41 protein-coding genes and 2 pseudogenes are annotated in these 50,974 nt (G+C 54.5%); 23 read left to right on the top strand and 20 right to left on the bottom strand.

All coding sequences use genetic code 11. The features are described 5' to 3' along the window. Positions 1–1,109: 1,109 nt before the first annotated feature. Positions 1,110–2,291, bottom strand: a complete 1,182-nt coding sequence (locus AC0L3S_RS33390) for a PqqD family protein (RefSeq protein WP_473283947.1) — start codon at positions 2,289–2,291, stop codon at positions 1,110–1,112. An 88-nt stretch (positions 2,292–2,379) separates the two neighbouring features. Then, positions 2,380–2,598: a hypothetical protein gene (locus AC0L3S_RS33395; protein ID WP_473283949.1), complete on the bottom strand. Its 219-nt coding sequence runs from the start codon at positions 2,596–2,598 to the stop codon at positions 2,380–2,382. A gap of 210 nt (positions 2,599–2,808) precedes the next feature. Here AC0L3S_RS33395 and AC0L3S_RS33400 point away from each other — a divergent pair, with 210 nt between their 5' ends. Beyond that, entirely contained in the window at positions 2,809–3,066 is a 258-nt protein-coding gene (locus AC0L3S_RS33400; RefSeq protein ID WP_473283951.1) for a PqqD family protein, read from the top strand. 38 nt (positions 3,067–3,104) lie between these two features. Next, positions 3,105–4,094, top strand: a complete 990-nt coding sequence (locus AC0L3S_RS33405; RefSeq protein WP_473283953.1) for a nucleotidyltransferase family protein — start codon at positions 3,105–3,107, stop codon at positions 4,092–4,094. Between the two features lie 115 nt (positions 4,095–4,209). On the opposite strand, the gene AC0L3S_RS33410 is transcribed toward AC0L3S_RS33405, so the two are convergent. After that, on the bottom strand, positions 4,210–5,259 hold the full coding sequence (locus AC0L3S_RS33410) for a glycosyltransferase family 2 protein (protein ID WP_473283955.1): 1,050 nt from the start codon (positions 5,257–5,259) through the stop codon (positions 4,210–4,212). A gap of 310 nt (positions 5,260–5,569) precedes the next feature. On the opposite strand from AC0L3S_RS33410, the gene galE reads away from it, so the two are divergent. The 3 genes from galE (at position 5,570) to AC0L3S_RS33425 (ending at position 9,108) form a co-directional block, all read left to right on the top strand. Further along, a complete protein-coding gene (gene galE / locus AC0L3S_RS33415; protein ID WP_473283957.1) occupies positions 5,570–6,553 on the top strand; it encodes a UDP-glucose 4-epimerase GalE in 984 nt (327 codons plus the stop codon). A gap of 88 nt (positions 6,554–6,641) precedes the next feature. Continuing rightward, positions 6,642–7,715: a glycosyltransferase family 2 protein gene (locus AC0L3S_RS33420; RefSeq protein ID WP_473283959.1), complete on the top strand. Its 1,074-nt coding sequence runs from the start codon at positions 6,642–6,644 to the stop codon at positions 7,713–7,715. A 64-nt stretch (positions 7,716–7,779) separates the two neighbouring features. After that, positions 7,780–9,108 (top strand): glycosyltransferase family 4 protein, encoded by a 1,329-nt coding sequence (locus tag AC0L3S_RS33425; RefSeq protein WP_473283961.1) that lies wholly within the window; start codon positions 7,780–7,782, stop codon positions 9,106–9,108. Positions 9,109–9,120: 12 nt separating this feature from the next. Here AC0L3S_RS33425 and AC0L3S_RS33430 read toward each other — a convergent pair whose 3' ends face one another. From AC0L3S_RS33430 to AC0L3S_RS33460, 7 genes are all read right to left on the bottom strand, one after another. Continuing rightward, complete coding sequence (locus AC0L3S_RS33430; RefSeq protein ID WP_473283962.1) at positions 9,121–9,894, bottom strand: class I SAM-dependent methyltransferase; 774 nt, start codon at positions 9,892–9,894, stop codon at positions 9,121–9,123. A 7-nt stretch (positions 9,895–9,901) separates the two neighbouring features. Next, complete coding sequence (locus AC0L3S_RS33435; RefSeq protein WP_473283964.1) at positions 9,902–11,215, bottom strand: glycosyltransferase family 2 protein; 1,314 nt, start codon at positions 11,213–11,215, stop codon at positions 9,902–9,904. After that, on the bottom strand, positions 11,212–12,438 hold the full coding sequence (locus AC0L3S_RS33440) for a glycosyltransferase family 2 protein (protein ID WP_473283966.1): 1,227 nt from the start codon (positions 12,436–12,438) through the stop codon (positions 11,212–11,214). The genes AC0L3S_RS33435 and AC0L3S_RS33440 overlap by 4 nt, the downstream gene beginning before the upstream one ends. Continuing rightward, complete coding sequence (locus AC0L3S_RS33445) at positions 12,431–14,224, bottom strand: ABC transporter ATP-binding protein (RefSeq protein WP_473283968.1); 1,794 nt, start codon at positions 14,222–14,224, stop codon at positions 12,431–12,433. The genes AC0L3S_RS33440 and AC0L3S_RS33445 overlap by 8 nt, the downstream gene beginning before the upstream one ends. 280 nt (positions 14,225–14,504) lie before the next feature. After that, positions 14,505–15,176: a hypothetical protein gene (locus AC0L3S_RS33450; RefSeq protein ID WP_473283970.1), complete on the bottom strand. Its 672-nt coding sequence runs from the start codon at positions 15,174–15,176 to the stop codon at positions 14,505–14,507. A 35-nt stretch (positions 15,177–15,211) separates the two neighbouring features. Beyond that, positions 15,212–15,931 (bottom strand): metallophosphoesterase family protein, encoded by a 720-nt coding sequence (locus AC0L3S_RS33455; protein ID WP_473283972.1) that lies wholly within the window; start codon positions 15,929–15,931, stop codon positions 15,212–15,214. Between the two features lie 31 nt (positions 15,932–15,962). Beyond that, entirely contained in the window at positions 15,963–17,261 is a 1,299-nt protein-coding gene (locus AC0L3S_RS33460) for a hypothetical protein (protein WP_473283974.1), read from the bottom strand. Positions 17,262–17,647: 386 nt separating this feature from the next. Between AC0L3S_RS33460 and AC0L3S_RS33465 the strand changes: the two genes are divergently transcribed. From AC0L3S_RS33465 to AC0L3S_RS33500, 8 genes are all read left to right on the top strand, one after another. After that, a complete protein-coding gene (locus tag AC0L3S_RS33465) occupies positions 17,648–19,195 on the top strand; it encodes an undecaprenyl-phosphate glucose phosphotransferase (RefSeq protein ID WP_473283977.1) in 1,548 nt (515 codons plus the stop codon). An 87-nt stretch (positions 19,196–19,282) separates the two neighbouring features. Beyond that, positions 19,283–21,133 carry a WecB/TagA/CpsF family glycosyltransferase gene (locus AC0L3S_RS33470; RefSeq protein ID WP_473283979.1) on the top strand — a complete coding sequence of 617 codons (1,851 nt, stop codon included), beginning with the start codon at positions 19,283–19,285 and terminating at the stop codon, positions 21,131–21,133. An 88-nt stretch (positions 21,134–21,221) separates the two neighbouring features. Next, the gene (locus AC0L3S_RS33475) at positions 21,222–22,454 is read left to right on the top strand and encodes a hypothetical protein (protein WP_473283981.1); all 1,233 of its coding nucleotides are present in this window, start codon (positions 21,222–21,224) and stop codon (positions 22,452–22,454) included. Positions 22,455–22,525: 71 nt separating this feature from the next. Further along, positions 22,526–22,879, top strand: coding sequence for a hypothetical protein (locus tag AC0L3S_RS33480; protein WP_473283983.1), 354 nt, complete (start codon positions 22,526–22,528; stop codon positions 22,877–22,879). Between the two features lie 375 nt (positions 22,880–23,254). Further along, positions 23,255–25,531, top strand: coding sequence for a polysaccharide biosynthesis tyrosine autokinase (locus tag AC0L3S_RS33485; protein WP_473283985.1), 2,277 nt, complete (start codon positions 23,255–23,257; stop codon positions 25,529–25,531). 336 nt (positions 25,532–25,867) lie between these two features. Next, positions 25,868–27,082 carry a GumK N-terminal domain-containing glycosyltransferase gene (locus AC0L3S_RS33490; RefSeq protein ID WP_473283987.1) on the top strand — a complete coding sequence of 405 codons (1,215 nt, stop codon included), beginning with the start codon at positions 25,868–25,870 and terminating at the stop codon, positions 27,080–27,082. A 13-nt stretch (positions 27,083–27,095) separates the two neighbouring features. After that, a complete protein-coding gene (locus AC0L3S_RS33495; RefSeq protein ID WP_473283989.1) occupies positions 27,096–28,004 on the top strand; it encodes a glycosyltransferase family 2 protein in 909 nt (302 codons plus the stop codon). Continuing rightward, entirely contained in the window at positions 28,005–28,961 is a 957-nt protein-coding gene (locus AC0L3S_RS33500) for a glycosyltransferase family 2 protein (RefSeq protein ID WP_473283991.1), read from the top strand. It abuts the gene before it with no gap. Here AC0L3S_RS33500 and AC0L3S_RS33505 read toward each other — a convergent pair. Together AC0L3S_RS33505 and AC0L3S_RS33510 are read right to left on the bottom strand one after the other, a co-directional pair. Continuing rightward, positions 28,958–29,377: an FkbM family methyltransferase gene (locus tag AC0L3S_RS33505; RefSeq protein WP_473283993.1), complete on the bottom strand. Its 420-nt coding sequence runs from the start codon at positions 29,375–29,377 to the stop codon at positions 28,958–28,960. The genes AC0L3S_RS33500 and AC0L3S_RS33505 overlap by 4 nt on opposite strands. Further along, positions 29,307–29,858, bottom strand: a complete 552-nt coding sequence (locus AC0L3S_RS33510; RefSeq protein ID WP_473283995.1) for an FkbM family methyltransferase — start codon at positions 29,856–29,858, stop codon at positions 29,307–29,309. Before AC0L3S_RS33510 ends, AC0L3S_RS33505 begins: the two co-directional genes overlap by 71 nt. A gap of 204 nt (positions 29,859–30,062) precedes the next feature. Between AC0L3S_RS33510 and AC0L3S_RS33515 the strand changes: the two genes are divergently transcribed. Both AC0L3S_RS33515 and AC0L3S_RS33520 read left to right on the top strand, forming a co-directional pair. Then, positions 30,063–30,821 carry a glycosyltransferase family 25 protein gene (locus tag AC0L3S_RS33515; protein WP_473283997.1) on the top strand — a complete coding sequence of 253 codons (759 nt, stop codon included), beginning with the start codon at positions 30,063–30,065 and terminating at the stop codon, positions 30,819–30,821. A 13-nt stretch (positions 30,822–30,834) separates the two neighbouring features. After that, positions 30,835–31,344, top strand: a complete 510-nt coding sequence (locus tag AC0L3S_RS33520) for a serine O-acetyltransferase (RefSeq protein WP_473283999.1) — start codon at positions 30,835–30,837, stop codon at positions 31,342–31,344. A 499-nt stretch (positions 31,345–31,843) separates the two neighbouring features. On the opposite strand, the gene AC0L3S_RS33525 is transcribed toward AC0L3S_RS33520, so the two are convergent. Continuing rightward, a complete protein-coding gene (locus tag AC0L3S_RS33525) occupies positions 31,844–33,325 on the bottom strand; it encodes a flippase (protein ID WP_473284001.1) in 1,482 nt (493 codons plus the stop codon). A gap of 409 nt (positions 33,326–33,734) precedes the next feature. Between AC0L3S_RS33525 and rfbC the strand changes: the two genes are divergently transcribed. Genes rfbC through rfbA form a run of 4 tightly spaced genes read left to right on the top strand, consistent with a single transcriptional unit; the run spans position 33,735 to position 37,131 of the window. After that, the gene (gene rfbC / locus AC0L3S_RS33530) at positions 33,735–34,292 is read left to right on the top strand and encodes a dTDP-4-dehydrorhamnose 3,5-epimerase (RefSeq protein WP_473284026.1); all 558 of its coding nucleotides are present in this window, start codon (positions 33,735–33,737) and stop codon (positions 34,290–34,292) included. A gap of 10 nt (positions 34,293–34,302) precedes the next feature. Further along, positions 34,303–35,352 carry a dTDP-glucose 4,6-dehydratase gene (gene rfbB, locus AC0L3S_RS33535; protein ID WP_473284003.1) on the top strand — a complete coding sequence of 350 codons (1,050 nt, stop codon included), beginning with the start codon at positions 34,303–34,305 and terminating at the stop codon, positions 35,350–35,352. Between the two features lie 7 nt (positions 35,353–35,359). Then, entirely contained in the window at positions 35,360–36,247 is an 888-nt protein-coding gene (gene rfbD, locus AC0L3S_RS33540; RefSeq protein ID WP_473284005.1) for a dTDP-4-dehydrorhamnose reductase, read from the top strand. A 14-nt stretch (positions 36,248–36,261) separates the two neighbouring features. Beyond that, entirely contained in the window at positions 36,262–37,131 is an 870-nt protein-coding gene (gene rfbA, locus AC0L3S_RS33545) for a glucose-1-phosphate thymidylyltransferase RfbA (protein ID WP_473284007.1), read from the top strand. 118 nt (positions 37,132–37,249) lie between these two features. Here the strand turns inward: rfbA and AC0L3S_RS33550 are convergent, their stop codons facing one another. Both AC0L3S_RS33550 and xrtD read right to left on the bottom strand, forming a co-directional pair. Beyond that, positions 37,250–37,687 carry a hypothetical protein gene (locus AC0L3S_RS33550; protein WP_473284009.1) on the bottom strand — a complete coding sequence of 146 codons (438 nt, stop codon included), beginning with the start codon at positions 37,685–37,687 and terminating at the stop codon, positions 37,250–37,252. Positions 37,688–37,844: 157 nt separating this feature from the next. After that, entirely contained in the window at positions 37,845–39,407 is a 1,563-nt protein-coding gene (gene xrtD / locus AC0L3S_RS33555) for a VPLPA-CTERM-specific exosortase XrtD (RefSeq protein ID WP_473284010.1), read from the bottom strand. A gap of 191 nt (positions 39,408–39,598) precedes the next feature. Here xrtD and AC0L3S_RS33560 point away from each other — a divergent pair, with 191 nt between their 5' ends. After that, a complete protein-coding gene (locus tag AC0L3S_RS33560) occupies positions 39,599–41,980 on the top strand; it encodes a tetratricopeptide repeat protein (protein ID WP_473284012.1) in 2,382 nt (793 codons plus the stop codon). A 738-nt stretch (positions 41,981–42,718) separates the two neighbouring features. Further along, on the top strand, positions 42,719–42,961 hold the full coding sequence (locus tag AC0L3S_RS33565; protein ID WP_473284014.1) for a hypothetical protein: 243 nt from the start codon (positions 42,719–42,721) through the stop codon (positions 42,959–42,961). Between the two features lie 574 nt (positions 42,962–43,535). Here AC0L3S_RS33565 and AC0L3S_RS33570 read toward each other — a convergent pair. The 4 genes from AC0L3S_RS33570 to AC0L3S_RS33585 form a co-directional block, all read right to left on the bottom strand. Beyond that, positions 43,536–45,326: a glycoside hydrolase family 5 protein gene (locus tag AC0L3S_RS33570; RefSeq protein WP_473284016.1), complete on the bottom strand. Its 1,791-nt coding sequence runs from the start codon at positions 45,324–45,326 to the stop codon at positions 43,536–43,538. Between the two features lie 367 nt (positions 45,327–45,693). After that, positions 45,694–46,446 carry a class I SAM-dependent methyltransferase gene (locus tag AC0L3S_RS33575; protein WP_473284018.1) on the bottom strand — a complete coding sequence of 251 codons (753 nt, stop codon included), beginning with the start codon at positions 46,444–46,446 and terminating at the stop codon, positions 45,694–45,696. Between the two features lie 184 nt (positions 46,447–46,630). After that, on the bottom strand, positions 46,631–47,596 hold the full coding sequence (locus tag AC0L3S_RS33580; protein ID WP_473284020.1) for a glycosyltransferase: 966 nt from the start codon (positions 47,594–47,596) through the stop codon (positions 46,631–46,633). Between the two features lie 81 nt (positions 47,597–47,677). Continuing rightward, positions 47,678–48,676 carry a glycosyltransferase gene (locus tag AC0L3S_RS33585; RefSeq protein ID WP_473284022.1) on the bottom strand — a complete coding sequence of 333 codons (999 nt, stop codon included), beginning with the start codon at positions 48,674–48,676 and terminating at the stop codon, positions 47,678–47,680. Positions 48,677–48,836: 160 nt separating this feature from the next. On the opposite strand from AC0L3S_RS33585, the gene AC0L3S_RS33590 reads away from it, so the two are divergent. Then, positions 48,837–49,955 carry an acyltransferase family protein gene (locus tag AC0L3S_RS33590; RefSeq protein ID WP_473284024.1) on the top strand — a complete coding sequence of 373 codons (1,119 nt, stop codon included), beginning with the start codon at positions 48,837–48,839 and terminating at the stop codon, positions 49,953–49,955. 83 nt (positions 49,956–50,038) lie between these two features. Further along, positions 50,039–50,185 (top strand): annotated as a pseudogene (locus tag AC0L3S_RS33595) (integrase core domain-containing protein); the annotation flags it as partial. Between the two features lie 158 nt (positions 50,186–50,343). On the opposite strand, the pseudogene AC0L3S_RS33600 reads toward AC0L3S_RS33595, so the two are convergent. Then, a pseudogene (locus AC0L3S_RS33600) lies at positions 50,344–50,974 on the bottom strand (Ig-like domain-containing protein); the annotation flags it as partial.

Raw genomic sequence — 50,974 nt, forward strand, 5'->3', positions numbered from 1 at the left:
CTGATCGAGCTCATCAAGTTCTATAAAGAGAACCCTGGACTACTCAGGCGGTAGCCCTGCGGCCTACGCCGAATGGATACGCTTCTAGTATTGTAGCTCGCCGCTCATGAACACCCTTTCATCGAAGCAGACTGTTTCATCGAGGCTGGCGGTTAGAGAGGTTCGGTCGGTGATATGCCCTCAACCAAGATTTGAGCTAACCTTGCAACGCTGCAGCCAGCGAAGCCGCCAGCTATCTTTGCGGCTGCATCAGTCAGTTGAACATGCCTATCTGGCGTTAGGTGTTGCAGAGCCTCAAGCCCCACAGCAGCAATCACAATAAACGTGGCGAGTCTGACGAATTGATGCGGATAGGCCAAAAGAAATAATATTCCCATTAGAGCATAAGCGGCAAAGCGCTCAAAGCCGACTGCGCCTGTAGCAGGTCGAAGCCCTATCGGGGACAACGTCACGAAGCAGATCAAGCCAAAAGTGGCCCACGCGGCGAGGACAGCAACCTTGCGAAGCATTGGCTACCCATAACGAGAACTGGCGTAAACCGCAATCCGGCCATTGGATGCTGATCAACCTTCCCGGCAACGGCTCATACACAAGCGTGAGTTAAAATGACGTAAGAGCTTTGGGGGTGCAGGTATATTCTGATCAGTCATGCAACGGCGATTGCCAGAAAACATCATTTTTAGAACCCAGTGATGCCGCTATTTCTGCTGCCTTGGTGTTGGGTTGCCCTACCACTGCATGCTTCGCGTTCGCCGGCCTGGATCAGCGCAAGGGTTTCCTCTCGCCATTGCCGCCCTGTTAGGGCTGGCTAACAAAGCTGAGTATCTCGCGTTACCGGTCCGCAATAAGGGCCTTTTCTTCAACTAGTGCTCGTTAGTCTCGCCACATCATTGGTCATCGGTGGTTCTTCCGTTGCGCGGCGTGACGCAGCCTGATCCTACTGAAGAAGTGCTGGTGACACCCGCAATGCTTCCACGCGACGGCGCCGTTTGACGCGCGGCCCGGAGGTTGCTGACCGACCTGCGGTGGCACCAAGGATGTGAACCCTCGCGTGGATAGCGCCGGAAGGGACCGCTTCTTGGACGCTGTTTGGGAGCCTGCAACCCGGATCAAATCTTGTCGGATTGACCCTGGCGCTCGAAGGAGCGACGACGAAGTAAGTCTAAAATTAGGACTTCGGCCTCCTCCATCTCGCCATAGGTTAGCGTGAAGGCCGGAAGCTGCTCTAAAAGGTGCAAGAATTTGGCGAGCGTTGTCTCGTCGATGGGATTGCCCAACCAAAGTCGATCGCCGATCAGCATTTCGAGCGCGGACAGCTTTGATATAGGTTCAAGCGTTGCAGGACGACCGCAAGTGTAGCAAGGGAAGATAAGTAGGTGCGGCGTGATCGGATGCGAAGGCCCAGATCGCAACGCTGGACTTTGGACGTACCGGACCTCTCGTCCCCCCACTACATGGATCTTAGCTGTCGCAAGCGCCGGGTAAAGTTGCTGAAGGTGCTCCCACGCGCCACGCTTGATACTGTGCGGAACGCGCCATGGAATGATCTCTCCGCGTGGAGCGCTAAGCGCGATTAGGTCGTCGGTTAAATAGTCGTAGCCTCGAGCAGCGAGATAGGCGGTTAATGTGCTTTTACCGCTTCCGCTCGCGCCCGAAAAAAGAACTCCCGCTCCGTTGATAGCAACCGCAGCTCCGTGAAGCAGAGCCAGCCATTCCTGACTACCCCGCTGCAACTCCAGTATGGTTTGGAAAATCGCACCGATCATTTCGGGTGCATTGTCGGTTCGGAGCCTTTCTTCCCCGTCAACCTGCAGCACGATGTCACTATCTGGGCAACGCCGTATGGCAGTGAGATGATGCTCGATGGGGCCCTGTGCTATCGTGAAGCCGCCGAGAACACCGGATACATGATCGGCAACGTCTTGATCGTTTGTCGCGACCGAATAAACTCGACCGTCGACCCGGTAGAGATTAGCTTGCCGAACGGTTGACCGACCGACAGCGGAGGGGGCAGGTCCCTTATGCGCAATCGGGGCGTCGGCCGCGATCAACCCGGCCTTGCGCCAGTCCGCAATCATTGCGGAGACGTGTTCGCGCGCTTCATGTTGTTCAAGTCCAAAGCGTGTGCCGAGCGAGAATACAACTTCATCCAGCGAGCATGCAGCTTCCAAGAGAAGCCAGATCGCACCTGCTGCTGCATTGAAAGCGTAAATCGTGCCGGCTTGGACGTCGCCAACTACCAGGCCACCGCCAAAAGCCAGCGAAAATACGTCTGGCTTCAGCCTTATCATACTCGATTGAGCCACGACGAAGTTGCCCCCAGGGTTCCACGATTGACCAAAAAGGCAAATCGTAAATCAACCGTGCTGTGGGCTAGTCTTAGCGGCCAATGTCCGAATGATTGCTATTGCCCGGGACGCCGTCGTTGCCACCATTGCCCCACCCGTTATTGGCGTGTCCGGATGCGGCCATTGCCTTCTTGGGAGGAAGGACCCCGAGGATCACGGGCGTCGAATAGGCTGACAAAAGTCCCAATTTCTTCAAGGCCTTACGCCGTGTTTCGCCCTTCGCGTCGTTCCGAATTTCTTCGTTACTCATTACGCTATCCTTTGAATCAACGAACAGATCTTTTCAGAAATAATTTCAATAGATGAGACTGTAAGAATAATGACGTATGCATGCAAGAGCGTCGGACATCCCGCGGCCGGCTTTCCCCACAAGGTTAAGAGCCCTAACGACCTAAGATTGTTCAGCACTCGATTTGAAGTTTTTCTCATTTGTGGCGGCCGCACCGAAGTCGGGTAATCGATGCTTAAAGTCTCCGAACATGTCGTGGCCAGCGAATTTGGGAAGGGCGTTTCGATATTGCATCTCAAGAATAACCGCCATTTCCGACTTGAGGGTGCTGCATGGCTCGTTTGGCGCTGCATGGCTGAGCCTTGCTCTATTACAGACATTGTGAATTTGCTGCAGAGCGTTTACGGCATCGACCGCAACCAGGCTGCTTTTGGCGTTGATGCGCTGCTAGGCGATCTCCTCAAAAATGAGCTGGTACGAGCCGAGTGATGCGATCCACTTGTGAGTGCGAGGCTGCGCGGCCAGTATTGAGACAGTTCATTCAAGCGAGATCGCCTGTCAATCTTGGCCACACTGTTCCTATCGATGATCTCTGGATGCTACTCGGTGCGAACAGACTATGCAGCATTCTCGGTCCGGATGATCGACTAACCGAGCGTCAGGAAGCGCTTAAAAAGGCCGTGTGGTCCAACAATGCGCCCGCTCTCGCAACGATTTATCGCGTAGCGCCGCTCTTTGCCCAAGCGTCCTTAGCTTCACTCTTTATCAAAGGGCCACTTCTACTGCATCGTTTGTACGGGGACTACTTTTTTCGAGCGGCGACCGATGTCGATCTCGTCGTGCCTTTGCAATCTGCCTCAGCGGCGGCCTCTCTGCTAAAAAGCAACGGGTTCGAATTGGATCCAAATTCGGCAAGCCTGTACTGGCGATTTTTTCTGGGGGAGCAGCATTACCTCCCCGAAAGAGAAGAGTATACAATCGTCGATTTGCATTCGCGTCTTCGCCACCCCTACATGGCCGGTCCAAATTTGGCGAGCCGGATCCTGAGCGAGGTCGCGTTTCAGAACGTCGGTGACGCGGATGTGCCTGTTCCGACGATCGTCAACCAAATGATGCTCTCGATCGTATACCTGCTTAAGGGAATACTGCGGTGCGAACCGGTCGGGTGCTTCCTTGTCGATCTGGCGGTGCAACTCAGTAACTTAAAAGAACCAGAGCTCGAAGAGCTCATAATGCTTCTCGAGCGAGCAGGAATGGTAACTGCGACGGCTCGTGTATTGACAGCGTTGCGAGCAATTTCGCCCATACCCGAAAAGTTGGAGCGCAAGCTAGGAGGATCGCAGGAGGCAAATATAGAACTCTTCCGGCAGCTCCTGGCTCCAGAGCAACTCAGCACGTGGCGTCGGATCCAACTCGTGGCGACGTCGTCTGACACAGCCGGAAGTGTGCTTCGCGCTCTGCATTGGCAAATCTGTCGCAAACTGGCGCAACAAGCCGCGCATGCGAAATTCCTCTAGCCGCCTAGCTACGCTGTCGAGGAGCCCGAGTTCGGGTCATGTCGCGAAGCGGTCGCTGGCTGATCCAGACATATAAGGAGAGCGAGGACAATCGGCGAGAAACAGCTAGAAGCGACTAATATGTCAGCGGCGAACCGATGTTGACGCCGACGGCAGTCGAGGCGTCTTCATAAGGCTGGCCAATCTCGAACTTGTTCTCGGATCCGTACGCGCCCCCCCATGTCTTTCTGCAACGAACGAAACGCTCGGCGACAAGCTCGACGAAACTGAAAACCGCGCCCTTGGGCGAAAGCTTGAACATGGCGTTCACGAGCCGCATCGCGTTACGCGCACGTCCTTCACGTACGCACCGTCCGGCCATGAAGCGCAGAAAGCGCATGCGGCCATCTTCTATTTGGTCCGTGCACCCAGGACAGTTTCGCGCGAATTCCGCCACGCATAGATCTCTAGATTGGATCATTCGATCGACGTTATTTGACATGTTTCCGGGGCTGTCACGATAGCCGACGAGAAATTGCGGTACGCATGCGAAATCGTAGTTTTGAGCGACCCGCAGATAAAGCATGAAATCTTCGGCACCCTCGCAGCCTCTGCCGCGGAGACTGCTATCGTATCCACCAGCCCATTCGACCGCAGACCGAAGCATCAATGGACAGCTGCCATTGCCGACTAGGTTGCGCGCGAGCATATCGGCAAGGACAGAGCCTTGCGCGACGCATCGATCCTCATGCCACAGTATGCGATCCTCTGTGTCAATCACGCAGAACCAGGAATAGACCAGACCGAGCGTAGGCTTGCCGTTCCGGAATGTTCGAACCTGCTGCTCGATTTTGTCGGAGGCCCAAAGATCGTCTGCGTCGATTGGTGCGATGTACTTGCCCGAGGTTGCAGCGATGCCGGCGTTGCGTGCATTGGCAACTCCGGCATTGACTTGACGGATTACTCGCACCCGCGAATCCAAGCGTGCATGCCGGTCGGCAATAGCTGCCGTATCGTCGATCGATCCATCGTCGACCACGACAACTTCCAGATTGCGATATGTCTGCGAACGAACGCTTCTCAGGGTCTCGTCCAACGTCTGTGCGGCGTTGTGGGCCGGTATAATGACCGACACTAAAGGTGATGAGACTGATGATATGCGCCGAACGCCCTCTGCATTCGACATTTCAAACCAGCTGAAATTAATAGTAAACCGTCGGTAGTACTTTTATCCAAGCTGGATTTCGTATTACGTTCACCTGATGGCGAGAAGCAAAAAACAGTTCGAGAGTTAATTTAAGAGTGTCCGAAGGAGTCTCATGCCAATATTTGCATGTTACAGCAAGTTCATGGGGCAGCCGCAGCTTCGAACAAAATCGCCGTCTTTGCAAGGAAACCGATCAAGGTGACGGGTCTCCCTATTCATTCCATCCGGATCGCATCTCAAAGCAACTCGGAGCTGCGTTCGCTGCGGGCAAATTACCGGGAATCGCAAGATGACTAAGACAGTTCTCGTTACAGGTGGGGCAGGTTACGTCGGCTCGCACTGCTGCAAGGCTTTCGCCAAGGCCGGCTGGAATGTGGTTGTGCTGGATAATCTATCGCGTGGCTGGCGGGAGGCCGTGCGTTGGGGGCCGCTCGTCGAGTGTGACTTAAGAGATGCTGCAGAAGTGCGCGCGGCACTGGCCTCTCATAAGCCGGACCTGGTGGCTCACTTTGCCGCTGTCGCCTATGTCGGAGAATCCGTAGAGAACCCCGCGTTGTACTACCAAAACAATACAGTCGGGACGCTTGCGCTTCTAGACGCGATGCGTGCGAGCAATTGTCACTCCCTGCTGTTCTCGAGTACGTGTGCGACATACGGGATTCCGGATTACACGCCGCTTGATGAGCGGCACCCGCAGCGCCCAATAAATCCCTATGGATGGTCGAAAATGATCATCGAGAGAATGTTGGAGGACTTCGGGCGGGCCTATGGCCTAGGTTCTGTATCGCTCCGCTACTTCAACGCTGCCGGTTGCGATCCGGACGGCGAGATTGGTGAACGCCACGAACCCGAGACTCACGCCATCCCGTTGGCGATCGATGCCGCCTATCGGGCAGATCGACCATTTACAATTTTCGGAACGGACTTTCCTACCCCGGATGGGAGCGCGATCAGGGACTACATCCACGTCAATGATCTAGCCCGCGCTCACGCTTTGGCGGGAGAAATGCTGTTGCAAAGAGGGGGAACCCATTTCTTCAATCTCGGGACCGGCGTTGGCACCAGCGTGCTCGAACTCATCGAGGCCGTCAGACGTGCGACCGGGTGCAAAGTGAGCCTGAAAAATGGCGCGCGACGTGAAGGCGATCCGCCCCGGCTCGTTGCATCTTTCGCGAAGGCGGAGCAGGAGCTTGGTTGGCGGCCGGAGCAGTCGGGTCTCGAGTTTATCCTCCAAACTGCGGTTCAATATCGAAAAAAGTCGTTTAACCGTTAACCGCAGTTACTTGCTGCGCGGGTATGCGGAATCGAGCGACCTTCTACATGTTCGGACATGAGGCGATCATTTGGCTGCGGAGCTTGAGGTGGCGGGGTTCGTTTCGGTTATCGTCCCCGCTTACAATGCCGAGAGGTTTATTTCTCGCACGCTTTCCTCGGCGCTCGGGCAGACGTTCGGCAATATCGAAGTTGTTGTGGTCGATGACGGTTCGACTGATGGTACGGCTCGGATCGTAAGACAGTTTGTTGCCAATGATCAGCGCGTACGCATCTTTACGACAATCAACCGGGGGGTCGCGGCGGCACGAAATTTAGGAATTGAGCAAGCTCGAGGAGAGTTCGTTGCGTTTTTGGATGCCGACGACCTCTGGCATCCAACCAAGATCCAGCGCCAGCTGGACGCATTGAAAGCTCATACGCAGGATCCGACGTGGGCGGCCGTGTATGCCTTTCACCATACCATCGATGAAGACGATAGGGTTACGCCTGGAGGGTCAGCAGGTCCTGGCTGTCGGGGCTTCCTGTTAGCCAGGCATCTCGTACTGAGGCTTGTAGGAAATGGTAGCGCCCTGTTGGTCCGGCGGGATGCCGCGCTGGATGTCGGAGGATTTGACCCGTCCTATGCGCGGATGGGCATCGGTGGTTGTGAGGATTTCGACTTCGAGCTCAGATTGGCGGCGCGATACCGAATTGAAGTGGTGAGATCATGCTTGGTCGGCTATAGGGTGTACCGTGGAAACATGTCGAGCAATGGTCTTCGCATGGCTAGAAGCATGGTCGAGACGGTGGCTCGCCACGTGGAGAGCAATCCCGGATTGCCGTCGAAGATCAAGAGGTGGGCAGTTGGCGGCGCTTACAGGTACGCTTTTCAAGTCCTGCGGCGCGAAGGAGCTGTGGTCGCGGCTTTGACCGCGTTCGGGCAGCTCGCAAAAAATGATCCAGTGATGTCATGTTTTGCTGTGGTCGAAACAGTGCAAGCAATTTGGAGACGGTTGGGTGGCAGGCGAGTCGTCATCTCGGGATCGCCGTTTTTCTCTGTGAGCGCCGAGCCCATCAATCAACTGCCAGAATATCGATTGCTTAAGACCCGGATACGACCGTTGGAAGAAGCCGATCGTCACTTGGAAGATGGTTCGTGCAAGGTGGTCGCGAGCCATTAGCGCGCGCCAGGACCGCTGACGCAAACGACTGAACGCAAGGCTTGGATAGATTGCCGATTGCTCAATGACCTCTGCCGGACGCGATATCAGGTCTTCGAAGGGGACGGTCGCCATCTTCCCCTGGGGGAATTGCATTGAGGACTTTCTCGATGCAATAGGCGTTTCGTTGAATGTTTTTTGCCAAGAAATGACCGGAGGCTGGCTCTTTGGATATATGTCCGCGCTGCGATTAGCCGGATTAAACCCTGTCCTTTATTGCTACTCGCGCTCGATCACGGCGGTGGAAAGGCGCTGGCATCAACCGACGGCATGTACCATCAATTTACTGCCACTGCCTTCGCTGTACCGCGTCATGACCCGCCATATGACAGATCCCTATGCCGCGTGCGCAAGGGATGCCTTCGCGGAAAGCGGTGGAGCGCTTGTGCGCCCTCTAGCGAAGCTTGCTTACGAAGTAGCGCCGTATTGCGCCATCGCGCGGTCCACCCTTTCTAAGGTGCTTCGCGAAGACGATTGTCAGTACATTGTAGTGCAGGAGTACGAAGACCCCCGGTTCGATAGGATTGTCAACGTTGGAAGGCGGCTTAAAATCCCGGTCTTTGCCTCCTTTCAGGGAGGTGACCGTCACTTCCGGTGGCTGGAACATTACTCCCGACCAAGGGCGATTGCGCGTTCCGCGGGACTGATTATCGGCAGCGCATCGGAAAGAGACCGCGTCATTCATCGGTATCGTCCACGGTGCCAAATTCTTGATATCCCCAACCCGATCGATCTGAATCTCTGGTATCCGGAGGATAAACAGGGTGCCCGAGAGCTTCTCGGTTGGTCGCATCGCGAGCGGATCGCCATTTATCACGGACGAATTGATATCCATCGAAAGGGCCTGGACGTCCTCATCGCGGCTTGGACGCGCGTCTGCAGTTTGATGCGCGATGCTCCGATTCGGTTGGTTGTGATCGGGGATGGGCTCGACAAGGAAGCATTTGGTGGTCTGATACGGACCATCGGCTCAGATAAGGTCAGTTGGACGCCTTCCTATATTTTGGACCGAAATCTGATGAGACGGACGCTCAGCGCGGCCGACGTCGGCGTTACCGCATCTCGGCATGAGGGCTTTCCGGTTGCGCCAATAGAGGCGATGGCGTGCGGCCTTCCAATGGTGGCGAGCGATGCTCCGGGGATTCCCGAAATCCTGTCAGATGGCCGCGCTGGAGGGGGTATCTTGTTCGCACGGGGCGACGTCGAGGCACTGGCTGCTGCCCTCGTTGAGTTACTCTCGCAACCCCAGAAATCAGCGAACTACGGCCAATTGGCCCGGCAGACCGTGGAGCAACGCTTTGGCCTTGGGATTGTCGGGGAGCGCTTAGCCGATGCGCTAGCCTCTAGAGCTTAATGGCGCACTGTCTTATTCCAATCTCCACGCCGCCACATGCTCAGAACCATGCTGAAGAGCTCGATTGAGCACATAGCCCGTATATGTGATCGGGCTTGTTGCGATCCATAGAACTCGCTTCAGCTGTCGCTCGAGACGCGAGAATGCGATGTCGTGGCCGATCGCTGTCGACGGGAAGCTAGCCAGTGAATCGGGGCGCTTGGCGAAAAGGCGAGTCAACTCCACTTCACTATAGCCTCTGCGAACGTGTCCCCAACAGGCGAAAAGTTCGTCTTCCGAGGGGCAAATAACCTTCAGCGCGGCGTGATGAGGATATCGCCAAGTATCTTTTGGCGTGCTGAGCAAAACCCAACCGCCGGGACGAAGGACGCGCTTGATCTCTTGAACAACGCGGTCATCGTCTGGAACATGTTCCAAGAGATCGAACACGGCGACAGCGTCGAAGGCTTGGTTCGGAAATGGCAGCCTTGTCGCGTCACCACAGACGAAGCTTACTTTAGGCCACGAATTGCAGGGAGCGCTTGCATATGTCGGGTCGATGTCGATGTTGACCACTTCGGCTTCGGGATAGAGGAGGGGTACGATGCCGCTTCGTCCGCCGCCTATGTCAAGAATTCGTTTTAGTGATTGCTTTGGGGCGATATGATGTACGGCCCGCATCTTCTCGCGGTAAAAAAAACCGAGTGTCATCGGATCCGGAAATGGATTGCGCGACAGAAAATCTGCCAATTGTGCTTTTGTCGAGCAGTCAGGATCGCGACGGATCGAGCGCGGAGACGTTGTCATACGTGACTCACTGAATCGGCGGGATTTGTTTAATGCTTCGACGAAACCACCAAAGCGATCCGAACCCCGCAACAAATCCCGCCAATTGCGGCAGCAACCATCGCCAACGTTCCGACTGTCCGGATTGCAACGCGGCCAGCGATTGCGACAAATAATAGCGAGGAAGCGTTACAAAGAGACGGCGCAGATTGCCAAGATGACGATGTCGAGCATACTGAACGAGGAGGGCCGACACATGCCCCTTTGAATAGGCGTACATTTGATGTCTTAGTTCTGGTTCGGTTGCGCGGTGCTCGTGATAGACGACGATGGAAGGATCATATCGACAGTCGCATCCGGCCGCGAGCAAGCGGTACCAGAATTCGCTGTCCTCGCTACAACCTGAGGCTCCCGCTCCCAATCGTTCATCGAAGCCTCCCACCTTTTCCAACGCCGATCGATGAATAGCCATGTTTGCACCGGCTCCGATTTGCCAAACGGGAGCACCGAATGGCAGCATCGGTCGAAATATCGGGTCGAGAAAGTGTCGTCGTTGTAGGCAGCGGCCAAATCCGCCTAGTTCAAGTTCGAAGGCAACCTGGCTGGTTGTGCGCAATTCCAGAGGCAAAACCAATCCCGTCACGCAAAGCACGTCAGGCGAGTCAAAGCTGTGCGGGATTCTTTTGGCCCAGCAGGGATGGACGACCGTGTCATCGTCGGTGAAGGCAATGATTGAGCCACTGGCGTATCTCACGCCAGTATTTCGGGCGATGCTGAGTCCGGAACGGGGCTCCTCGACGTAATGTACTTTTTCGCGCCCCTCGGCAATTGCCGCCGCATCCGGGACGTGGGGCGCATTGTCGACCACGATGATCTCGTGAATATCCGCTATCATGGGAACCAGGCTGTCGAGACATCGCCTCAACGATGCTGGACGATTCTTGGTGCAGATGACGACCGACAGTGTCGGCGACGCTTCCCCCGATGTAGGACGCTGAATAGCCGCCTCGAAGCGCTTCAAGAGTTGGTTTTCTTTGAGAAGGTCACCCAGCCTGCCAAGGCGTGCGGGTTGAGGGAGGGAGGGATGAAGCGGAAGTGTGCCCGGAAACAATTGAGGAAAAACACCGCTACCTATCCCTTCAACGACCAGAGAGGGGATCATCGCCGCGAGAGCTTCCGACAAAATCGGCAGCTGGGCCGCCAGAAAGGTCGCAATACCTACAGGAACATCGTGATACCAGAAAACGACATATACGCCACCTTCTCCAGGACCCGCAGAGAGAGGCGGAATTGGCTGTTTTAAGTCAATATGTTCAAGCCGCCAGGGTGCACGCGGTATCATCGGCTTTCGCTCCGGATTCGAGCTATTCGGCGCATTGAACGGTCATACTCGCCAAATAGCCCAACCACCCCTCCCCACAGCTCCAACGCTATCATCGTTGGTGGCAGCACGTGTTTACCAGTCAGACTTCGCCAGAGCTGGCGGACCTGATCCATAAACCACCAGCGAACCAATTTCCGCAGCAGGCTTCGATATGGAGGATCTGTCCGATAGGATTTGACGACAAATGCCATGTGAGCCAAACCCCAAGTCCAATACTGGCGCCGAAGTTGAGATATCTCGCGCCGGTGATCATGGAAAACTGCGAACTGAGGCTCATATATAAACGGCGTACCGGTCCGTGCCATACGATAGAATATGTCGAGGTCTCCTCCACCAGGCAGTGGCGCACCGGTATCCAGCGCCTCGTCGAACCCGCCGATCTTAAGGAGGGTTAGGCGATCGAAGGCCATATTTGCGCCGGCTCCGAACATACCGGCGCCGCATGGCGCCAGCGGATTTGTAGGATCCGCGCCACAGAACCTCTTCTTCTTGAAGCCGCGCCGAAATCCGCCACGTCGCTCAAACAGAACTTGTGCTTCGGTTTCGAGGGAAAAGGGAAGGACAAGCCCCGTGAAGGACTTGGCGTCTGGATTTTCATTCCATGCTTCGAACAGCCCTCCAAGCCAACCGCGAGTGACCACGACATCATCGTCAATATAGCAAATGATCTTTCCATGCGCTTCGTGGAGAGCACGATTCCGTCCGAAGTTAAGTCCGACCTTGGGCTCGATCACGTACCGCACGTCTGGGTAGCGGGCAACTACAGCTGCCGTTTTGTCGTCAGGAGGAGCATTATCAACGACCAGCACTTCAAAATCTTCCGCGAGCTCAGCGGGGCTCGGCTCAAGCGAATGCAATGCAGCGAGGCAGCGATTGACCCAATCGGGTCGATTTCGCGTGCAGATCGCAACGGTCACGCTTGGCATTCGCCGGGACGGCAACGGTTCACGTTCGAAACGGATCTGATCCGAAACGAGCGATTCCGTCGCGCTCACCACGATCAACTCGGACAATTCGCGAGGGCCTATACTCTTGCGGTCTCGAGCCGCTTCGATAATAAAATCGATAAGTCGTCCGCGGCGGCGGATCATGAGGGCGAAGCCGCTATATCCGCTCAGCGATAGTGACGGAAGGTCCTGCTCAAGCTCAATCGTCGTGAGTAAATAGCGAAGCTCACTCATTGTCGCCTCTCGAGGCGCGACCAAGCTCTTGCAATTGCACCATCGAAGAAAACAAGCCGCCTCGCTGCGTCAAACTTTTGTAGTCGCCGCGTTCGATCAAGCATCCGTCTTCAATCACTACGATCTGATCCGCCTCGCGGATGGCGAACAGTCGATGAGCAACCGTAATTACTGTCATCTTGTGCTTCAATGTGGCGAGAGCCAGCTGGATCAAATTTTCTGTGGCGCTATCGAGCGAATTCGTGGCTTCATCCAAAATCAAAATGCTTGGTTTCCGAATAAGGCATCGGGCCAGCGCAATCCGTTGCCGCTGCCCGCCGGAAAGGCGGGAGCCGCGATCGCCTACATCTGTATCATAAGCCTGGGGCAAAGCCTGGATGAAGTCGTGTGCATGCGCTAGCCGCGCGGCTGCAATAATATCGTCACGGTTTACCTCGAGGCAGCCGTAACCGATGTTCTCCGCGATCGTGCCACTAAAGAGATGAACTTCCTGGGAGACGAGGGCTACTCGCTTGCGCCAAGCTTCCAGGCTTAATTGCTGAAGTGATGTTCCGTCGACGGCGATTGTGCCGGCGGACGGCTCGATATAGCGGCAGAGCAAATTGATCAGCGTAGTCTTGCCGGCTCCCGAGGAGCCAACAATGGCGGTCGTGGTATTTTTGGCTATGAAAAGGTCGATGCCTTTCAAGGCGGGAAGGTCGGCGCTGCCATAACGAGCCCCGACCCCTGTGAAGCTTATTCCCGTTTGTAGGTGAGTGAAGGGGATTTGCCCTGACTTGAGCTCCGAACGTTTGCAGCCGTCTTGTACGGCCTTGATTTCGTTGACTGCGCTTCCGAGTTCAAGGAGGCCGGACCTCGCCGCGATCAAGGCTCGAATGCGCGGCTGTAGCCGATAGAGCACCAATAGAAAGGCGGCTAGCGTAGGAACGCCGGTGCCCGACCAAAACAGGGCCACCAACCAAAGTCCTACGCCGAACGCGGTCAGCGCTTCGAAGACAGGTGAGGTTAGGCTTGATAAGAGTTCAAGTTTTAAGAACTGGCGGCGCACGTCGTCGGACGCAGCCGCAAAGCGCTGTTCTTCGTACGACACGCATCCAAGCATTTGGATGGTCTTCACTCCCAGAAGCCCATCCCAGGCGCGGCTGGTGAAAGCTGCGTTGGCGGCTAATGCTGCTTCACCAAGGGCCTGAGTCTGTCGCGTGAAGCAATAGAGTATGCCGACGATCACCAGAACGAACGGTGTGACGAATAAAGTGGCTTTCCACGAGATGAACAGTAATACGAGGGTCAGAGTGACGGCGGCGGTTGCTTCGACCAAAAGGGAGAAAAGAAGCTTCAACGCCCGAGCGCATCGCCAAGTCTCAGAGAAGACGGCATTCGCAATCCGCCCCGAGGGTTGAGCGTTAAGGTACTCTGAGCTTGCGATCAAGATAAAGGAAAACAGGCTCTGTCTCATGCGATGCGCTGATGCGGCATCGATGGTGGCAAAATAGGCGGCGTTCCAATAGGTGATGCCTGCCTTCAGTAATACGCTCGCGAAAACAAGCGCAACCAAGGCTGGCACTTGCCAGTCATTGGGGATGCTGTCTACCAGTCTGGTGAGATAGCGGGGGATATCGGTCTTTGCAGTGGCCTCACCGCCGACAACAGTGAGCAGTGGTAGAAATAGATAGAGACCTATTCCTTCAAAAATTGCCGACAAAAACCCCAAGAGCACTATGTTAGGGAGTGTGCTTCGTGTGAGATTGGGCAACAAGCCCTTTGCAATCGAAAGCTCGTAGCGCATTTCAGAATCTGCTCCTACTTGCAATCGAAAGCATTGCACAGCGTGTGCCGGCATCTTTGCTGATGCGATCGGCCAATATTAGAAAAGATGCCGTGCGCTAAGCGCAGGGCGATCGGGTTAATTAAAATCGTTACATCTAGCTGTCTAAATATTCGTTAGATGTCTGAGCCTTCGTCTCACGGCCGAGCGTCGTCTACCGATCCAATGATTGATAGATGCGTTATCGACAAAGCTGAATGGTTTAATGTTCTTTGGGTTAAGATCAGTTGCCAGTAATGGATTATTGCAGGGAGCTGGCAAAGCCTGGGTCGAGCGATTTGACCGTATCGTACAAATAGTTTTTCATCTCAGCCGTGGCGGCTTTGTACGCGCGGGAGATCGCAGGCTTCAAGTCCGGTTTGCGGGTTAGGATCAGGCGGATGTCGCCGCGGGCAAGGCTTTGCAGATCGGGGTCAGTGCTCCCTGCGCTTGAAAATGTCAGGAGCCGGGCGGGGATAAGATTGGGATCTCCCGGCGCGGTCAAGTACGACATTTTGAGGGCTTCGATCGCCGGTTTTCGATTTTCGTCATTTCGCGCCAAGGCGGCCAACAACAGCCAAACGTCGGACGAATGCGGAGCGGCGGAGAGGGAGCTTATTGATAGTTCTCGTGCGCGAGAGCGATTAAGTCTATTATCAGGCAAATTTGGTGTATTGAGGACGTCCGTTATTGGACCGGAATATGCAAATGCCAGATTGGCAAGAAGGTCTCCGCGCAATGGGGCGAGCGCAGATGCCCAATCTGACAACAAAGATACGTTCATTCCCGAAGCGGTGGCGGTTACATCCAATGAATGCGATCTTGCCTTCGTGGTGGACGTTTCAGCCAAGATGGTCGCGATAGAATAACCGCCCAGCAATAGAGCCGTACACAACGCGACGATCTGAAATCTGCTGGGATAAGTCTGGCTCAAGCTAGTCTCGGGCGCCCGGATCAATGGTGTAGCGATCAGATGGCGACTATTCTTTCGCCTTGGATTGTCAGCAACGTTAGAACGCCTGTTGCATAAGCGCCAGTGTCGATATTGATCCGGTTGGGCCTTATATCGGGTTTGGCTACTGGGGTATGGCCATGGACGATGTATTTGCCGAAACTCCCCTCATATTGAAGAAACTCCTCCCTGATCCACAGCAGGTCTTGCTCCCCCTGTTTGCGCAGAGCAACGCCCGGTTTGACGCCAGCGTGGACGAAGAAGAAGTCTCCGCACGTGAAGCTTAGCTTCAGACCCGCCAAAAACTGGCGATGCTCAAGGGGCAAGCGGCTATCGAAGGCTTGGACGAGTTCCTGTTGTTCCTCGGGATCGAGAGTAATCGAAGGTCTCAATCCATAGGACATCAGGGTTTGGAGGCCTCCAAATTGCTTCCAGGCATCGAGCCGCCTCGGGTCTTGCAGTACGTCCAACATAAACGCTTCGTGATTACCTTTTAAAAAGATGGTCTCATGCCGGCGGCTACGGTCGATCAGCAAGTCGATCGTTTCTCGAGACGCTGGTCCCCGGTCAACATAATCTCCCAGGAAAACGTGAAGTGCACGCGCTCGGTCGGAGCGCGCGAGATGGAGGTCAATCGCGGCAAAGACGTCGCGCAGTAAATCGGCGCGTCCATGGATATCGCCGATCGCGTAGATGCGCACTCCGTTGGGCAATCGCGGTTTAGGTAGTGAACGCATGTTAGTTCCCACTCGGGCGCCCAGGGCGTCGCTATTTGTGCTGACCAACCGTTTGGGCAAGTCCTAGTCCGATAATGATCGCCGCGAGCATCCCAACGGCCGGATCTGTGAAGCTGACGTCGCAATAGGCCTCCATCCAGGCAACGACGACGCAAGCCGCGGCAGTGCCGGCGTAGAATGAGTCGCGTCCACGCAATATGGCTCCGCGAAACAAAACGGTGAAAAGCAGGAGAAGGCAAGCCGAGGCTAGGAGAAATCCGAAGCTACCCCATCCCAGCACCAATGCGACAACGGAGTTAAGTGCGTAGGGACCCGGCAATCCGTCGATATCCCGGTAGATGGCCGCAAGGGCCTGATAACTGCCGACCCCTGAACCAAGCCAATGCGCATCCGACATCATGCGCATGGTCGCGTTGGCAGTTCCGGTATCTACATCCGTGAACCGTAGCGGCGCAGCAATGGAAGCGTTGCCCGAGAAGCGGAGCGTTACAATTCCAGCGCAGACTATGAAGACGGCGGAGCCGGCCACCAAAGCTGTCCAGCGGCGCAGCGCTAGATGACGGATCAACACAATTAGTCCCAGGACTGAGATCCCGAATGCCGTTGCAATCAGCGTGTTAGTGGTTGCGGAATAAACTAGGGCGGCTGCACAAATCGCAGCCCCCGCAATGCCTGTAAGCATCACTGCGATATACCTGTGCAATCCCTCGCGTTCGCCTCGCGTCTCGCGGCGCTCGGCTGTACGGGTGATAAAGCCGGCGTTCAAAATAAGGCCAAACGCGGCGCATGCGATCATTGGATGGAGATAATCGCTATCCGGCTTAATGGCAGAGAAGTCACGGAATAGAATCAGTTCCATCGCGACGAACGTCGTGATCGCGCAGAGGCTCAGCAAGATTGTCTCAGCCCTATCGCGATTTTGGGCCAACACGGCCGTGCAAAAGCAAAGACAAAGCAGAGTAAGGTAGAAAAACAGCGCCCGAAGCGTCATCCCCAAGTCGATACTGATATGATTTGTGAGGCGCTCAGAAAGTGCGGACGCAGCCGTGTGCCAAATCGGGTGTTGAACCGCTTCGAAGGGAAGGGGAACAAGTTGAAGTACCATCCAAAGGATCGGGAATATCGCCGCAGGCCAAAGGACCGCAAACGTCGCTCGGGCTCGTTTGACGTCATTCGACGGCGTGGCAGACAGTAGAACCAACAGGACGGCAGCCCACAACGTCAGAAGCTGCGGCCCGAGCCCGCCGTAGCTAAGAATCAAAACGGGTGTTCCGGCGATTAGAGCCAGAATTCCCCCGAATGGCAGGTTGAGTTTTTGGGTTGTCTTCACGTCAGCGAATCAAAATTCCAGGGAACCGAGCGATTGACTAAAATTCGCGGCAATTGCGATCATTATCACCAAACATTGTAAATGGTGGGCAGGGGTTGCGGGAGTTTCCGGCCGGGCCTCGTTAACCATTGAAGTCCCTGTTTTTGGATCGGTTATTGATATATTGCTTGTTGGCGAGTGAGCTGGGCATCATTTTGCTACGCACAATTTTTAAGGTTGCGTTGCACATACCATAAGACTAAGAATTGCTTATAAGAAATAGTTAAAAGTCGTTTCAACCCCTGAACGTTGCTCGACGATCGAAATCAACAAAGGGTTGGCTGAATGAAACTTCCGCTTGAGGAACGTCAGCGTAGCGCGTGTGACCTTGGTCGAAGGAGGCTATATTGACGCTTCTTGCAGGCCGAAATGGCTATGATCACGAGCAGGATTTAGAGCGGCCGTTGAACAAGGCGGGCGCCGCCGAGACTGCTAACCCACAAGCATCTGATCTTCGTGGTGCCAACGATGATCGACCCCAGGCGCGTCAGAACCTTCAGGTACCCTGTGCCGCGGTTGGTGCCGTGTTCGCAGCAGCCGACGCCGCTGGGATTATTGTCGCAAGCCTCGTGGGCGCGGGCGGTTACCAACTATTTTTGTCGGGTGTTCCGTTCAATCTGAACTTTCATGTCGCGGCAGGGCTGACAGCGGCGACGCTGTATGTGCTGATCGGACGTTCGTCCGGCATCTATCAAGTGGATGCGCTGTTTTCGTTGCGACGAAACACCAGAGAAATCGTTTGGCACTGGTTTTTGACCAGCCTCCTGCTCGCGTTCTTGGCGTTTTTGTTTCGGATCGGCATCGAGTTTTCGCGTGGTTCCATTCTCTGCTTCGCGGTGGTGGCACTGCCTTTGCTGTTTGCGTCCCGAGATCTGATGAAGCTGGCGCTCGCTTCGGCCGTTCGCCGCGGTCGTGTTCAGGGCCGTCGGGTCGTCGTCATTGGATTGCGTGATGAGCTTCCGGCGATTGGTCACTTGGATCTTTTACGCAGATTTGGATTTACCGAAGTCGGTCGGGTTGAACTTCCCAGTGGTGGAAACTGGTCCCTGGCGCCAAGCAAGAACGTGCTGGCAGGGTTGGATCAAGCGATCGAAATAGCACGCAATTGCGCGGCGGAACAGGTCGTGCTCGCGGTTTCATGGTCTGACGGACGGAGCATCGATCTGATCCGCGAAAGGCTGCGCAATTCTCCACTCCCTGTCCAGCTTTTGCCCGATCAGCGGATTCGCCAATTCATCTCCAATCCGGCCTTTTCGGTGCGGCGATCGTTCGCGATTGAGGTCCAGCGCGCTCCGCTCTCCGGGTTCGAACAAGCTGCCAAGCGAGCGTTCGACATTGTTGGCGCAAGTTTCGGGCTCATCATCCTCTCGCCCCTGATGATCCTGACCGCCTTCGGGATTCTGCTCGATTCTCCAGGGCCGATTCTGTTCCGGCAAAAACGCACCGGCTTCAACGCGAAGCAGTTCACGATCTTCAAGTTTCGCACCATGTCGGTGATGGAGGACGGGCATGAGGTTAGGCAGGCCCTGCTAAAAGATCCCCGTGTCAGTAAATTCGGCGCCGTGCTGCGGGCCTCAAGCATCGACGAACTGCCGCAGCTCATTAACGTTCTCCTCGGAAATATGTCGTTGGTGGGCCCGAGGCCGCACGCGGTCGCACACGACAGCTATTATGGTGGTCTATTGTCGGACTACGCGTTCCGCCATCATGTAAAGCCAGGGATTACGGGGTGGGCTCAAATTCACGGCTACCGCGGGGGAACAGCCCAGGTCGAGCTGATGAAAAAGCGGTTGGACTACGATCTTTGGTATATCAGCAACTGGAGCTTTGCGCTGGACCTCCTGATTGTGTTCCGAACAGTTGCGGAATTGGTCCGTCGTAGAAACGCCTACTAGTTTTCCTTTCTTGGAGTGTGACGCGCCCTCCAGAGGAAGTCTGGATGGCGCGTCTGAGACACGTTCAGGATGGGCGGCTGTCAGGCTATGCGTATTGTCCACATTGTTCGACAGTTTTACCCCGCTCTAGGCGGCTTTGAGAGCGTCGTCTATGAGCTTGCAACCTTGCAGGTTGCCGAAGGCCATTCCGTCAGGGTCATCACCCTTGATCGCCTGTTCAAGGCCCAGGAGCGGGGCAGGCTCGCGCCGCGCGAGGTGGTGCAGGGGATCGAGATCGTCAGAATCCCCTATTCTGGCTCCTCCCGTTACCCGATTGCGCCGTCGGTATTAAGGTACCTCGGCGATGCCGACATTGTTCACGTGCACGCCATCGACTTCTTTTTTGATTTTTTGGCCTGGACGCGCTGGTTTCACCGCAAAAAGCTTGTGGTTTCAACCCATGGCGGTTTCTTTCATACCGAATTCGCGGCTCGGTTGAAGCGGATCTATTTCGCGATCGTAACGCGAGGCTCAATCGCCTGGTATGATGGCGTTGTTGCGGTCAGTCAGGCCGACCAGCGACAATTTCAAGGGATCCGGCCCCGTGGCCTTGTCTGCATCGAGAACGGCGTCAACGTTCAAAAATTCGCCGATGCCTCGGCAACCCTGCCAACCAAGTCCATGATCTGGCTTGGCCGCTTTTCAACCAATAAACGGCTTGATCGGGCGATTGATTTCTTGTCAGCCCTACGCAAGCTAGACCCGCAATGGAGGCTGACGGTCGCAGGACAGCCCTGGGATATCAACGTCGACGAGCTTGAAGCGAAGGCGCGCGTTGCTGGCGTTGAGGAGGCCTTGACCATCGTCACAGCGCCCGAGGATACCGAAATTGGCCGCTTGATGGGCGACTGTTCCGTCATCGTAAGTTCGTCTGACTATGAGGGATTTGGACTGGTTGCGATTGAGGGGATGTCGGCAGGCCTCTTCCCAGTCTTGAGCGACATTGCGCCGTTCGAACGGCTGGTGACGGGCGCTGGCATCGGCCTCATCGTGAACTTCGATCAGGCCGAGGCAGCGGCTAGTGCTTTGCTGGCGCGTTGGCCAGACGTAGCTCAGGATTATGCGACGATCCGGGCGCAATCGATTGCGGCTGCCGCCCGCTTCAGCTGGGAGCACGTGGTCGGTCACTATCAGGGGCTCTATGAAGACGTATTGGGCCAACGTTATCGAACCATTCTCGACGTGCCGGTCTTTGTCGGAACCCGCGCTCAAGCCGTGGATGAAATCGATGCGGCTTATACCAAGGGCAAACCTACGACGATTGCCTTTGCCAACGCCCACGCGCTCAATGTCGCCGCCCAGCAGGAATCCGTTCGTGACGTTCTAAAGCAATGTCTTGTGATGAACGATGGCATCGGGGTGGACGCAGCAAGCCGGATTCTGTTCGGCGCACCGTTCCCGCAAAATCTGAACGGGACTGACTTCACGCCGTATTACTTCAAGAACACAAAGAACAACTATCGAATCTTTTTTCTTGGCAGCTCGTCCGGTGTCGCCGAGCGTGCCGCGAACCGCTTGATTGCAATGTGTGGGCGGCACGAGATCGCCGGCTGTCAGAATGGCTTTTCGCGAGCGGGCGATACGCCCGCAATCGTGGCGAAGATCGTAGCATCGCAGGCTGACATTGTGCTGGTTGCCATGGGCAATCCCAAGCAGGAGATGTGGCTTGCTGAAAATTTGAGTGCGACCGGATGCCGCCTCGGTTTTGGCGTCGGTGCCTTGTTCGATTTCCTGGCGGGAGAGGCGGCGCGTGCCCCCGAATGGGTGCGTTCGGCGCGTTTCGAATGGTGCTACCGCTTGTTTCGCGAGCCCGGCCGCCTTTGGCGCCGTTATGTACTCGGCAATCCAATCTTCCTAATTCGGGTGCTCGGCCAGTGGTGGTCCGGAGCGCGGGTGTGATGGTCATGAGAGCGACTGATCGAGAGAATGACCATGGGCTTCGCTATTGGCCGGGTTCGCACTTGCTTGTTGGCGTGGGCGATAACTGATGAACTATGTGATCACCGAGTGCGTTCTCATCATGGCGGTGAGCTTTAACGCTCTTCTATCGATCGTTAACGGGCACGGAATCACCCTTGAGCGTGGCCATGTCGTACTGGCTGAACTGGCCATCTATAGCGCCGCATTCATCACCATCGCATTCAACGCTGACCGCCGAATGCTGCCCTGGTTTGTTCTGGCGTGGTTCATTGTTCTAAACGGCTTGCTATTGTCGCTCGGGAACAGTTTTTTCAATCCGAAATTCACGCGCGATGTGCTGGTGATTCCCGTGTTCATCATGCTGGGGATGACCTACCAGCGGCCCAATCTACTCAGGCCCGTTCTGACCCTGCACAGCGTTGTCTTCTTCATTGCGGTCGTCGAGGCCGTACGTCCTTCCCTCTATTCAGACATTTTCCAGATTTTAAAATACTACGTGAATACGCGCGACTTCTCATCGGGGTCTTTTTGGAACAAGGATTCCGACCTTTTCGTCAGCGCCACGAGGCCTGGCGAGCGCTTCTTTGGCTTTGTGGATCTGCATCGGGTGTCATCGCTATTTCTGGAGCCGGTGTCGCTCGGCAATTATTGCGTCATTATCACGATCTATCTGGTTGCGGATTGGGACGAGCTCAGCTGGCGGGTGAGGACCTATCTTGCGATCTCGACATTTCTACTGATCGTTGCATGTGACGGGCGGCTGGCAGCAGCATCGATTATCGTTGTGGTGGCGGGCGCGCCGATCTTTCGCCGACTCTCGAGTCGGTGGACCTTTGCGTACCTGCCCTTGATCGTGCTCGTAGCTATGATCTTGGTCTGGTCGCTGGATCCCGATCCGACGCAAGACAATTTTGCGGGTCGCGTGGCAGGCAGCATCAGAACATTGTCGCAAATCGATGGGTGGGGCCTACTCGGTCTCGATTCCCAGTTGACAGATGCCGCCGCCGATAGCGGCATCAGCTACTTTCTGCTGTCGCAATCGCTGATCGGTGTGGCGGTTATCTGGTTGGTCCTGTGCCTGGTACCAAGCGGAACTCGAACCGCTACGCGGCTCTACGTTCACGGGATCATGACATTCGTGCCGCTCAATTTGATGGTGAGCTTTTCATTCTTCTCGATCAAAGTGGCCGCACTCATGTGGTTCTTCTATGGCTATTTCTTTTTGCGGGATAAGGCGGCGGAACTCTTGCCGCGGCTCGGCTTGGAGGCTGCTTCCGAAATGAGGGGAGTGACCGCCTAGCGCGGACCACAACATGTCCGCGACTGATGTAGAGCACGTCCAAGACTGACGGCACAAGAAAAGGCATCCGAATGGGCTTGACCAAAGCAACATGCGCAGTTGTGCTATTCTTCCTCTGTCCCGAGGCGATGGCGCAAGGGGTTACCGACAGCGACCGGCTAGCACCCAAGCATCGCAACTTTGCCGGCAAGCCTTGTTTGGAATCAAACGGTGTGTCTCGCGCCACGGCTTCCAATCCGCGGATATCTGTCCATTCCGTCGAGATCAAGAATAGCTGCGGGGAACGCATAAAGGTCAAGCTTTGCTACCATGGCTCGACAGATTGCACCGATGTCGATGTTCCCGGCAATTCACGCAAAGAAACAGTACTTGGTGTCCTCCCTGCGACACAGATGTTCCGCTACGACATTAACGAACAGTTCTAATGGCGGTTGCGTACAAGTTGTGGATGTGACAGCGGTAATGAGGTTCCGCCAAGCGTTATCCGTAGGGGTGTGTGCACCGCAACGTACGGACTCATTTCTGACGGATTTTTGAGAAACAAGAATGGCTTAGTTGGAGGGTAGTGCCTCCACAGTTCGTGGCGGGGGGTGCGCAAAATCGACGGGGATGGCGTGTTCTTTTGCATCGCAAAATCTTTTGGGAAGCGTATGATTACGTTACGCCGATGCAGGTTGATCGCGTTACGTGATATCCCGTCGTGAGCGATTTCGGCAGGGGCGGCGGGTTGGGGACGTCGCGCGTGTAAGTAAGGTTGTCAGGTCTGACAGCGAGGTTTTGGATAACACTGATGGGCCCCCATGCTGCAAGTTCGTAACCCTGAGCCTTTGGCTAAATTGGCAGAGCCACACTCGGCGGCGATGTCACCAAGTGACCTGCTGAGCGCCCTGATCAGCCTGGCGCGGCGGCGTCTGGGGATTATACTCCTGATCATTGGCCTGAGTGTCGCCGGCGGAGCGGTCTATCTCAGCGTGGCGACGCCGAAGTTTTTAGCGCGCGCCTCGATTCTAATCGACACCAGGAAGACCCAGCTGTTTCAACAGCAGGCGGTTGTCGGCGACAATACGGTCGACTCGGTTGCTGTCGATAGCCAAATCGAGGTGTTGAAGTCCGAGGCCATCGCAGCGATGGTTGTCAAAGAACTTCACTTGTCGAACGATCCTGAGTTCGTCGGACCGAAACCGAGCATACTTGGATCGATCTTCGGATATTTTACAAACCGAGCCGCCCCTTCAGAGAGGGATCTTCAGCAAATCGCGCAAGGCGTGTTTCAGGCCGGTCTATCGGCCAAGCGGGTCGGTGGTACCTTCGTGATTGACATCGGATTTCTGTCGCGCAATCCAGAGCGCGCCGCTCAGGTGGCAAATGCGACAGCCGACGCTTACATCCTAGATCAGCTTGAGGCTAAGTATGCGGCCACGCGGCGTGCCGGCACCTGGTTGCAAGAACGAATCCAGGAGCTTCGGCAGCAAGCGTCCACGGCCGAACAAGCCGTGCTGGAGTTCAAGAAGTCAAACAATATCGTTGATACTGGTGGGCGCCTCATCGGCGAACAGCAGCTGGCCGAGCTGAACAGCCAAATCGTGATGACGCGGTCGGCCACGGCCGAAGCGCGGGCCCGCCTCAATCGGATTAGCGAGATTACCAAAAGCGATGTCTCCAACATTGACAGTGTGTTGCGGGCTCCAGATCCGACTGTGGCAGACGCGTTGCGCAACGAAGTCATCAATAAGCTTCGAAGCGAGTACCTTGACCTCGCAAACAAAGAGGCAATTTTCACGACGAGGCTCGGGCGCGACCATCTTATCGTGGTCAATTTGCGTACTCAAATGTTTGAGATCCGCAGATCGATCATGGATGAATTGAGGCGGATCGAAGAGACCTACCGGAGCGATTACCAGATTGCGCTGGCTCGTGAGCAGAGTGTTCAGCAAAGTCTTGCCGAAGCGGTTGCGCAAAATCAGGGCACGAACCAGTCACAGATCGCGCTCAAGGATCTCGATAGCAAAGCCCAGACCTATCGGGCGATCCACGATAATTTCGTGCAGCGCTACATGGAGTCGCTTCAGCAGCAGTCGTTTCCGTATACGGAAGCGCGGGTGATCAGCAGCGCGAAACGGGGGGCCAAGAGCCAGCCAAATTCTCCCCTGGTTATGAGTTTGGCCACAGCCAGTGGATTGCTGCTGGCGTTCGGGGTCGCGCTCCTCATCGATTTTTCGGAAGGTGGTTTTCGGACAGGCGAGCAGGTTGAAACCGAACTCAGAACCAGCTGTCTGGCGATTGTCCCCTGGATTAAGGGTGATGGACAGTCGTCAGCGGTGGAGCAACCGACGTCGGCGAGCCGATCGCGGGAGATCCGTGAGAACGGTGTGTTATTTACTGTTGTCGGAAATCCTTTCTCCCGCTTTGCCGAAGCGTTCCGGACCATCAAGGTCGGCATCGACCTGATGTCGGTCGCCAGGCCCTGTAAGGTCATTGGCATCACCTCTTCAAATCCGAATGAGGGCAAGTCGACGGTGGCTGCAAATCTTGGGCGATTGGTTGCCCATGCGGGAGGTCATGCGATTTTGTTGGATTGCGATCTGCGCAACCCGTCCTTGACACGTTCGCTGGCCCCCAACGCCGAGGCGGGCTTGCTCGAAGTTCTTTCGGGGAAGGCTAGCCTTCGCGATGTGGTTTGGACGGATCCCGCGACGTCGATGACATTTGTCCCCATGGTGGCTAAGGCGCGCCTGTCGCATACAAACGAGATCTTGTCTTCTCAGAGCATGAAGAAGCTCGTGGATGATCTGCGAGATATGTACGATTATGTGGTGGTCGATCTGCCGCCGCTCAATCCCGTGGTTGATGTCCGCTCGACCCACCAGATCGTCGACACTTATTTGTTTGTGGTCGAATGGGGCCGAACGGCCGTGGAAGCGGTGAAACGATCCCTGTCGTCCGCGCCAGTCGTCTATGACCGGCTATTGGGTGTTGTGCTCAACAAAGCGAACCTCGAGGTGATGCGCAACTATTCTCGTAGCGCCGGATCGCAATACAGAGATCAGTACTTCGAGCGATACGGGTTTGAAGACTAGAAATGACCGCGGCGAATGGCCAGAGCCTCTGCCAGGTAAAACTAGACTTGTGCGGGTGTATTGAGCTTGCTGTTCAAAGCGGCAGGTCTTTGTTGCAGGGAGCGTGCTGGTTGCACTCGCCAAAGATTGCAACAAACAATCTGCTGAGCGGAGCCCGACTACTAAAGTTTCTGTGGATTTCTGTGAGACAACTTGATTCGCGGTCTCGATGTTGCGTGACTCTCGATACCGCGCGATCGCGCGTAGGCGGTGGCTGCCGAACGTTTGCAATCGACTTTGCGGTCTATTGCGGTCGCTGCGGATGTGCTAGTTGGGGCGCTTGAGGGAAGTACTGCCATGGCGTCTAACGGCTCGGCGGCGGACCGTGAAGCTCAGCGGCGACCGTCTTTTGTGATCATTTCCGGCTATCAGGATTATCGATCGCGGCGGAAGGTTGATCTGCATTTCATTGCAGACGAGCTAAGCAAGAAGGGTCCGGTCGGCTTTGTATCGCTTCGCTTTAGTTATTTGAGCCGACTGAAAGTCGATCCGCGTCACAGCCTCTGGGAGGTCGCTAACAAGAAGGAGGTCGTTGATGGGATCGACTGCTATTTGTGGCGCACCCCGGTCCATCCGTTTCGCTTACCCAAGTCGTTGGCGCTGGTTGAAGCAGCGACCTTCGCGGTCTATTCAAAATATTTGCCGGGCGACGTGCGCCAAATGGTGGAGCAAGCCGATACGGCATTTCTTGAAAGCGGAATAGCTATCGTTTTTGCCCCTTTGTTGAGGCGGCTCAATCCCAAGATCAAGATTGTGTATCTTGCGTCCGACTCGCTGGATGCAATCGGTCAGGCGGACGCAATCAAAAGTGCGTTGGTCAGACACGCGCACTTGATCGACTATGCGCGGGTGCCATCGCCGTTGTTGGTCCGCGGCATCCCTGCAGAGATCCCCTGTCGTTACATCCCGCACGGCATCGACAAGGCCCGTTTTGCGAGTATCGGTCCGTCGCCGTTTGAACCGCATAGCCTGAATGCGGTTTCCGTCGGGTCGATGCTGTTTGATCCCGAGTTTTTTGAAATCGCGGGCCGGTTGTTTCCGGATATTCGGTTCCATGTGATTGGGAGCGGCCATGACGGTCCCGCTCCTCGCAACGTCCAATTCTATCCGGAGATGCCTTTCGAGACGACGCTGCCGTATCTGAAACATAGCTCGTTCGCCGTCGCGCCCTATGGAGATGGTGTCGACGACTATTTGACGCACACTTCGATGAAGCTGATGCAGTATAATTACTTAGGTGTCCCCGCTGTGTGTCCAAAGGTTGTCGCTGGCATTGGACTTGGTCGGTCTGGGTATACCGCCAAAGATGCTGCGTCGATCAAGTCTGCGATCGAATGTGCGCTGCGGGGCCGCGGCTTCAGCCCCCAGAAACAGCTGGACTGGAGCGAGGTCACGGAGCTTCTATTAAGTGAGGGCGAGACCAGCCTGCTCAGAAGGGCAACCTTTGATGCTCCCTTAAGTGCCTCGTCATGCGGAGGCCTCGTTCCTGTCAATGATGGCCACTTACAATAAAGAATAATCTGAAATGGAGCCCTTAGTAACAGTCGTCATTCCGTGCCGCGACCGTCCAAAACTTCTTCGGCGAGCAATCCAGTCGGTTCTTGATCAGACCATCGAGGATCTCGAGATTGTCGTTGTCGATGATGGATCTACGGTCGATCTCGGGCTTGCCGGGTACGCCTCAAGCCTGAGGGTGGTTCGGAATGCGGTCGCTGCGGGAGCGCAGCGTTCGCGCTTGATCGGCTCTCAGGCCGCTCGTGGACGGTATGTCGCGCTGCTTGATAGCGACGATTGGTGGCGCAAGGATAAGCTCGAAAAACAGATTGAACTCGCAAAACGCAATGCAAGGACGTTTGTTTCCAGTCGCGTGATGGTCGCAAACGGTAGCCTGCGACGGATCGCTCCCTGGCGCCCCTTATCGCCCGGCGAAAGGATCGAAGATTTTCTCTACGTCAAGCGGGGGATGCTGCAGTCCAGCACCGTGCTGGCAGAGAAAAGTGTTCTGGTCTCTCTCCTGGAGCAAAGCGCAGGCTATAACGTTCATAACGATACGATGCTGTTTCTGGAAGCCCAGCGACAGGAATTGGACATAATTCAGCTCGCAGAACCGCTGTCTTTCTTTGACGACAATCCCAGGGCAGATCGTATTTCATACGACCAGTCCCGGGTGACTGCGTCGTTAAACTGGTTCAATCAGGTCTCCGGTGATTGGTCCAGCGAAGCCAGAAAAGGTTTCATTTTGATGGATATGGTGACCCGCTACGTAAATACCGGGCAACGCTCCAAGGCGTTCACCTGTTTGCTGAGTGCTTTTCATCCCAAGCTGTCGCCAAAGCTTTTCGTCAGACAAGTTGCATATGTTGTATTTAATGGATCGCCAATGCGTTTTTTCAGACGGCCGGAAAGAGCGCCTGTTCCTAAAACATTGACCTAGATGAACCAGAGATCCGACGGTCTTGGGACCGTGTCAGTCATTATGCCGACATGGAATTCTGCGCGGACGATTGACCGCGCAATCGATAGTGTCGTTGCTCAGAGCTACGTCGATTGGAAGCTTGTCGTTGTGGACGATGCGTCATCGGACGCCACGGTTGCTCACGTTCGCGCGCGCCAAGGTGATCTGGGCGAAAAGATCGTGCTGGTCTCCTGCGCGGAAAACCAGGGGCCGGCAGCGGCTCGCAATGCGGGTTTGTCAGCGAGCACCGGCCAGTGGATTGCGGTCCTCGATGCTGATGACGCCTGGCAGCCTGACCGTCTTAGAACTCTCCTGGTCAAGGCCTATGCAGAATCGGCGGATGCGATTTGCGACAACCTTGTTGGCTTCGATGATCATCTTCGAACGACGACTGAACCGTTGTACCGGCAGTTGCCGCCGTGGCTCGACATTGCAGCGGCTGTAGCTCCGACATATGCGGGCAGCTTCAGTCTCGGTTATCTCAAGCCCATCGTACGTCGTGAATTTGTTCAGAAGCATCACATCCGTTACGATGAAGCGCTTCGCACCGGTGAGGATCTCCTCTACCTTCTGAACCTTTTGGCCAAGGGCGCTCGGATACAGTGCCTGGACACGCCTCTCTACGTCTATACATTGCAAGTTGGAACTTTCAGCCGCAAGCTCTCGCGAAGTACGAACTCCGCGCCCCGTGACTTAGAAATCGCCCAAGCGCTCCGGTGTTTCTTGAACGATCATGAGAGCCAACTAACAACGTCGGAGCGCGAGGCAATCGGCGAACGGATCGCCTACTTGGATTATATTGCGCCTGTCGCCAGGTTTCGGCATGCCCGACTGCAAGGAGAGTGGCTAGCCGCCTCCGGGCTATTTTTAAAGAATGCGGCCGTGCGAACGCAGCTCTGGAAGGCGGTCACGGAACGAATCGGTTTTCGCCGCTAGACAGTTCCCTTGCGCAGCGCGCAAATCATAGCATTGATCGACGGATTCTTCGGATCGATGCGCTGTGCGACAACCGGAAACCCGGTAAGGAGATTTTTGATTGAAATCTGTCGCGCGAATGTAAAAAAATGATCGTAACCCGCGTCTTGCAAAAGATTCATGGAGGATCGCCCGGCTTCGCCTGACAGCGCTTCAAATAGGAGAACCGGGCCGTCTCGGGCGATGATGAGAGCGGCGCCTTGAAGGACCTCGAGCTCATGGCCCTCCACATCTATCTTGATCAGCGCCACACGGTGCTGCTCGCCCGTCTCCAGGACGATATTCTCGAGGGTATCGGTTTGTATATCAACTGTATGTCGGCCATACAGCGTCGTGCCCCAATCTCGACCAGCCCAGCATGCCGGACTCCGCGACATTAAGCTTAGCCGTTCCCCTGCCGTTGGAAGCCGCCATGCATATGCTCGCGACACGCGGGCTACGCGCCATCTCGACGTTCGCCTTCAGGGCAAAGAACGTGGCGGGATTAGCCTCGATGGCTAGTGTCGTGGCAAAGTAGGGCGCATATCTCGTCGCATAGAGACCGATGTTGGCGCCAACATCGATGAACACGCCTTTAAAATCGCGCGCAAATCCGATAAGCGAAAGTGGATCAGCAAGAAGCTGATCGACAGCGTCAAATTGCGTCAGCTCAAAACTTCCGGTGGCAATTATGCGTTGCCCAATCAGATCTCGGACTGGCACCACCATCGGACTTGTAAAGATCCCACCGTTGGCGGCGCGGGTGAGTATCATACGGCCAACTCGATAAGCTACGCCGTCGGCAACGAGGTGCCAGAATTTACGACGGCGAGACCCTACCCCGACCAAATGACCTGGCTGTTCAACCTGCATTGCCATCGTCAGCCCTTTTTAAAAAAGCGACGTCATCACAACTGTGCAGATGTCAGAAGCATAGATGCTACCTCAATTAGGATCAATAAAATGAGCTAAGCGCAGACAATGGAAAATTCGGAGCTGTGGCGATTGCCTATCTGTCGAGCAGTGCTAGCATCGATGAAAATATGCCATAATGGCGTAACGTCTTTCGCCGCGTGTAGGTGAATGGAGCATTCTTTGCGAACTGCAATCTATGTCATTAGCCTGAAGACGTCTGTTGACCGGCGGGAGACGTTTGCGCGTTACTGCGCTACAGCTGATGCTCCGCCTTGGGAGTTCTTTGATGCTCACACTGTCATGAGCCCGGAGCTCCACTATGCAGAGAGGGATGCCATCATCGCCAAAGGGCGAGCTCTCTACCCAAGAGAATTGGCTTGCTACTCAAGCCACTACGCGACATGGTCGAAAATGTTGCGAGAGGGAGTTGATCAAGTCTTGGTTCTTGAAGATGACGTGGTAATGGATTGGGAATTTGTAAAGGAGCTATGCTCTGAAAACTTGCGGAGCCGGAGCATCCATTACCTAAAACTCTTTAACAAGAATATCACGCCCTATCGCCTTCTGAGCGATAAGTTTTATCGCCGATCATTGATCGACTGTCGAGGCTTTGCGCATGGCATGCAGGCCTACATGCTGACGAGGGAGGGGGCTGAGCGCTTCCTGTCAATTTGCAAAAGAGTAAGGCGGCCCATTGATGATGAAATGGACAGAACTTGGGCCCACGGAATTCCAAACCTGGCGGTCTTTCCGTTCCCTGCTTTTGAGCGCCACGGTAACTCAACAATAGGGATGGTTCGCTACGAGCGGCACAGCGTCCCAAAAAATCTGATGTTCCAGAGAAACTCGTTGCGACTAGCAGAAAAGCTTCGCAGAGGTCGCCAGAAGATTACGGGATTCGGTCTCATCGACTCCATTCAGCTCTAATCAGATTTAAGACATGAATATCATCGTCGAAGATTTCATTCAGCACCGGAAAGATCCGTTCGCGTGGGGATTTTGGGCGCTCCTAATTTATCGCCTTGGATCTGCCCGCACGAGGTTCAAGAACCCACTTATTCGAAAGCCATGGGGCGCCGTGCATAAGCTCGCAGCCAAATTTGCCGAACTTGCTTTTGGAATTTCAATCGGAATCAACGTGAAAATTGGACGTCGATTTACAATTGAGCATTTCGGAGAAATCATAATACACAATGACGTTATCATTGGGGATGATGTAGTTATTCGTCAAGGCGTAACTTTGGGAAACAGAAGACTATCCGCGCCACTCGACGCTCCCACCGTAGGATCGCGGGTCAACATAGGAGCTGGAGCAAAAATCTTGGGCAAGGTGGTCATTGGCGATGATGTCAGTATCGGTGCTAACGCCGTAGTACTCATCGACATTCCTAGTAACAGTATTGCAGTCGGAGTTCCCGCGGTCGTAAAGCAGAGAAGTGAGCACTGTTAAACACGTGGCGCGGCCTTCACCGACAACGCCACCTCGGCTTGAACAACCAAAGGTTTGAATTGTGCCGCTCTCGCCGGCTTACAGGATAACAAAGTGGACAGCTTATCGTCGTTAAAGCTAACGATCTCGCGCAGTTTCTTGTGAAGTGCTGATCGCTGGGTTGCTTGAAGTGATATACTCGGTGGAGTCATGAGCCGCCAACATCTTGGCAGCCGCCATTTTACGAAAACGCTCCGTTGCGTGGCTCTAGACTTAGAGCGACGGCGATGGTCGGGGTTCAAATTTTCAGTTAGCCTCAAGACTTATACATCCGACGATGCCATGAGCTCGTCAAAGGCGAGTATCCGTGAAAAACAGAGCACCTCGGGGGGGGCCGACGTCGCCCTGAAGCTCGTTACGGGCAGCTAGGTTCAATTGAACTTTGGGCCGACACGCAATTCGTCAGGAAGTTTTCTGTAAATCGAAGTTTGATTCACATCATTAGACCGACAGGGCAATCTTAAAGAGGGTTGAAGATTCGTTTGAAGGGGCGAATGGCCCTTCCAATGGTAAGTTGGAAGAGAGATCTCAAGTCGTCAGCCATCAGAAGCGCGGCGGTTGTTGCTATTCCGCCGACGACCGTAGCGCAAAAGAAAGCCGCCAAAACATTCGACTCAGTTATCGTCGAAACGATTGCGGCTCCCACTAGCAGCGGGAAAGGAAGGGCCATTCGAAGTAGGATATACTTCGGTATTCGAGCGATCCATAGCAAACAGGCGGCATCAGCAGCACACCGCATACTCCATGCGACAGCGGCGCCTTTGATGCCAAATAGGGAGGTCAACGCCCATAGTACAAGGATAAAGGGGACCAGCTCCAGGACATGGAACTTCCCCGTGACATCAGGGCGGCCTTGGCTCTGCAGCAATCCGAACGGTACGAATGCAAGGCCATTGATCCAGGCCCCGAAGAACAGGATTTGAGCCACCGGCGTCGCGACAGAAGCAAAGTCGGGGCCAATCCAAAATCTTAAAAAAACTGGCGTAAGTATAATTGCAGGTGCGCAAATGGCGGCATAACCATGTGCAAGAGACAGCAATGATCGAGACGCTAAGCGGACCGCCTCGTCCGAGCTTACGCTCGACAGGCGTGGAAACAGCGTGCGCGACAGTGCGCCAGCAAAAACTTGACTCCGCAGAATGAGATTCATCGGCACAGAGTAATGAGTGACAGATGCGACGCCCAATATTGAACCGATCAAGAATTGGTCGGCCGAGGTTAGAATTGGAGCAACAACGCCAGAAACACTTATCCAGCCCCCATAGTTGAGCAGCTCTCTTGCTCTTTGTTTATCAAACGAGCGGAGCGATAGCGGGCCCTCCTCCCGATAGACCGCAATTATGATGACGAAGACTGTGAGCGCACGCACCGCTACAGCAGTGGGAATAACAACTGGTAGGGATGGTCCGACAAAAATTGCAACCATCACCGGCACGACCTGACCCAAACTGCCGCCGCAGACCTGAAGTAGATTTGCCAAGAGGAACCGCTCTCGAGACTCGAGAGTTCCTATGCCGACGCCCGACACGAGTGCCAGCGGAAAAAGCGCGACGATCCAAGGAAAGGCCTGGGCGATCTCTGGCTTAAGCTCTTCCGGGACGGCCAGGACATGTTGCAACAAATAGCCGCCGAATACTGCAAGACATAAGCTACCAATCGCGCCTAGGGCGAGGTTCAACACTAGTGTCGTGACCAGTACTCGAGATCGCTCGTGGTGAGGCGCGTCACGAAGCCTCGCTAAAGCATTAGCGGCAGCGCGAGATAGCCCTAAGTCCAGAAATCCAAAATAACCGAGCAGAACCCAAACGATGGAAAGCACACCATATCGTGCGTCTCCGATATGACGGACATAAAGAGGAACGGTCACCAAGGAAATCGCGAGAGGCACCATGGCGCCAATGACGTTGATCGCAAAGTTCGTCTTGAGTGTACCGCTACGCATGTGATCGGTTAAGTACTGATAGAGCCAATTTCAACGCTGCGACCTGTACAAACTGAGGTGAGAAATGAGAGCGCAGCATCCTGTCGCGTTCGCGTATAACAAACGCAAGCGCTCGGTTCAACCGATTAAAGGGACAATAGGGCGGATACGCGTCGGCGCCTTGCAGCGAAGCAACGAACAAGAACCGCGCCAATCTCTTACGACGGTAGGGCGCCGCCTGCAACTCCTCAATCTTATCGTAGTGTGATCATATTCTAATCTACATGTCGGTATCGTGGGCAATTTCCGCCCCCGTGGCTGATGCCGCAACTCTGAGAAAGATTGACGTCATTGACGGAATGTCCCTGCGAGGCGATATTCTAGGTGGCCCAAGAAAAGGCAATAACCTTGCGAGAATAGAGCTATGAAGATGAAACCGCTGGGAATCGCAGACGTCTTGTTGGTGACCCCAACGAAGCACAGTGACGCGCGTGGCTTCTTTTCGGAAACGTTCAGAGCCGACAGCTTCGACAGCGTCGGGCTAAAGGTAGTGTTTATCCAAGACAACCACGCGTTCTCCTCTCCGAAGTGGGTGCTTCGCGGTTTACATTTTCAAGCTCCGCCTCACGCGCAAGGCAAACTGGTAAGATGCTCGCGCGGGGCCATTCTGGATGTGTGCGTTGACATTCGGCAGGGCTCTCCCACCTACGGTCGTCACGTTTCCGTGGAGCTCTCTGCAAAGAATTGGCATCAATTGTGGGTTCCCCCTGGTTTTGCGCACGGCTACGTCACTTTGGAGGAAGACTGCGAGGTCATGTACAAGACAACTGCCTACTACGCGCCAAATTCGGAGGGAGGCATTGCGTGGAACGATCCGGATTTGAAGATTGATTGGCGCGCTCCGTCCGATTGCTTGGTCCTGTCAGAAAAGGATAGGAGCTACCCCCGTCTATCCGAGTCTGTTCCAGTTTTTCAATTTGTCGGCTAGCGAGATCGAGATGCGGATACTCATTACTGGCGGCGCGGGCTTCATCGGTTCAACGGTATGTCGTCATTTCGTGCTCGATCTAGGTCACGAAGTGCTTGTTTTGGATAAGCTGACTTATGCGGGAAATCTTCATTCGCTTGAGCCAGTTGCGAACGACGGCAAATACGCGTTCGAGAAACAAGATATTTGCGACGCAAGCGCGGTCGACGAAGTGTTTATGCAGTATCGCCCTGACGCCGTCATCCACCTAGCGGCAGAGAGCCACGTCGACCGCTCGATTTCAGGATCAGATGTCTTCGTAAAGACAAACGTTCTGGGCACGTTCACTTTGCTTGAGGCCGCGCGCAAATATCTCGCCGGGACTCGCAAGCCTTTTGATCAATTTCGCTTTCTTCATGTCTCAACAGATGAAGTCTATGGTTCCCTTGGGGAAGATGGTTTGTTTGCGGAGACGACGCCTTACGATCCGAGTTCGCCATATTCAGCCACCAAGGCGGCCTCAGATCATTTGGCTAAAGCATGGCAAAGGACGTACGGACTACCGGTCGTCGTGTCCAATTGCTCAAACAACTACGGTCCCTACCAGTTTCCCGAAAAACTTATTCCACTCGTAATCCTCAACGCATTGGATGGAAAGCCGCTGCCGGTCTACGGGGACGGATCGAATGTCCGGGATTGGCTGTTTGTCGAAGACCATGCGCGAGCGCTGGGAATGATCCTCGAGAAGGGAACGCCGGGACATACCTATAACGTAGGTGGCCGAAACGAACGAAGCAACATTGAAGTGGTGCGCCAGATTTGCTCCTGGATGGATCGCTTACGTCCTTCATCGACATCGTGCCACGAACTAATTTCCTTCGTTTCCGACCGCCCAGGCCATGACAAGCGTTATGCAATTGACGCAACGAAGTTGGAAACAGATCTGGGATGGCGAGCGCAAGAAACGTTCGAGACCGGAATCGAGAAGACGGTTCGGTGGTATTTGGACCGCCCGGATTGGTGGGAACCCCTGCGGGATAGAATTTATAGCGGCGAGAGACTGGGTCTGCTGAAAGTCTAGGTGAAAAATGCGGCTTTACGTTATTGGCGGCGAGGGCCAGGTGTCGCGTGCCTTGAGGGAAGCCGCAGCGCTCAGGCCTGGAATTGTCTTGGGATGGGGAAGTCGGCCAGAGGTGGATTTGCTTCGCCCCAAATCGATTGAGAAAGCTCTCGCAGAATTTCGACCCGATGTTGTCATTAATCCGGCCGCGTATACCGCGGTCGACAAGGCCGAGCTGGAACCAGATGTGGCTTTTGCGATCAATCGGGATGGTGCTCAAGCGGTCGCGGCCGCTGCCGCAACCAGAAATATCCCAATTATACACTTTTCAACTGATTACGTTTTCGACGGCACAAAGCAGGCGCCCTATTCCGAGAATGACTCGACCTGCCCAAAATGTGTCTATGGTCAGTCGAAATTGGAGGGCGAAATTGCCGTGGCGGCCGCAAACCCGCACCATGTCATCTTGAGGACATCTTGGGTCTATGCCCCGTTTGGCACAAACTTTGTACGCACTATTCTCCGGTTAATGTCAGAGCGGGACCACCTGCGAATAGTGAACGATCAAATTGGGTGCCCGACCTATGCGCCTGATATCGCCACGGCCACGATCGCGATCGCTGAGATGATAAGAAGCGGGCCTTGGCGATTCGAATTTGAAGGGATTACACACCTTGCGGGTCCTGACGCGCTAACCTGGTACGCGTTCGCAGAACGTATCTCTTCTGGAGCATCCCAGCGGGGTCTGCGTTCGGTCCCGATTAAGCCTATCACCACATCTGAATATCCAACGCCGGCGGTGAGACCAGCCAATTCCCGGCTTTCGAGTGCAAAGCTAGCAGATCTATTCGGCATTCGTTTGCCGCCGCTGGATGGGTCGCTGTCGGATTGTCTGCAACGCTTGCTAACAGCTTGAATCGGAGAGTGACCTTGAAAGGCATCATTTTGGCGGGTGGGAGTGGAACGCGTCTCTATCCGATGACGCTCGTGACCTCCAAGCAGCTCATGCCGGTCTATGACAAGCCGATGATCTACTATCCGCTGACCACGCTAATGCTTGCTGGCATTCGGGAAATACTGATCATCTCAACCCCGCAGGATACACCGCTCTTTCAATCGCTGCTCGGTGACGGAAACCGCTGGGGGCTTTCACTTTCATACGCGGTGCAACCGAAACCGGAAGGCTTGGCGCAGGCCTTCATCATTGGTGCCAAATTTGTTCAGGGGAATCCTTCTGCGCTAATCCTCGGCGATAATATTTTCTACGGACACGGCCTGCCCGATTTGCTGACTAATGCGGCTAAGCGCGCGATTGGCGCAACGGTTTTCGCATATCACGTTTCGGACCCCGAACGGTATGGCGTGGTTTCATTTGATGAACACGACCGTGCTACTGCAATTGAAGAAAAGCCGGCGCAGCCCAAGTCAAACTTCGCGGTGACGGGGTTGTACTTCTACGACCACGAAGTTTGCGATCTTGCTGCGACTATTCACCCATCCCCGCGGGGCGAGCTTGAGATCACGGACCTCAATCGCATCTACCTAGAGAGGCGCCAACTCACTGTCGAGCGAATGGGACGCGGCTTCGCGTGGTTGGACACGGGCACTCCCGCTAGCCTTCTTGAAGCGACTGAGTTTGTTGCCACCATACAACGGCGACAGGGCTTTCGAATAGCTTGTCCCGAAGAAATCGCGTTCAATCAAGGCTATATAACGCGGGACGAATTGCTAGGACTCGGAGTCGACCTAGGGAAAAGTGACTACGCTCACTATGTCCGGGAACTCGCCAGCATGGGTTAATTGCAGCTGTCTTGTTCGACCACGATTCGAGCAACGGAGTCAGAGGGCGGTATCCCCAAATACGCACCGTGCAGTGTTGATGGGGATCTGCCCTCAGGAAGACAGACAGATGTCAACCTTAGCTATTGAATGCCAGGACCTTGGGCTTGCGCCGTGCGATTAGAACGCCAGCAAAGCTGATCAAGGCTAGCCCAAACAGGTAGGATGACGCCGGCAAGGGAACGGGCGAAAGAGACAGGGTCACAGTCGGAAAACCGCCAACCGTGTTGGATATGTTGAAAGTTGAGGCTGTCGTAAAGCTCGTGTTGATCGAAATAACCTCACTGAGGCTTCCTGATCCGGTCAAGGTACCGCCGAGTGCCGTGGTGAAAGGCAAAAGGCTGACCAACAGATTCCCACCCCCGTTAGTCACAGAGAGATTTGACAAGGTAAAGGAACCGCCTGGTGCGGTCGTGTATGAGAATACGAATTCTTCACTCAAAGTTGCGGCAGAGGCGGCACCCGCAGACACGATCGTGATCGCGAGGGCGGCAAGAATTCTATTGAGAGCCCGCATTGTCTCCACTCCTACAACCGTTAAACGAGTCAGCAGCAAATCATTAATCGATTGTAACCTAAACACTCTCTAAACAGAAGCTCGTTTTTTAACCATTGGGGGACGCGAGAATCCAATGTTGATTCAGTGATTTAGGGGCATACGGCAGGTGGCTAAATTAAGGCATTCGACCGGGGACAAATGCAGGCATTACGCTCATGGTCTGGGCAATTAGCTGTGCCGCTCTCAAATCCGCGGCATGTTCGCCGCCGCCATCAAGAGGTGCTACGACCCGAACCAGGGCGCCGTCCGACCGGTCATCGAGCAACATATCGCGAAGGGCGTAGTACTTAAGCTGGGATTCTTCCGCGATCTGGCGGCCGCGCTCCTCAAACCAATAATAAACGATCTGCCTAATTCCCTGCTTTTCGATCACGATGCGATTGACTCGAATCGAACGATCCTCGCTGAGGGACATGGAGACAATCGAGTGATTTATGATATTCCAGCCGCCCCCCGGTATGCATAGTTGAGGGCTATGGGCGTGGACGCCGCCCCTCTGCGAAGCATAGTAAGCAATGTAGAAGTTTAGAGGCGCGGTATCTCCTTCGCTCGACGTGTAATCTGCGAGCAAATAGTCGGTCGCGCTGAGAGCATTTTGGAATTCACGGTCGAGTGGCTTGGCCGCGCCGCGCCATCCGGCCAACTGCATTGGAAAAATCACGAATGGCCGACGTTCCGGGATAATTTCGGAACGAGCAGGGATAGCCGCCAACGAGAGGGTTCCCGAAACTAGCAGCGTCCCTGCAACGAGCGACGCCCGGTGAACTGGCCAGGAAAACAGTTGATGAACGCCTCTGACCAGTCCAGAGGTACTAATGCTAACGAAGCGGCCTCGATGCGGCCCCAGCCGAAATAAAATCCAGACTTCGAGGAACAGAACGATCAAGCACATCAAGAATACCGCAAACCCCTCGAGTGCGTGAGATGTGCCGCCGGTCGTATCGATACCAAGTTGCTCCAGAAGTATCGCAATCATCGCGATCCGAATTGCATTCAGGATGATTGCAATCGGGATGCTGGAAAAGAGAAGAATGGCTTTTTTCCAGAATCGATCCTCAATCAGCATTGAAAGAAAAAATGCGAAGCTAATCAGCGGAAACAAATAGCGCAGTCCACTGCAGGCTTCCGCCACCTCTAGTCTCGCAGACGGCAGAACAATGATATTTCCGTCGAGAAAGCCGGGAATCCCGGAGAGTGAGATGAGAGCCATCCCGAGTTTCGAAGAGAGAAGCTGCATGTCGGCTGAGATGGAGATGTACAGCGCGACCGGAACCGGGACCATGAAAAAAAGATAGAGCAGCGGAGCCGCTAGCCGCTTCATTGATTGCGTGCCAAACGAAGCCCAGACGAATCCAATGAGACTAGTCAAAGCGGCGTAAAGGGCTGCTGTGTAACTGCCGGTTGCCCAGCCAAACGCCGCTAAACCAAGCGACGAGACGATGATCGCGATTCCCGGTTTTTGCGACCCGCACCGAGATACATTCCGGAGGCGATCCAGAAAGACGAACGAGCCGAGTGGCAAGATAAACCACGCGTGACTATACTCTTCTTGGCTCCATACAGCGAACAGAGGCGAAAGTGAAGGCCATGCGCCTGCTAGCAAGACGGCCCCGACGCAGAGTGCGAGCAGACCACCAAAGTTTTGGCCGTCAGTGCCTTCGTGATGAATTGCTTCCATGATCAGCCGGCTAAACCCTGTGACAGGCCTCGTGATCGGTTTTGTCGAAATCGTCCCTTTTCGATATCACTCGAGCGCTAGAAATCAAAGGGCTTGCAAAGCGATATCGCCTCAAATGACAAGGCAGTGTAGTATTAGGTGGCTTCTGCGACCAGCTCAACCGGTTTCTCCGAGAGATCTATAGGACTTCAATGCGACGTTGGCTCCTTTGCGGTGTGCTTATTTCTTTGTCATGCTGTGGTAAACCTGCAGATCCCAAAAGTGCGACTGCCGCCCTCGAGAACGCGAGCAAGCAGTTCGGAGCTGGGAATGTTGACGCTGCCAAGACCGAAGTAGAAACAGCCCTCAAAGCCGATGCCGGAATGAGTGAAGCTCATTTTTTGGCAGCTCAAATTGCAGAACGACAGAACGACCTTCAGAAGGCGCTCAATGAATACGTGAAGGCGGATGCTGCAGGGCCGGGAACGAGCAAGGCTCGTCTGGCCGCTGCGGCACTATTGCTTAGAGCGCGCTCCTACGACCTGGCTTCAGAGTGGATCGCAAAATGTCTTGCGGATCGGCCGAGCGATCGAGCAATGAGGTCCTATCGCGCCCTTCTGGCGCAGCGTCAGGGTGATTTCAGTAAAGCGCGCGCAGATGCCGAGGCGGTCCTGACTGAGGATCGCAATGATGTGGTCGCGAACGCAGTTCTTGCGGAGCAGGCGCTGCGACGCAGGGACCTATCTGGAGCGCTGGCTAAGATCGACGCTGGCCTATCCAAGGATCGGTCGGATAGAGCGCTCCTGATTTTGAAGGCTGACGCTTTCTCGGAACAGCAGCGTTTCGAAAGCGCTATCGAAATATATCGGGCGCTTGTCGATGCTGATCCAACTGCGCCCGAATATCGGAGCGGGCTCGCTGAGCTGATTGTAAAGAGCTCGGGAGTCGATCAAGGTGAACAGGTTCTTCGTGATGGGGTCGCTGCCGCTCCTGACAGTGTGGACATGCGCCTGCAACTGATCTCATTTCTGGAGCGACATCGAACCGCAGCTTCCGTAGAAGAAGAGCTTATATCGTCGACCAAGCGAGCGCCGCAAATGGCGATCTATGACATTGCCCTGGCCGATCATTATAACAAAAGCGGTCAGTACCAAGCTGCTAAGCAAACTCTTCAAGACACGATCAAGCGAGTGGGGTCAGAGTCTGCGAAAACCTCAGCCCAATTAGCTCTTGCCCGTCTTTTGCTGGGCCATGAAGAACTGCCGGCCGCTCAAGCCATCCTTGATGCCTTGTCGAAGACCAAGCCCGAAGATGATGAGATTCTTGCTGTTCGTGGGCAGCTGAAGCTGAAGACTTTTGATTCGAGCTCAGCAGTCCAGGACTTTCTAACGCTCGCAGCACATCAGCCGGGCAATGCGAATGCTTACCTGTTGTTGACCGATGCCTATCTGGCGGAAGCGCGATACAAGGATTCTATTGCGGCGCTTCGTCGCGTCATGGTGCTTCGACCAACCGACCTCGCGCTGGTCGCGCGGATCGTGGATGTTGCGGCAGGCTTTGGCGACTTCTTGGCCGCTAGCCGGGCCGTCGATGATTTTTTGGGACGAAATCCAGATTCCCTCGAGGCACGAGCGCTGAGAGTGCGGGTTGCGGTTGCAGGCAAAGATTGGACCACGGCAGCAACGCAGATGATTAATGCTCGTTCGCTCCCGGGCTCCGAGCGGATAGCAATTCGTTTGGATGCCGAAATCAAAGAGGCGCTCAAGGATTACCCCGCCGCCTCCGAACGCTATGGTCGCCTGATTTTTTGGGGGGAGAGCCCGGCATTCGATGGAAATGCAGCCCAATCATTCGTTCGTGCGTCCATATTGGCTGGGCAAGCCGTTTCTGCTCTGGATGAGTTCACGAGAATGCAACAGAGAATTTCGCAGGGCGATCAGCCTGGCTATAAGCTTCTATTGGCGCAACTCTATGATAGCTCGCATCAGCCGAAACAAGCTGACGCCCTCGTAGCAGAAGCAATCGCACAGAATCCAAGGTCGGTGGCGCCCTATGTGCAACAGGCACAGGCGCTTGCCCGAAGAAACCAAATCAACGACGCTTTGGCTTTTTTGCAACGAGGGCTGGATGCTGACGCTCCAAATGAACCATTGCTGTTTGCGCGAGCTCAGATCCAGAGATCGGCGGGGCAGGTCGACGAAGCAATCGAAACTTATCGCGAGCTATTGCGAGTGAACCCGAGGTCGATCGTCGGGGCTAATGAGTTTGCGAATTTGCTGGTCGACCGGCGACCGAAAGATCTTGAGATGCTGCGGCAGGCGCGAGATCTCGTCGAAAAGAATGCCACTGTGAAGAACCAGGCGATCGTCGATACCATTGCCTGGCTGAGCTATCGTCTGGGCGACTATCAGAAAGCAAAGGATCTGCTTGGCCAAGCAAATATCGAACAGTCTTCAGATCCGTTGTTGAAGTTTCACTATGGAGCCGTTCTGATCGCAACGGGTGAGCCCCTGAAAGGGCGAAAGATGGTCGAAGAAACGCTGACGCAAAATTATCCGGGACGCGATGAAGCCAATAGGTTGGTGGAACGCTAGGGTCAGGAACGGTCCGGCTGGTCAGGTCGCTGATGCGTGCCGTTCTCACTGATTGTCCGTACGGTGGTGTTGCGGTGTTTTCGAAAGCGACGCAGTGGTAACCGCTGGATCAGTTTTCGATAAGGGTCCAGAATGACGCTTATTAGTTTTTGAAAAGGGGGGAGGGAATCGAGCACGAGTGCATCTCGCGGGAGCCGATAAAGGTTCGCGATCGAGAATGGCTTTTCCTGGAGTTGAGACACTCTAAGCGCGACCCACCCCGAGAACGATAAGGTGCGCCCAATCCCGATTGCCGTTCTTCCCCGTCTGGTGAGAGTGACGCCTTCATGTGAAGGACCGCTCAGCCGGACAATCAAGCCGAGCTGCAACGCTTGTTCCAGTCCCACCAGTGCGGGCTGTCGAGTCTCCTTCCAATACAAAGTTCCGCCAGCGTCGCGAAGCTTCGTTAAAAGCTCGAGCACAGCTGGATCTGTGAGAGAAGGCTCTTTGTTCTTCGGGGTGGCAGGAGCCCGTAGACGCCTGCGCCAAAGCGACCTTTGATCGTGAAGAAAGCGCCCGAAACCCAAGTTAGGGACCCTACGAGGGGGTGAGTTTGATCGCAAATCCTGCCCCTTCACAATAACCGGTAAGGGGCTTTGAACTCCAACCGGTAAGGGGCTTTGAACTGCGACTTCAGGTTTTGGAACCATGAAGGCTGCTTCTTGGCGGGCGGCGAGCCGTCTGATCTCGGATGTAACCATGTACATCGAGCCGTTCTTTTCGGCGGCGTCCTTTATTGTGCGTGCCGCGGCAGCGATATCGGGCGTTCCGTACTCGGATTTCGGTGTTCGATTGATCAGCCACTTTAGTGCATCGCGCAGCGTTTCAATCTGGCTCCCATCAGACAGCCTGATTGGCTCATCGAAGCGTCGCGACCAGTGGGGAGGCGGGTTCATCCTGCTGACTTGGATCCGTACACGCCATACAAACGAACGAAGCTAAGTCCGGAAAAGAGACGGCATTGTCTCGAATTCACGAGCTCCTCGCTAATAGTACCCACCGCTAATACAGGCTCCGAAGCGGCCATGAAAGAGGGGCGGAGCACTAACGTTAACAGCCTTCGGTTGCTGCGCGAGGTGCTATGGGACACAAGCGAAATGCCAAAACCGCAAAAGGCCGATGGCGGTTGCACCCAAGCAGGTCAGGCCGGCGAGCAATGCTGTACCAACGTAAACGCGACGCGTCCATGGCTGGCGCTCGTACACCCCGGGATAAGGCATACGAACGGGCGCTTGGTCGAGTTCATCATTGGCCACGGAAAAACCTGCAGCGATTGGTCTTGAATATGAGACCTCTCATAGCATGCGCAGGAAAATCTGCAGCAGAAGCATCGTGTTAGGCTTAACTTCGGTCCGCCACCGCGGATCTGGCCTTTTGCGAAGGTTAAACTGACCACATTGGTATTAGCGCTGCCTTAGAGGGAGGCCGCTCCAGCCGATGAACCGACCCCCCAAAGCTATTTGTTTCGCAGCTCGGTCTGTTGCGTTAGTCCAACGCCTCTCAGAGCTTCTGAACGCTATCGCGGCACGTACTCCTTGAGCGTACGAAGCTGAACTGGTTCTGGTCCGTTAGGGAACGGCCGTGGCTCTCCGAGGTACATGTAACTGTCCGGCCACCACGGGCCGTTGGCCCAATAGGTAAGTCCAATATAACCGCCACCTCCCGAGGACGTGGTCGCAGCTCGCCAGTGATCGAGGAGACCTTTTGCTTCGATCGTGCAAACATCATTCGCAGCCCAACCGACTTCGCCGATTATGCCTTGGAATCCATATTTTTGAAGCCACGTCGTGAAGGGATCGAGGCGGGTCGCCCCAGAGCCCGGAACGCAGGTTGGAGACGTCCCTGATCCATCGCCGTCGAGATATTGGTGCGCCTCAAACGCGAAATTGTTGTCCGGATCGTAAGCCTTCAGCATGTGCTCAGCATTTCCGCTTGAGGCCCATGTCCAGGCGCCATCCCAGGCCGTACCTTGAAAGATGATCTTGTTGGTCGCCCCCGTGGCTCGGATTGCGGCTGCGATCGCATTGCTGCTTTTGACCCACTCCAGGGCAGTCTGCTTGTTGGGTTCGTTCATCAGATCGAACCAGACAAAAGAATTGCCTTTGTAGCGTGCAGCGATCTGTGACCATAGATCGGCAAGTCGAGAATTTGAAATTCCAATCTGGCCTGGCAGTCCGGTAGAAGTGGATTCATCAAGATAGTAAGTGCCGTAGTTGTGCATTTCCAAAAGACAAATCACGTGATTGGCTGCGCAATCGTTCATGACTTGATCCAACGGCCGCATCGTGGCTTCGTTTAATTTTGAGGAAGATCTCGCTTGGATGTTTTGAAATAAGAAAGGCACACGGATCATCCGGAATCCTTGTGCTGCCGCCCACGCGATACGGTCCCTCCCGGGGTAGGCGTATTTGAAGTTGAGAGCCCCAACACCAAATTCTCCAGACGATTGGTTTACGCCAATCATTGGTGATACGGGTGGCACGGAAAGCGTCCCCAGTCTCACTCCTGCTCGAGGGACATCAATTTCGCCGACCTCGTTATTGCTGATCGTGAGAATGTAGTCCTTGTTCGCTTGGACTGAGCCCGCGGTCATCGTAAACTTGAAGGGGAAGACCGCTTTCGGTCCGAACGTAAGATTTCCGGATCGCTGATCATAGGCGATGTCAGATTTGAGCGCGTTGGCGATCGACTTGTGTAATCCAACGACAAAGTCAGGATCCTCCGCAGTACTTGCGGCGTCGACTCCGACTCGGATCGTAGTTGGCGAGGTCAGCGCGTAGTTAGTTAGGTCAATCTCAAAAGTAACTCTGTCAGGGCCAACGATACTCGGCAGAGAGCGCAATATCGACCAACGCGCATTTGACGGGGAAGATTGGTTTGGGGGGGCTCCCATTTGCCGTTGAGCAGTAGAAGCTGTACTCGGATAGGTGATCCACTTTGACGTCACCGCATGGCCGCTTTCGACGGGAGCTCCATTCGAAGGGACACTCGACAGAATCCAGTCGACCTGAAGCTGCTTTCCTTGCGCCCATGGCGCATCGTCACCAATCTCGGGAATATTTGTCAGCGTAACGCTTTGGCTTATTGGGATGCCGTATGTCCCAGCACTTAACGTGATCTCGACTTGCTGCGCATTTACTTGTGCATAATTAAGACCAGGAACGGCAGCGATTGCTGCCTTGACCGCAGTTGGGAAGTCGGGGGTTAGATAGGCGGCACCGTGGTTGCTGTTTTGAATTCGGATCTTTTGTCCTCCGATCGCGTCATTAACCTCGATTGTGTTGACGACCGCGTCACCTTGATTCAACAACGTCGTCGGCCACGAATTAGTAAGACGCACCACGCTCGTCGATTGAACTGCGGTTGCTTTCGAAATACTGTTTTCCTCGCGTCTTTTCGCCCACAGTGTTTGGGGGGTCCCGTGAGAGGCGACCTGAGCGGTAAGGGGCGTCTGTGGGGCTGCGGTCGCCGTCAGTGCAGCAAATATGGCTACCGCGCGGATACCGAAAACTGCCTGTCGGTTGGTTATTGTCTTCCCAAGGCGCATGCGCGTTCAACCAACTTCGCTGTGAATTTAGGGCTGGTGCAAGCCAAAGAACATGCAAACAGTACGAAACAGCATTTTGCGTTCCGGGCGCATCTGAGCGAAGGCGTGTCGGCAAGATTAAAAGTAACTATTTACAAGAAACACCTACCAGGACACGTATGTCGTTTTTTGCACAAGCCGCTTCTAGTCGGGGCTCAGCCCACCCTAGGTCCTCGACAGTATATCCTTTGCTCTCTAGGAGCTGCCGAACTTCAGAGGTCGGCGCGCCCAAGAAACCATGAGTTTCTACCGCAACCGCCCTTGGGCAAATAAGCATTTCGCGCAAGATGTGAACTTCAGCTCCCTCACAGTCCAACTCAAGAATATCGCACTCGGGCAGTTCGATAGCCGGAATGGTATTGCGAGCAACGTCGGATCCGTAAACGCCGATATTCTGACCAACGACCGCGTGAACGATGTTTAGCCTATCAGCGACGCAATTCAGTATGGCTGTTCGACGGACTGTATCAACGCCCGCGAGATTGCCTTCATAACATGTTACCTCTCCTTCTTTGCCCACCAGCTGCGCTGCAATAGTGGCAGTAACGCCAACTCCTCCTCCTACAACGATAATTTTGTCGCCAACCTTTGCATTCTTTCTTAGCGCCGAGACTAATCCGTATTCGTAGTCAGGAATGTCGAACGGCATATATAGGCGCGAAGTAATTAGAGAATCTCCCAATCTTCGAAACGATCCGATCGAAACTGGAATACCAGCGTACAGCACGTGCCCATTGGTGGGTAGAACCGGTCGAATAACATTCTTGTAGAAGTAGGAGAACATTCTCCATGCGACACCACGCATGCCGCTCTGTTGATAGATCGCTAGGATAGGCGTCATTTTTGCCACTTTGACTGACTGGGTACTATGTGCACTCAATAACAACACGCAGGTTTCTGCAACCTCGCTCTGGGTTCCCCGGTGAGGTTATGCGATATTTCGAGGTTCTGCTGCATGAATGCCGCCCAGCAGCCTTCGAGCGGTCACTGTAACTTCTTGATGCCACCTCGCTCTCGCGCATTACTTACCGGATGATTTCGAGGGCGTCTCGTGCAAGGCCGGCCAAAGTAAAATGCCAAAGGCTATGCGGAAGGTACCCACCCGCCATAAACAATCGCGCAAGCTTGGCAACTTTGCTGAGCTTCCCGACAGCGGAGTAAATATCCCGACGTTGCTCGGAAATTTCGGCGAATTTGCGATATCTATTAGCCGCATCATTTCGGCCAAGGCCTCGGAGAATCTCTTCGCGGCTTTTCGCGCCCTGAAAAAGGGCGTCGAACTCGTCGAAGCGATTCATAAGTTTCCTTCTAATGTTTGAATTCGAAGCATTGGCACCATAGGCGTTTGAATCGTGCTGGCGGTAATTTGCTAGAACGCTTTCATCGAAAATCACCTTCCCTAGAGCGAGCGCCAGGAAGATGAAGAATTGATCGTGAGCCATCGGCTTGTCAGGTGCGCCTTGATCAATCGACGTCGGCCAAAAATGCGAATGGGTGAGCAGCGATCGCCTCATCACTTGTACGAATCCCACGCAGAAAGCGAACGGCCATACGTCAACATATGTAAGGCATCCCGGGGGAAGTTGTGAGAAAACACTTCCTAGTTCCTCGCCCTCCTGGTTGATGAGGCCGACCTTGTGTCCACAAAGTAGCACGCTACGATCACGGAAATACTCTGCCTGCCTCGCTAGCTTGTCGGGGTGCCAAACGTCATCCTGATCGGAGAAAGCCACCAGGTCTCCTTCGCAGAGATTTGCGCATTTCATGAAGTTAGCGCGGAAGCCTAGGTTCTGCTCATTCCGTATGACGCGAACAGTAAATGGAGCGCGACCGGCAAACTTCTTCAGGATCTCGATCGAACCGTCTCCTGAGCCGTCGTCGCAGATGACCAATTCGTGCGGACGCATCGACTGGGAAGCAATGCTATCCAATTGATGTTGCAGAAATTTTTCGCCATTATAAGTGCACATGGCGATCGAAACCTTTAGCATTCTTTCCCGCCTTGAAGAGAACTCGATACGATCTTGCGTGGAGTGTGAGTTCAACGAGCCGAACAGTTAAGGCGTCCGAATCTAGGGCGATGGGAGCGAAGCCGGACGTGTCCCTATCAAGTCGGCTAGAAGGCCGCTGATATTTCCCGCGGATAAGTAGTCGCCTTTAAGGAATAGCGAAATCGAAATAAGCACGCGCTTTCCAGCGTCATTATAATCGTTGCTTCGCTGCAGATTCACAACGCGTTTCTTTCGATGGAGCGCAGCGATTGCTAGCTCAACGCGATCTAAATCAACATGAGCCAATCGATTTAGCTGTGACTCCAGGCCATCCAGGCCAGCCGGATCGAGCACATGGGCAACAAGCCTGTCGAGATCAGAAATAGGCCAGATCGCGTCATCCAGTGCCCGTATCATTTTCTTTAGGCGCGAGCGTTCCGTAAAGATAAGGCCGGATGTATTCCCGCCATGTATGCGGTGAAGGATAAGCGGCTCTTGCACGAAGCCTTGAAGACCGAGAACGGCTGCGATCAGGCAAAGCCAGCCATCATGCGACTTTTCATCGCCCGGCAAGGGCCAGCCGATGAGGTCAACAAGTTCCTTCCGGTAGGCCAGTGCACATCCCTTGAGGTTGAAGGAAGGGGGAATGCGACTGCTGGCAAGCGCAGAAAAATATGATGGAATGAGAACCTGGCTCGTATTGCTTGTCGTGATCGTAAGATCGTGAGTCAGAAGTAATTTGCCCGTCGCACTGAAGGCATTCACGACGGTGGATATCTTAGACGGTAGCCAAACGTCATCCTGGTCGCTGAGGAAAACGAAGTCGTCTAGGCATTCGCGCATAAGGGACAAGAAGTTGGCAGCGTAGCCTAGGCGCTGTGGCTGTCGTCTCAGGATTATCTCGACGGAAGATGATCGGCGGATGCGCTCGATGATCGCGACGGTATCGTCCAAAGATCCATCATCGGAAATCACGATCTTGTCCGGTTTAAGTGCTTGTTTCTGGATGCTCTCGATCTGCTCTTCAACAAATTTGGCGCCGTTATAGGTCGCCATCAGCACTGAGATCGTTGCCATCATCGCCACTCAACTGTCGTAAATTGTCTCCTGATTGTTAGCTTTAGAGCGGACATTTGCAACATTAAGCGGGCCTGTTTCCTAGAAATTGGACTCCGGGTTGCAATTTCGGCATAAAATCAGGCCCATTGACTCGTCGTCGGCGCGAGGATTGAAGTGCGAGATGTTGTTGCGGGAGGCGGATCCGATCGACTTTACTGATCCTATCGTATCTTCCGAGCATTATCACCTTTTAGTTTGGCACGACTTGTACATGCAGTTGGCAGGGCATCACCGAAATAATTTTGGCCTTTTGCGACTTCTATTTGCGTTTTGCGTCTTAGTCTCGCACTCGTTTGAGCTAATCGACGGAGATCGTTCGCGTGAGCCATTGACGCGCCTTTTTGGCACCATTTCACTTGGCGACCTCGGAGTGGATGGTTTCTTTTTAGTCAGCGGCTTTTTAATAGCCAAAAGCTATGAAAACTCGAGTTCAATCGCTTCATATCTTCGGAAGCGTGTGCTGCGGATCTATCCGGGCTTCACGGTCGCTTACGCGATTTGTGTAGTTGTCGTCGGTCCGCTTGCAGGAGCTGAGATGGCAGGGCTGCGAGGCCTCGGGTGGGTCAAGCAGGTGGGGCATCTCCTGATGTTGGCGCCGCCATATCTTCCTGAAGCATTTTCCGCTTTGCCGTATCCCAAGCTCAATGGATCGATGTGGACGATCGGATATGAATTTAGGTGTTATCTTTTGGTATGTGTCCTCGGACCACTTGCGGTCTTGTGCAATCCAAAAATTCTGATCCCAAGTGTCCTTATTCTTTTGGTTGCGTCGGCGCTTCTCAGCTTGCCGACAATTCCATTCGGGTCGCCTACGAATCTTTTTGGACAGCCTTCGGCCACGCTTCGGTTTACCGCAATATTCCTTACGGGCACTGCCTTCTATGTCTTGCGAAACCGAATTGCCTACCAAAAGAAAGCAGCGCTAATCGTCGCGCCGATATTGTTGCTTGCTATGACCTACAAGCAGCTGGAAGAGATCCTCACTCCGATCCTGGGCGGTTATTTGATTTTTTGGTTTGCCTCCTTGGAGGACACTCCTCGCCTTAATCAGATCAACAATGAAAAGAACGACTTGTCTTATGGACTCTATCTATATGCATGGCCCGTGCAAAACCTTGCTATCATGTACATCCCTGGAATCACGCCAATGCTCTTGATTGGGTTGACGACGGTAATAGCCGGTGCGGGCGCCTGGTTGAGCTGGCATTTTGTTGAGCGCCCCAGCCTTTCATTCAAATGATCCCGAGGACTTGTCTCTGTATCTCTGCAAAATTGCTGGCGTCTCTGTATGCGATCACTCACGACAGTCATGTGTTTTGACTGACCAGCAACGTCATTCTGGGCCGACCAGAGTCGTGTCGGCACTATATCGCTCCCGACAAACCCATGCAGAACGCCTTCATCGAGAGCTTCCACGGTCGCCAGCGGGATGAGCTGTTGAACGAGACGCTGTTCACGTCGCTGGCCCACGTCCTCGATATTGAGCGCCTATCAAGCTCTGACCGCTTAGCACTCGAGCGCTGACAAGAAGGCGCGGTCTACGACCCAGTTCACGAGCCGGCAACAGTTAATCGTTGCGGCTTTCCCCGATGTGCAGGGACGAAAGAAAACGTTTCCGACGATGGACCTCATGCTATCAATATTCCCGCCGCGGAATGCGTGGCAATGATGTTCGAAATCGGAACCCCAATTGTTCCGTCGCCATTGAGGTCTTGGTGGAAAACAGTCTCAAAGGCTTGCAGGGATGTGCTGGTTGAGTTTGCTCCCGAGAGCAGGTCTTTAATGTAGTTGCCGTTGGTATCCGTGCTCCAGATGTTGTAGAGGCCTGAAGCGGTATTCTTCCAAGCCGCATCGTAGCCACCTGACACTGCTTCCGCGCCGACGGGTGTCCAGCTGGCAACCTGGCCGACGGTAAGGTTGGCGCCATGAAATTTGAGCACGGGGCCGCTATCGCTGCCCACTGGGGCCAGAAGAAAGTTATCTCCCACCTGTAAAAAGCTGGTCGAGCCAGAAGCGTCGATGGTTTTTGCTACAGTTCCAGCCGTGCCAGTCGTGCTCATCGTAGTCGTGCTAATCGTAGCCGCGGTAATCGGGGTCGTGGTAATCGAGCCAATCGTTCCGTCGCCATTGAGGTCTTGGTGGAAAACAGTCTCAAAGGCTTGCAGGGATGTGTTGGTTGGGTTTGCTCCCGAGAGCAGGTCTTTAATGTAGTTGCCGTTGGTATCAGTGCTCCAGATGTTGTAGAGGCCTGAAGCGGTA

It is taken from the genome of Bradyrhizobium sp. Ken01, from assembly GCF_055807355.1.

What these genes read in the sequence shown, in the direction of transcription:
- AC0L3S_RS33390 (WP_473283947.1), bottom strand. Translation starts at nt 2,291, where the DNA reads ATGATAAGGCTGAAGCCAGACGTATTTTCGCTGGCTTTTGGCGGTGGC.
- AC0L3S_RS33395 (WP_473283949.1), bottom strand. Translation starts at nt 2,598, where the DNA reads ATGAGTAACGAAGAAATTCGGAACGACGCGAAGGGCGAAACACGGCGT.
- AC0L3S_RS33400 (WP_473283951.1), top strand. Translation starts at nt 2,809, where the DNA reads ATGCTTAAAGTCTCCGAACATGTCGTGGCCAGCGAATTTGGGAAGGGC.
- AC0L3S_RS33410 (WP_473283955.1), bottom strand. Translation starts at nt 5,259, where the DNA reads ATGTCGAATGCAGAGGGCGTTCGGCGCATATCATCAGTCTCATCACCT.
- galE (WP_473283957.1), top strand. Translation starts at nt 5,570, where the DNA reads ATGACTAAGACAGTTCTCGTTACAGGTGGGGCAGGTTACGTCGGCTCG.
- AC0L3S_RS33425 (WP_473283961.1), top strand. Translation starts at nt 7,780, where the DNA reads ATGACCTCTGCCGGACGCGATATCAGGTCTTCGAAGGGGACGGTCGCC.
- AC0L3S_RS33430 (WP_473283962.1), bottom strand. Translation starts at nt 9,894, where the DNA reads ATGACAACGTCTCCGCGCTCGATCCGTCGCGATCCTGACTGCTCGACA.
- AC0L3S_RS33435 (WP_473283964.1), bottom strand. Translation starts at nt 11,215, where the DNA reads ATGATACCGCGTGCACCCTGGCGGCTTGAACATATTGACTTAAAACAG.
- AC0L3S_RS33440 (WP_473283966.1), bottom strand. Translation starts at nt 12,438, where the DNA reads ATGAGTGAGCTTCGCTATTTACTCACGACGATTGAGCTTGAGCAGGAC.
- AC0L3S_RS33445 (WP_473283968.1), bottom strand. Translation starts at nt 14,224, where the DNA reads ATGCGCTACGAGCTTTCGATTGCAAAGGGCTTGTTGCCCAATCTCACA.
- AC0L3S_RS33455 (WP_473283972.1), bottom strand. Translation starts at nt 15,931, where the DNA reads ATGCGTTCACTACCTAAACCGCGATTGCCCAACGGAGTGCGCATCTAC.
- AC0L3S_RS33470 (WP_473283979.1), top strand. Translation starts at nt 19,283, where the DNA reads ATGCGTATTGTCCACATTGTTCGACAGTTTTACCCCGCTCTAGGCGGC.
- AC0L3S_RS33475 (WP_473283981.1), top strand. Translation starts at nt 21,222, where the DNA reads ATGAACTATGTGATCACCGAGTGCGTTCTCATCATGGCGGTGAGCTTT.
- AC0L3S_RS33480 (WP_473283983.1), top strand. Translation starts at nt 22,526, where the DNA reads ATGGGCTTGACCAAAGCAACATGCGCAGTTGTGCTATTCTTCCTCTGT.
- AC0L3S_RS33485 (WP_473283985.1), top strand. Translation starts at nt 23,255, where the DNA reads ATGCTGCAAGTTCGTAACCCTGAGCCTTTGGCTAAATTGGCAGAGCCA.
- AC0L3S_RS33490 (WP_473283987.1), top strand. Translation starts at nt 25,868, where the DNA reads ATGGCGTCTAACGGCTCGGCGGCGGACCGTGAAGCTCAGCGGCGACCG.
- AC0L3S_RS33495 (WP_473283989.1), top strand. Translation starts at nt 27,096, where the DNA reads ATGGAGCCCTTAGTAACAGTCGTCATTCCGTGCCGCGACCGTCCAAAA.
- AC0L3S_RS33500 (WP_473283991.1), top strand. Translation starts at nt 28,005, where the DNA reads ATGAACCAGAGATCCGACGGTCTTGGGACCGTGTCAGTCATTATGCCG.
- AC0L3S_RS33505 (WP_473283993.1), bottom strand. Translation starts at nt 29,377, where the DNA reads ATGTCGCGGAGTCCGGCATGCTGGGCTGGTCGAGATTGGGGCACGACG.
- AC0L3S_RS33510 (WP_473283995.1), bottom strand. Translation starts at nt 29,858, where the DNA reads ATGGCAATGCAGGTTGAACAGCCAGGTCATTTGGTCGGGGTAGGGTCT.
- AC0L3S_RS33515 (WP_473283997.1), top strand. Translation starts at nt 30,063, where the DNA reads ATGGAGCATTCTTTGCGAACTGCAATCTATGTCATTAGCCTGAAGACG.
- AC0L3S_RS33520 (WP_473283999.1), top strand. Translation starts at nt 30,835, where the DNA reads ATGAATATCATCGTCGAAGATTTCATTCAGCACCGGAAAGATCCGTTC.
- AC0L3S_RS33525 (WP_473284001.1), bottom strand. Translation starts at nt 33,325, where the DNA reads ATGCGTAGCGGTACACTCAAGACGAACTTTGCGATCAACGTCATTGGC.
- rfbC (WP_473284026.1), top strand. Translation starts at nt 33,735, where the DNA reads ATGAAACCGCTGGGAATCGCAGACGTCTTGTTGGTGACCCCAACGAAG.
- rfbB (WP_473284003.1), top strand. Translation starts at nt 34,303, where the DNA reads ATGCGGATACTCATTACTGGCGGCGCGGGCTTCATCGGTTCAACGGTA.
- rfbD (WP_473284005.1), top strand. Translation starts at nt 35,360, where the DNA reads ATGCGGCTTTACGTTATTGGCGGCGAGGGCCAGGTGTCGCGTGCCTTG.
- AC0L3S_RS33550 (WP_473284009.1), bottom strand. Translation starts at nt 37,687, where the DNA reads ATGCGGGCTCTCAATAGAATTCTTGCCGCCCTCGCGATCACGATCGTG.
- xrtD (WP_473284010.1), bottom strand. Translation starts at nt 39,407, where the DNA reads ATGGAAGCAATTCATCACGAAGGCACTGACGGCCAAAACTTTGGTGGT.
- AC0L3S_RS33560 (WP_473284012.1), top strand. Translation starts at nt 39,599, where the DNA reads ATGCGACGTTGGCTCCTTTGCGGTGTGCTTATTTCTTTGTCATGCTGT.
- AC0L3S_RS33565 (WP_473284014.1), top strand. Translation starts at nt 42,719, where the DNA reads ATGTACATCGAGCCGTTCTTTTCGGCGGCGTCCTTTATTGTGCGTGCC.
- AC0L3S_RS33575 (WP_473284018.1), bottom strand. Translation starts at nt 46,446, where the DNA reads ATGACGCCTATCCTAGCGATCTATCAACAGAGCGGCATGCGTGGTGTC.
- AC0L3S_RS33580 (WP_473284020.1), bottom strand. Translation starts at nt 47,596, where the DNA reads ATGCTAAAGGTTTCGATCGCCATGTGCACTTATAATGGCGAAAAATTT.
- AC0L3S_RS33585 (WP_473284022.1), bottom strand. Translation starts at nt 48,676, where the DNA reads ATGATGGCAACGATCTCAGTGCTGATGGCGACCTATAACGGCGCCAAA.
- AC0L3S_RS33590 (WP_473284024.1), top strand. Translation starts at nt 48,837, where the DNA reads ATGTTGTTGCGGGAGGCGGATCCGATCGACTTTACTGATCCTATCGTA.